Source organism: Serratia sp. CMO1 (assembly GCF_015689115.1).
Taxonomy (GTDB): domain Bacteria; phylum Pseudomonadota; class Gammaproteobacteria; order Enterobacterales; family Enterobacteriaceae; genus Serratia; species Serratia marcescens.
In genome coordinates, this window is record NZ_CP065032.1 from 3294985 (window position 1) to 3352367 (window position 57383).

The following is a 57383-nucleotide window of genomic DNA, read 5'->3' on the forward strand; positions in this document are numbered from 1 at the left end:
CTGACGCCGGTCGCCCGGCTTTGCGTCGGATAGAGCGTGGCGGTCAAGGCATTCAGCCCAACCTGCGAACCGCTGATGCCGATGCCGGTGCCGAAGATCGCCAGCGCCATCGGCCATAGGCCGTTCTCGCTCAGGCCAATCATGGCGATACAGACGGCGCCTAAGGCGTAGCTCACCGCCAAGACCCGGAAGGGATTGTATTTGTCCATCAACGCGCCCAGCCCCAGCGCCCCCACCGTGCCCCCCATCTGGAAAGCGGCGGTCACCCAGGAGGCATGCTGCAGATCAATACCGCGGTGGTTAAGCAGCGTCGGCAACCAACTGGAGAGCAGGTAGATGATCAGCATGCTCATAAAAAAAACCGCCCAGAGCATGAGGGTGATACGCAACTGGCGGCCGGCAAACAGCGGGCTGATGCTGCCTTTGGCCGCCGTGGCGGCTTCGCTCAGATAAAAATGGGTTTCTTCATCGCACTCTCGGGTGATGGCGCTGACCGTTTTGGCAATCACCTTGTGCGGCAGTTGGCGGCGAACCTGCCAGCGCGGGGATTCCGGCAGGGCAAACAGCAGCACCACAAAGAGCATCAGCGGCAAAACGCCACCGAGCACCAAAATGCCGTGCCACCCCATCACCGGCACCAGTTGGGCGCTGACGATCCCGCCCAGGGCTGAACCGAGCGTGAAACCGCAGAACATCAGCGTGACCAGCGCGCCACGTCGGCGAGCGGGCAGATATTCAGAGGTCATCGTGATGGTGTTCGGCATCGCGCCCCCCAACCCCAGGCCGGTGAGAAAACGCAAAACGACCAGCGTTGACAGATCGGGGGAGAAGGCCGAAATCAGGCTCAGCGCGCCAAACAGCGCCACGCAAAGCTCGATGACACGCTTGCGGCCAAAGCGATCAGCAAGCGGGCCGCAAAGCAGTGCACCCGCTGTCAACCCCAGCAGCCCCGCGCCAAACAGCGGCGCCAGTTCACCGGCGGTCAGTTGCCACTGGGCGCGGATGTCGGGTGCGATGAAACCAATGGCGGCGGTGTCAAAACCATCCAGCATCACCACCAAAAAGCAGCAGATGATAACGCGCCACTGCGTCTTACCGATGGGAGCAGCATCGATCAGAGCTTGTAAATCACGCCATTGAGTCATAGTGAGCGCCTCGGTGCGGGTAGGGAGATGTCTGTCTTGTTTTAGGTATGTTACAAATTTGTATCCTTAGCGATAAAATGTACAATGGCTTTTCAGGCGGAGACATAACCGGAGGGTTATAGCAAATGGCGAACTGGGCGCAGAAAATGAAACTTCACCATCTGCAAATGTTGGTGGCGTTGGGCGAGCAGGGAAATCTGACCCACGTTGCCCGGATGATGAACATCTCCCAACCCGCTCTGTCAAAATGGTTGTCACAGCTCGAAGATGAGATTGGGATCACGCTGTTTGAGCGGCATAGCAAAGGGCTGCGCCCCTCCGAGGGGGGAAAATTGCTGCTTCAGCATGCGCAGCGTTTGATCAATGATCTGGAGCGTTCGCAGTCTGAAATCGCCCGCTTTAAGCAAGGCGGGCTGGTGGGAAGCCTGAAAATCGGCTGTTCGCCGGTCGCCACCGACTGCGTTTCGCAGGCCATATTGAGCCTGCTGCAAGAAATGCCAACGCTGCATCTCAATATTGAGGAAAAGGTGATGACCCCGCTGCTGCACGATCTGCTCGCGGGCGCGGTGGACGTCGTCGTGGGCCGCGTTGGCGGGCGGGCGCTGCAACTGCCGCTCAACTATCAAGTGCTCTACACCGAACCGGTATGCTTTGTTGCCCGCCCTCACCATCCGCTGGCAAAATTCGCCTCCCTCACCTGGCACGATCTCACCCACTGGCGCTGGATTGTCTGGCCGACCGGCACGCCCATCCGCCTCAGCATTGATAATGCGCTGGCGGATAACGGCGTGATGCTGCCCGAAAACACGGTTGAATCGGCATCCATGAACGTCAGTACCAACCTGCTGCAAAGCAGCGATATGATCTCCATTCTTTCCCTACGGCTGGCGCAGCGTTATGCCAGCCAGGGGCAGTTGGCGATCCTGAATCTGCCGAAGATAGAGCAGAAAGGCAGCGTGGGCGTCTTCTGGCGCAACAGCGAACCGCCTTTTGCCGCGCTGAGCCGCTTTTTGCAGCTGCTGACGCAGGCTTAATACCCCCACCTGCAGCCACAGCAGATTTACGGCTGCGCCTACGCGGAAAGCTTGACGATGGTCGCAGGGATCCCCTGACGCACCGCCGCACCGGTCACCCAATCCAGCCAGGTATTCGGCACTTCGCGCGTCGGATCGGCAAAGCCCAAATCGTTGAGGTTGATGCCGGCGGCGATGCGCTCATCCATCGCCAGCGGTTCGCCGTCCAGGTAGTGCTGACTGGCCCCCATCTCCCGGTGGCCGTAGCCGTGTTCCACCGCGATCACGCCGGGCATCACGCCCGCCAGTAAACTGATCTGCGCCTCGCGGCTGCCGCCCGGCGTGCTGATGCGCACCCGGTCGCCGTGTTGAATGCCGAAACGCGCCCCGTCTGCCGGATTCAGCGCCACCAGGTTCACCGACTTCACGTCGTGCAGGCGCCGGATCACCGCGGTGGAGCTGCTCATCACGTTGGATTTGAAGGACATCAGGCGCAGTGGCCACTGCCGTTCAGGGTAGAGCGCTTCCACCGCGCGGCCGTCCGACAAACGCGACGGATAGCAGGTGGGGCAGCCGCTGAAACGCTCGCCGGTGATCGCATGCCGGTGCTTCGCCACCTCCGCATTCCAGATCTGCAGCGGTTTCTCCCAGCGGTTGCCCACGCTGCCGTCGCGGCGGCCGCTGTCATGATCCGCGAATCGGCCGCCGCGGCTGTAAATAAACGCCACGCGGTCGATTTCATCGGCGCGCAGCGTCTGCGCAAGCTGCGGCAACAAGCGATCGACGCCGCTCAGCGTCAGTTCGTCCGCCCTCACGGCCGGCACCGGCGCCTTGCCGGCAAACGCCACGTTGGCGGCGGCGCGCAGATAATAATCCTCGGCGCGGTTGAGCGGCAGCAGCCCGCCTTGACCGTCGCCGATAGCGCGATCGCCGAACCCCGGCAGCGCCAGGCGTTTAGCGACGGCGATGCAAAACGCCTCCATGGAAATCGGCTGCCCTTGCGCCGTTTTCGCGGTCGCCGGCGTCACTATCGGCCAGCGCGCGGTAGTGGCCTTGCTGGCGACGCCGCCCCAGGGGGCGCTGAACCCCCAGCTCTCAAAATTATGGGTGTCCGGGACGATATAGTCGGCCAGCGCCGTCGTTTCGTTGATAAACGCATCGATGGCGATAAACAGCGGCAAACGCGCCGGATCTTTCAATCGTTCCTCCGCCACGCCGCGCAACCCGGCGATACCGTACAAGGGGTTGGTCATGTTCGAAATCCAGGCTTTCAGCCCGTACGGATACCCCGCCAACGCCGATGTCAGCAGTTCGGTCAGTTGCCCGGCGACGAACGGATACCAGGGCGCCCTGGCCGGCCAGGGGGAAACGCCCGCCGCCACTTTTTCGCGGTATTCGTCAGAGGTTTCATAGGCGGCCTTGCTGCGCGCGATATTCAGCCCCTTCGGTTTTACCAGGCCGGGAAACTCGACCAGGTTATAGCGCGGCCCCTCGGCGAAGCCATTGAATTTACCGCCGCCAACGAACACGCCCCCCGCCAGGCTCAGGTTGCCGATCAGCACGTTAAGCATCATCACCGACCAGGTATTGTAAAACCCGTTCGCCGCCATCATCCCGCCATGGGCGATCACCGCCGCCTTGCGCCCGTGGGCGGTAAAAGCCTCGGCCAGCGCCGCGATGCGTGCCACCGGCACGCCGCATTGCCGGCTGTACGCCTCCGGCGACAGCTTATCGGCGGCCTCTTTCAAACACTGGAAGCCGCTTTTCACCCCCACCTGCGCGCCATCGTGCAGCGTCACCGTACGGCTTACCCACAGCTCTGCGCTGTCGCACGTCTCGGCCGCCACCAGCTCACCCGCGCCGTTGACCACCAGCGGCGACGCCGACCCGGCGCCGTTCAGATCGGCCAGCGTCAAATGCTGCCCCGCGCGCGGATGCTCGTTCTCGGCGATCACCAGATGCGTGGCGTTGGTCCAGCTCTTCTCGCCGGCGCGTTGCATGGCGGCCTGCGACGGGATGGCGAGATAAGCGGCCTGATAACGCCGGTTGTCGAGGATCCAACGGATCATCGCCATCGCCAGCGCCGAGTCGGTACCCGGCAATATCGGGATCCAATGGCCATGATCGTCCGCCAACGTGGTGGTCAGCGGCAGCGCCGGCGCCACCACCGCATAACGGAACTCGCTGCGCAATCTGGCGCTGGCCAGTTGCCGAGCCTGGCGCTTGAACGGGTTGCCGGACTGCGCCGGCGAAGTCCCCATAAACAGTGCGAATTCGACCTGTTCCCAGTCGGGTTTCACATGCGGGTTCTTGTCCAGATCGTTCATCAACGCGCCGGAACCGGCACGGTAGGCCAGCCCGCAGTAAGCGCCGTGCGCGCCGAAGTTTTTGCTGCCGAAACTGTTCTGGGCAAAGCGCCGCAGGAAGCTATCGCGCCCGTCGTCACCGGCGTTGGTCACCAATAGCTGGTTGGCTTTCGGCCCCAGCCCCGGCCGTCGGGCATCGATCGGCGTCTCCAGATCGCGGATCGCCCGCAGGCCGTCCACATGCCCCTCGCCGAACAGATCGCCGCCTTCCACCACGTCGGCGATCAACTGCTCAAAGCTGATGCGTTGCCACTTGCCCTCGCCGCGTTTGCCGACGCGCTTCATCGGCTCCAGCACGCGCAGCGGGCTGTAAAGCCCCTCCAGCAACGTGGCGCCGCGCGCGCAGGCGGTGGAGCGGGCGTCGAGGCCGCTTTCGCCGCCCAGCTGCGCCAACGCGTCCTGCAGCGGCAACGCAGAGTCGACGTGCCGTTCCTGAGACAGCGGATGATACGGGTTGCCGGCAATGCGCAATACCCGGTCGGTCTGCCTATCCACCCGTACCCGCACGCCGCATTGCGTCCAGCAACCGAAACATTGGGTCATCGAGATGGCCTGCTGCGGATTGCCTTGCCACTCCGGCATTGCCCGTCCTTCGGGCGGCAGGGAGTTGCCGTTGATACGATCCAGAGTCACCCGCCCTGAAGTGCCGTGAATCAAGCCGTCAATCGCCCGTTTGGCGACTTCGCGATAGCTCAGGCCGAAAGCGGACAATCCGCCGAAGGCCAGGCCCACTTTCAACCACTGACGCCGGGTGAATTTAGCCATGTTGTTTTCTCCGCAGTAAAAACGCCTGTGCTTCACGCACCATGATCATTAACGCCAGCCACAACCCGAAGGTGCCGACGATCGCCAGCAAACCGTCGGTGCCGAGCGGCAGGCTATAAGGGGAGTTAGACGCGTTGTATTTCGGAATGGTTTGTACCTCGATCAACAGCGTCCAGCGCATCAGCCAGCTCAGCCCCAGTGCGCCGGCCACCAGCAGCGGCGCGCCGCCGCGCGGCAAGCGCCGATAGCCGGTCCAGGCGGCGCAGGCCAGCGTCAGCCCCCACAGCGCAATCCATCCCGCGGCGTACCGGCGCGCCATCGCCTGCGTCTGCAGCCAGTGGCGTACCGCCGCGCCGGATAACGTATCGCCGCATCCCCACAGCAGGATCGCCCCGCCAAGCAGCAGCAACGTCAGCAACATCGCACGCGCCAGCGGCGCTTGCAGATCGGGCCGTTCGCGCAATGTCAGCAGCAGCAAAGCCAAGAGCGCCTGCAGCGCGCTGAGGAACATCACGATCGGAAATCCGTAGCTGAACCAGATTGGGCGGGCGCGCACGATGGAAACCTCTCGCCCGGTGTACAACAGCAGGCCGATAGCCACCAGCGCGCAGGCGGGCGCGATCCCACGCAGCAGCGCAACCGGTCTGCCCGTCAGCCGCGTAAATTCAATCGCGATAAACCACCGGCCGATCAGCAGGGTAAACAGCGGCAAGAACAGCGCGCCCCACGGCATCCACGACCAGGGCGTCGGGTAGGCGTAGAAATGCCAAAAGCGGGCGGTTTGATGCAGGTCGGCGGTCAACGCCAGCGGCGCGGTGATGGCGCACGTCAGCCCGATAAACAGCGCCGCGCGCTCCAGGCGTGCGGCGTTGTCCCCTCCGCGCCAGCGCCACACGCAGGCCAGCAGCGCGGCGCAGGCGGCGATGCCGATAAAGAAGAAATATTGCACGGCCCACGGCAGCCAGCTCACCGCCTGCGGCTGGCTCAGCACTTCTGCGATCATCAGTTGGCGGCTCATCGTCCCTCCCCCCATAAGGCGACCTGCGCCCGCCCCGGCAGCGGCGTGACAAAGGCGTCATCCAGCCCCAGATAAAACACGTGGGGCGCGGTTTGGTTCTCCGGCTTGAGGACCTTGATCTCGGCCTCGTGGCGCCGCAGCAGCTTGCTCAGCGTGCTGTGCGGATCGCGCATATCGCCGATGATCCGCGCCCCACCCACGCACGACTCCACGCACGCCGGCAGCAATCCCGCTTCCAGCCGGTGCGCGCAGAAGGTGCATTTGTCCGCCGTTTGGGTGGCGTGATTGATAAAACGGGCATCGTACGGGCAGGCCTGCACGCAATAGGCGCAACCCACGCAGCGTTTGTTGTCGACCACCACGATCCCGTCCTCGCGCTGGAAGGTGGCCTGTACCGGGCATACCGGCACGCAGGGCGGGTTGTCGCAGTGGTTGCACAGCCTGGGCAGCAGCACGTTGGTCGCGCCGGATTCGCCTTCGAGGCTGACCTGGTACTGGTTTACCGTGGTGCGGAACTCACCGTGCGGCGTCTGGTTTTCAATGGCGCAGCTCACGGTACAAGCCTGGCACCCTACGCAGCGCCGCAGATCGATCAGCATCGCGTAACGGCGGCTCGCATCCCCCTCGCGCCGCGTCGGCGCTAACGTCAGCCCGGCCTCCGCCACGGGGATCAGCGAAGCCCCCGCCGTCAACACGCCCAGCCGCTGTAAAAACTGCCGTTTACCGAAATCCATGCGCCTCTCCCACGTCCTGGGCATCACCCCGATCACGCTATTGATGCCCGTTAGATGAATAAACAATGTCGATGATTTACAGTGTAAAAATGACATTGGGCTCAGCTCTATTGTGGTTAACCACATACCGAACCTAACGTTGATCTAAAACAAGTGACGGCAGGCAGATTGCCCATCAGGAGGGGCTGTGAGGGTCGTGTTATTACTGCTGTTCAGTCTCGGCTGGGGTATGGCGGCACAGGCGGGAGAATGGTCGGTCGGCGTGCTGGCGATGCGCGGCGATGCGGCGACCGCGCGTGACTGGCAGCCGCTGATCGACAGTCTCAACGGCAGCGTCGGCGGTGAACGCTTCCGCCTGCAGCCGCTCGATCTGGCGCAGATGCGCGAAGCGGTCAATCGGGGCAGCGTGCAGTTCGTGGTCACTAATCCGGCGCAGTTCGTGCAGTTGAACAGCCACTATCATCTGCGCTGGCTGGCGTCGTTGCGCGCCGCCAACGGCGATCGGGCAACGGGCAACATCATCGGCAGCGTGATTTTGGTGCGGCACGACAGCGGCATTACGACGCCGCAGGCGCTGATGGGCAAAACGGTGGGCGCCATCGATCCGCAGGCCTTCGGCGGCTATCTGACCGGTTATAAGGCGCTCAGCGACGCCGGCATACGGCCCGAGCGCGATTTTCACCTGCGCTTTACCGGTTTTCCTGCCGATGCCCTGCTCTATCTGCTGCGCGAGCGCGCCATTCAGGCCGCCATCGTTCCCGTCTGTTTGCTGGAGAAAATGGATCGGGAAGGCCTGATCAACCCGGCGGATTTTCGCCCGCTGTTGCAACGGCCCACATCGGTTCCCTGCGTCACCAGCACGCCGCTTTACCCCAACTGGTCGTTCGCCGCCCTGCCCGGTCTGGATAACTCACTGGTGGATGCGGTGGCAAGAGCCTTGCTGACCGCCCCACCGCAATCTCCCTTCCTGTGGGGCGCCCCGGCCTCGACCAGCGAGGTGGAAGCCTTGCTGCGCGCCGTCAACCAACACCCGGAACAGCGGCGGCTGTGGCTGGACATCAAGAGCTGGCTGATCCAGCATCAGACGGCCGTCGGCCTGTCGCTGGCGGTGCTGGCGCTGTTAATCGTCAACCATATCTGGATCGCGCTGCTGGTACGCCGGCGCGGGCGGCAGTTGCTTCATGCCGGAGAGCAACTGCGGCGACAGGAGCAGGCGCTGGAGAATGCCAGACAGCTGAACGTATTGGGGGAAATGGCCTCCGGCTTCGCACACGAGCTCAATCAACCGCTGGCGGCTATTCGCCACTATGCGCAGGGGTGCCTGATCCAACTGCGCAAAACGGACGCCGGGCACCCGCTGCTGACGCCGCTGGAAAATATCGACCGGCAGGCGCAGCGCGGCGGCGAGACAATTCATAACCTGCGCCAGTGGGTCCAGTCCCCCAGCGAGAAGGGAGACAGAGCGAGCTGGCGCCCCATCGCGGTGAGCGAAACCGCCGAGCGGGTGTGGACACTGTTGCGCCTGACGCAGCGCTATCCCGACCTGACGTTGTTCAACAATGTGGCACCTTCGCTGACGCTAATCCTGCCGCCGGCGCTGCTGGAACAGCTGCTGGCGAACCTGCTGCTGAATGCGGCGCAGGCCGGGGCCAACGCCGTCTGGCTTTCCGCCGTCCAGAGCGAACGGGCGATCGAGTTGCATCTGCAGGACAACGCGGGTGGGATGAGTGCGGCCGGGCTGGAACAGGCTTTTCGCCCCTTCAACACCACCAAAGCCGGCGGCATGGGGCTGGGGTTGGCCATTTGCCGGCGCCTGGCCCGCTATGGCGGCGGCGAGATCCTGCTGGCTAACCGCCTCGCCCCCGACAGCCGCAAGGGGCTGTGCGTAACCCTGCATTTCATATTGAACGATGAGGAAAACCATGTCGCTAATTCATCTGGTGGATGATGACGTCGCCGTCACCGACGCCTGCCATTTTTTGCTGACCAGCCTCGGCCATGACGTGCAATGCTGGAATGACAGCGCCGGCTTTTTGGCGCAGGCCGATCTGTTTCAGACCGGGATCGTCTTGCTGGACATGCGGATGCCGATACTCGATGGGCATCAGGCCTACGCTGAGCTGCGCCGCTGTGGCAGCACGCTGGCGGTGGTGTTCCTGTCCGGCCATGGCGACGTGCCGATGGCGGTGGAGCAGATGAAGTACGGCGCGGTGGATTTCCTGCAAAAACCGATCGCCGCTGAACCGCTGATCGCCGCCCTCGAACGGGCGCAGCAAGTCTCGGCCAAAGCCTGGCGACGCCATGAAACTTGCGGCCGTTACCGCACGCTCACGCCGAAAGAACGCGACATCGCGCAGTTGGTGGTGCGAGGCATGATGAACAGAGAAATGGCGGAACGGTTGAATATCGCCCTGCGCACCGTAGAGGTTCACCGGGCAAAAGTGATGGAGAAAATGCAGGCCGCCAGCCTGGCGGAATTGGTGATTCAGCTGCAGGTTTTACCACACGCCGCGCAAGAATGATCGCATCAGGCAAAATTCCGCGCGCCCTCTTGCCAACCGGTCTTCCTCAGGCCAGAATACTGTACATTAAATCAGTGTTTACAGGTGAGTCATGTTTGTAGAATTGGTGTACGACAAACGCAACGTCGCTGGGCTGCCCAACGCCGCCGAGATTATTCGCAACGAGCTGGAAAAACGCGTGCATGCGCTGTTTCCGGAAGCTGACGTGCGCGTAAAACCGATGCAGGCCAACGGCCTGAACTCCGACGCCAGCAAAAGCGATCGTGAGAAGCTGAACCGAATGTTGGAAGAGATGTTCGAAGAAGCGGATCAGTGGCTGGTCACTGATATTTGACGGGCAGCAACACTATTGACTCCCACTCAGCGGGAACCTTGCCGGGCAGAACGGGCAGCGTGTTTGCCCGAGCCTCTCGGTGATAATGCCGGCGCCGATGCAATAGGCGGCCAATAACCTACTGCACCGGCATTTACCTGGCATCCACTTTATTTATGAAACCGCGTTGGTTTCCGATGACACGTCATCGTTTGATACCAGCGCGTCCGGCGGCAACACCTCCACCTCTTCACGCGCCGGCATGGCGAGGCGCAGATCGATCCAGCGCCCTTCAGGAATATCCATCGCTTCGCCGGCCACGACCGTCGCGGTATCGATGTCAAAACGGCGTTTGCTGATTTTCACCGTAATAACGCCGTCGCTGTCGGTGGCGGTTTCTACAAAGCACAGGCGGTTGCCGTTCACGTCCTGCGGTACTTCGATGGTCCAGCCCTCCTTTGCCAACCCCAGCGAACCACTCAACTGATAAACGCCGGTAGAGATTCGCTCTGCGCTCACCCCTGTCGCCTCACCGTTAACGGCGACACAGCCGGCCAGCGCAAAGCCGCCGTCCAGATAGTCAGCCTGCATATGCTCGGGCGCCGCGGACAATCTCGCGATCGGCGAGGCTTTCTTGATAAAACCGTTGCCGTCAACCGTGGTGTTGGCTTCCGACCACATCCAAACCCAGGGGGTAAACGCGGTGCCATTCCAGCTGCGCACGGCAATTTTTCCCGTCTGTGCAGCACTCACGCCATAGCCGTAACAGGTTTGCACCGTTCGATAGCTGTCGTCGGTTCCCGCCTGCGTCACCGCCCATGAGCGCGTATCGAGGAAATATGTGCCAACGTCTTTGAAGGGGTTGCCAATGGGATCCGTGCTCACATAACCGCGCCGGCTTTGCATTTGCGCATTGAAGTTGCCTTTACTCGCCGCCGTCACGCCTTTACTCAACCCCCAGTCCTTCAGGTTTGGAATGTCTGCGACAGTGGGTTGATCGGACGAGCTGAATAACCGCGACCACGTGATGGTCGAAGGCAATGCGGTAGAGGAACTCCCGACCCAGGCCTGCCGCGAAACCGATGTGGCAAAATATGCGCACGACGGTCCGCCATCCACCGGCAGCGTTAATAGCCCCCCAGACACATTGCCCGGCCGATTGGCCGTCGCCACCGTGTAGCGCTGAATGGAAGATTTATTATCCTTCGCGAATGCATCCTCAGTATGAACCGGCCCGATCCCAAAACCGGCGATAGCAGATTGGGCGACCGTGGCATATTCGGGCAACGCCTGGGATTGCGAGAACGAAACGCCCGTACGCATATCAACTTTCATCACCCCGACCGGTTCCACCGATTGTTTTACCGCCTTATGCTCCCAGCGTAGGCCGGCAGCGTTCGCGTAGGTGATTTGCTCAACCGTATACCAGCAGTTGAGTGAAAACGCATTAATTTTCAAATAGATATCATAATTATCTCGGCTAGATTCAATAACCTGAATATCCAAGATCGCCGTTCCGGTATCGTTAATAAAGGTGCCACCGATACGGTTGACCTTGTTGGTCGAATCGCTGGCGCTCTGATTGCCCGTTCTCAACATCAGACGTGACATGCCCGCGTTATAAGTAAAACCGTTAAAACCATTTGAACCATAAAAATTGAGGGCAACGCCTACGCCATTTTGCCCCGCATTTTTAAACTGCCCCAGCAGGAACCAGGCAGAGGTACTGGTATTGTTCTCCGGCAGCTTAAAGCGCACATTATCAAAGGCGGTCACCACCTGAGCGGCGCTCTTCGCCGCATTTTGCTCGCTCACTTTTGCCGCAGCAGCAGAGGAAGAAGCCTTGCCGGCGGACGCTGCCGCTTCAGCACGCAGACGATCGACGGTCTGCACAATCTCCGGCGTGATATCGCTTTCCCCTGGCCGACGCAGGAAATCATTGAGCGTGCCGGGCAGCGAATCGTTATAAACCTCGATAGCCCCCACTCGCTCCGGCTGCGCGCCATACACCGAGATGATGACCTCGTAAGCGCCCGGCTCCACGGGTAGGGAATATTTACCGCTATCATCCGTCACTGATTGTGATTTAGCCAAGCTCAGGACCGTTGACGAGGTTCTGACTGCGCGCAGGGTAATGGTTACGCCGGAGCGAGGATCGCCGTAAGGGCCTTTTAATACGCCGCTGATTAATGTCATTGTACTTTCTCCATAAGTTCTTTGATTAATTCATCCTGGCGATCGATTCTATCCAGAGCCTGATTCAATGCGGCCAGGGCCACATATCCCAGCGTTGAATAATCGACGGATTTTACTTTTTCGATATTTCTACCATCTTTTAATGTGATAGATCCGCCATCACTGATTAATAACGGCATCGTCTTTTCAATTTCCTGAGCAATTCCACCTATCTGTGGCTTGCCATCACGATTGAAAGAATAAAGCTTCAAGCCTCGAACAAGGGAAATAGGATCATTAATAACTTCAATGTCAGTTTTTATTCGAAGATCGGACCCGGTCACCCAACTTCCTGTCATGTTATTAATGTTCCCGCTAGCCAACCAGCGAGCCTCATGCCAATTCCCGACATAGTCCTGATATGAAATATACCCATAGTCTTCAATGCCAATCTCGCGACGTAACGCCATGACCATCGCGGTTTTCAAACCGTTTTGCTTCAGCGTTGATAAAAAAGTCCCTCCTGTTACTTGCCCAGCCATGGCGGTCGATGTGCGATGACAGATGACTGAGGGAGATTCATTATTTCCCCCATCAGCAATGAGTCCTTTAGGAGAAAAAATTGTATCATCAAATGTCGTTGACTTACGGAAGCGTGAATATCCCCCAACGTCAAGGTTTGCCGTTTGCCCTGTCACCAAAGAACCCTGTAAAGACAGTGAACCTTTAATTTCCTGGGCAGCGCTAATCGTCTTGTCTAACTTATTATTGAGTGAAGCTGAAATATTATTCCAGGCCGGGCCGCTATAGGTGCTGCCATCCGGCAACTTAACGGTAATATTTCCGGTATTGCTGAAGACCTGCTGCCAGTTCTCTTTATCGAGGTTCAGCCCACGCAGGGCTTTGGCCGTCTCAGCGGCCAGTTGGGCGGTGATGACGTTCATCGCGTCGCGCGGAACGGCATACCATGCTGCGCCCGCCTGCGTTGGGCCATCATAGGCTTTAATCAGCGTGGCCTGCGTGGCGTTATCAACGGTTTTCACCGGCAGCGTATAGGTGACGCCGCCGACCACGCTCACGATGAAATCACCGGATTTTAATTCGGTATTAAAGGCCGTTCCGGTACCTTTTACTATTATGGAATTACTCGTTAGGGTGAGAGTGCCTGCTGGCATAAGTATCCTCCTGAATTAGCCTGATAAAACCTCGTTACGGAGGTGATGATTACTCCAGCGCAAAGGCCGTATATTGTGGCGTGGCAAAAATGTTCACAATGAAGGTCGTTGAATGCCCTTGTCCCTGATCGAGTTCTCCTGAAGCAAGCTGCCAAAAGGCAGTCGAAGACTTCCCAATTAATGCATCGACATAAACGATGGATACCGAAGGTTGTCCGCTACCTGAACTGGAACTAACGGGAACCTCTGGCATATAGCCTCCACCGGTTGCATTTTGCCTAACCCCGCCATAACCGTGAGGATAGCCGCGTCCGCTTCTTCTAATTTGAATCTGTCCAAAAACACGAACGGGAATAACATTATTACCGCCAAAACGTAATAACCGACTCTCATTAGTATGATAACCCGTCCAGCTTAACATCGAGCCATCCATGATCGCGCCCTCGATATTTGCGGCGGAAAGTTTTCCCTCAATGGAACAGTTTTCAAGAATTCGACAATTGCCAATCACACCATTTTTAAACTCACCGGTGTCGGCATATATTGCTCCACGGGCGCTAATGTTATTGAATTGTGCCCCACCATCTTTATTTATCGCCCAGCCACGCTGCCCACTTATCCAATTAGAAGACTGGATATGCTGTGCGATCTTTGCGCTATCGATAGTGCCATTGCGAATAAACGCGTCGCTAATAAACACCTGCCCATCCACCACGGCAAACGGCGAATACTGATTGCTGTTGTTGCCGCTCATCAGCACGAACTGATTGGCGTTAAAGCCGACGCGAGTCGTGACAGGCCTGCCGTTTTCCGCCAATACCGCGATCGACATGCCGGCGTTATAGAAGGTGCCGTTCACCCGCACGCCCGCTTTCAGCGTATGGATGGCCGTGGCGCCGTCGGCGTCTACCGTCGCCGTCAGTTTGTCTTCCAGCACCGCCGCCACGTCGTCAATCTGCGCCTGCACTTGGGTTTTCATCTCGGCCAGCCCGCGATCGACCTCCGCGATGGTGGTTTTCACCACCATGATATCGGCGCGCACCGTGCCGTACTGCGCCCACTGGTGATCCACCGTCGCATTGTTTGCCAGCGCATTCTGCAAGATGGCGTCGATGTTGGTGTCGATATCGCCCACTAGCCGCTCGCCGTCTTTCGAGGTCAGAAGATCGTCGCCGATGTTCTCGAGATAATCGCCGGCGTCCGCGTTCGCCTGCCCGGCGCTCCAGCCAGTCCAGTCGCCCTGATTGCCCGTGCGGTCTTGCAGCCGCGCGCGGAACCAGAAGCCCTGTCCCGCCTTCAGCCCGGCCATAGCGTGGGTGTGCAGCGGATACGGGATATCAGCCAGCAGCATCGCGTTATTTCCGGCCGCGTTGTCCGCATACTGAATTTCGGTCTTGAGCGTATCTTCAGCGCCGGTAGGGAACGCCCAGTCGAGCTGGATGCCCCACAGCAAAGGCGATGCCTTGAAGCCGACAGGCATCGGCGGTTTACCCTCTTTGCCCTTGAGGTAGGTTTCCATCGACGTCGCCCAGATAGACGATACGTCACTGGCGTTGATGGCCCGCACCCGCACCCGATAACGACCGGCATAAATCCCCGGCACTTCAAAGCCGAGCGCCGAGGTGCGCGGCACCGACACCCAGTTGCCGTTATCTTTGCGCCATTCCGCCTCATAGGCGATGGCATTTTCAACCGCACCCCAGGCGGCGCGCAGGGTGGTAATGGCGATACCCTGACTCACCGAGGAGTAGCTGTCGATGGTGATGTTTTTCGGCGGCGCCTGCACGCCGGGCGGAATGATGGAGATCGGACGATCGTCGATACGCGCGCCGGTATCGATGCGGGCGTACTTGTTCGGATCGTGTTCCGCGGCGTTGACGGTATAGGTGTTATCGCCGTTGTCGGCGATGCCCACCACGCGGTAAAGCTGCACCGCCAGATCGTCCGCATCGATGGACCAGGCCGCTTCCGGCGCCGGCGTCTCGCTGTAGGCGGTAGTGACGGTCACTACGCGATCATTCACCGCCTGCACGGTGCGCGCCTGCGCTTTACCTGAAGGCAGGTTAACGATCAGGCGATCGCCGGCTTTAGCGCCCGGCCTCCTGTCCAACGTCAGTTTACGTCCGTCCACGCCGCTGAGGCGCCCGCCAATCACTCGTCCGGCCAGCATCTGGTCCGCCACGCCGACGATATGCCCCGGCATGGGGATCATACCGTCCAGCCCCACGGAGAAGCTGACCGTACGATCCTTGCTGTTGGTCAACAGCGCCCAGCGGCCGCGGCGGTTCGCTTCGCTCGGCGTGGTGCAGCCGATGGCCGTCAGTTCGGTCTGGTTCACGTCGTAGCGGCGCACCAGATCGCTGTCGAATACCGCCTCTATCGCATCGGCGTAATGGTTGCCCGGATCGGACCAACTGACCATCGCGGTGCTGTAGCGGGTGCGCTCGCTGGCGGACGAGTAGGTAAACTTGCCGTCGATCACGTTGGCGCGGGTGTAGGTGAAGTCCATATCGCGCGGCATGTCCGCCAGGGCGACCATTTGGTTTTGCCCCCAATAGGTCATGCCGCGGAAGATGCCGGCCAAATCGCTCAGCACCGTCCAGGCCTCTTCCCGCGACTGCAGATAAACGTTGCAGGTAAAGCGCGGCTCCATGCCCTCGCCGCCGCGCCCGTCCGGCACCGGCTGATCGCAATACTGCGCGATGCGATACAGCTCGGACTCCGAGACCTGGGAAGCGTCGATGCGGTCGCCCAGGCCGAAACGCTCGGCCAAAATAATGTCGTAAAACACCCACGCCGGGTTGTCGCTGTAGGCCCACTTAAAGCCGCCGCTCCAGATGCCGGTATAGCTGCGCGTTTGCGGATCGTAATTGTCCGGCACGCGGATCAGGCGGCCGCGCGGTTTGCAGCTGATCTTCGGGATGTTGGGGAACTGCTTTGAGTCGAACTCCACGTAAAGCAGCGCAGTGTTCGGATAGCGCAGCTTGGCGTCAATGATTTCGGTCAGCGCCTCGATGTTCATGCGGTCGGCGATCCGGGCGCTGTTGGCGTTAGGCGTCAACCGGCGCACGCGCAGCTGCCATCCCGTGGTGGCCTTCGGCAAATTGATGCGATGCGAGCGTTCATACAGCGAGGTGGTTTTATCGTCGATCGCCGCCGTTAACACCTCCTGGTAACTGCCGCCGTCGGTCGCCACGTCGATGGCGTACTCGATGCGATAGCCGTTGACGTCGCCGTTGTCCGCCTGCTTTTGCAGCATGGGCCACCCCAGGCGCAGGCGGACGGCGGAAAGTTGCAGGTTAGAGACGGAGCGCACCCACGGCGCGCCGCTTTTCAGTTCGCTGCCGACCGAGATCTCATTTTCAACGGCGGGAATGCCCTGGATATATTCCTGCGCCTGCGAGCCAGGGCGGAACTCCCAGCGGAAACCGGGAAAGTTTTCCGTTCCGTCGCTGCTCAGCACCGGCGTACCGTCAACAAAAATGTTTGTGCCATCCAGCCCGCCGGCAAATTCTCCTTCGCCCAATGCGAACAACATCTTCGCTCTGGCGATCGACTGAATGCTGTCCGGCGATTCTACCGGCGTGTGGCCGCCACCGCCGCCGCCTTTTCGCCCACGGATCATGTTCTGTGCCATATTTCGCCCATAAAAAAAGCCGCTATTGCGGCTGTCTGTTCAAACGGATGTCGTTATTGCTGGTCTTCGGTATAAATGCCTGCGGAGATAATCGCCCCGCCAATTTCACGCGTGCCGTACAGCACGCCGACGGGATTGCCCTGCGCCGTGGTGTTGACCGGCCCGCCAAAGGCATAGCTCGGTTTATTTTCCGGGCCTTGCCGCATGCGCAGCCCGCCCATTTGCGGGGAAAGCATTTGGAGGATGCCGCCGAGGGCCATGGAAGCACCGGCCATCGCCGCCATGCCAGTTCCCCCACCCGCCGTAAATGCCCCCATGGCACCAGCCGCAGTCCCCGCTGAAACATACATAGCCACGGCAACCAGCGCCACGCCCAACACGGTCTGGAATAAGCCTGCGCGCTTGCTGCCAATCACGACGGGAACAAGGTGAATATCTTCCGAGCCTTTGGTGAACTCCAGCTCATCCTGTCCGACATTGCGTTTACCAACGAAAATAGAAAATGTCAGGCCGCGTTTGTGCGCTTCAAGCATGTAGCGTTCGAAACCTGGCAATAAGTTCTTCATTGCATCAATAGCCTTGGGTACCGTCGTAGCCCGATATTTGAACTCTCTCCCAAAAGCGTTGATCAACGGTCCGTGAAATCTTACCGTTCTGAGTGGAATTTCAATTAACGACATGTAATTATCCCCATAAAAAAGCCATCAATTGATGGCTTTGATTACTATGTTCGTTTTTACAAACATGATTTAATATCTGCTATTACTTCATCATTTCTATACGTTAGCATTCCGAGCATTGGTCTCGAACCTTCACCACGATATATAACCTTGCTGCCTAATGTCTCTGGTATAATGTCAATATAGTCACCGCCATTAATCAGAGCTAAAGAAACACCACCGTCCCTGGCTGGCTTTTCTGTTGTTTCAATTCGTAGCATATTAAACGTTCTCATGTCTGATTTATCAGCGATGCAAACGGATAAATTCTTTACATCCTTTTTAGATGTAAACTCAGCAGTAACCTTTTTTGTTAGTTCTGGATTTGCGCAACCTGTCAGCATCAGCAACGTGATGGGTAATAGGAGTTTTTTCATCAGTAATCCCTCTGTTATTTTTTTCATCTTAACAGAGAATTACATCATTTTTCTATGCCGCAACACCTTCACCGTTCGCTCCTTCCAATAACCACCATAAGGCACCCGCTGGCTAAGCATGCCGTACATATGGTGCAGCAACAGGCCATCTGCCAGCAGAATGCCGGCGTGGTTGGCCACCGGCGCCGAAACCTGCATGATCGCCATGTCGCCTGGGCGCGGCGGGCCATCGAACTCGCGAAAGCCGCAGGCATGCCAGTTATCCAGATAGCGGTTTTCACCCCGCTCCCACCACGGGTAATCAACGCGGTAATCCTGGAGCGTTATGCCGTGTTCCTGGCGGAAATAGCTCATGACCAGCCCCCAACAGTCGGTATGCCCCAGCACGAACTGGCGACCCACCAGCGGCAGTTCGCCGCGCGGCAAAATGGTGCGCAAATCCCCCTCCGGCCAGCTGGCTATCGCCCAGGGCAACTCCATCGCATCGCACTGCGCCTTGTCCAGCTCACTCGGCTGCGTGGTGGCGTCCGGGTGGCTGTGCACAATGAGGGTGATGGTGCCCCATTCGGCGGCGGCCACGTAGTCTTCCGGCGCCAGATGAAACTGCTCGGTGGGGTTATCCGCCAGGTTGCGACACGGGAAATAGCGCTCCACGCGGGATTTTTGCGCCACCACGCCGCAGCATTCGCGCGGGTACTCGGCCTTGGCGTGCGCCATAATGGCCGCCGCGGTTTTTTCTTTCATACTCGCCCCCTACTGCCGGATTAACGCCGCGCCCGGGAAGCCGCCAAACGGCAGCGGTTCGTGCTCGCCAAAGCGTTTCTGGCAGTCGCTCAGCAGCCCGCCGCAGCGATCTTGACTCGGGTCCTCCACCGGGTTGCCTTTGTCGTCAAAGTAACGGCTACCGGCGTAATCGCAGCCCTTGCCGGTGCGATAGTCGCCGCGCGAGCACCAGGTGCACAGGCTGTGGATTTGCCGGGTCGGAATGCGCAACCCCCGCAGATCCGCCGGGCTGGAGAGTTCGAACTCCACCGCCTCGTCGCTTTCCGTCGCCTTGCGATCGATGTAGAACACCTGCAGCTTTTCCTGCAGCGGATCGGCCGAAGAGTTTCCCTGCGGGAAATTACGGGCGTCAAGGTAGTGCACCAGCGTGTCGTGGATCCGCACCTTGGCCTGCGCCATGTCCTCAAACTGCAGGCAGAGCGCGCTGATCAGGCCGTTGATATTGGCGACCGACAGCTTGGGCGCGTTGCCCTGGCTGTCGGCGGAGATCTCCAGCCCTTCGACGCTAAACGGCCACGGGCCGTACTCCTGCCCCTGCCACCAGACCGATTTCGCCGGCAGTTTGCTTTCATCATCGCCCGCAGCGGCCAGCTCTTGCGGCGTAAAAGGCAGGGTATCGCAATGAAAGCGCAGAATATCGGCGCCAAACCGGGTGCCGTCCACCTCAATCAGGCGGATGCGGTTGCCCGGCTCCAGCTTTTGCAAATCTGAATTCAGCATCATCTCCCCCGATTAAACGTGAAAGGCCTCGGTAAACGTGGCCGTCAGTGAATAGTTGCCCCCGCCCATCGCGACCGGCTTATAACCCTCGCAGCGGTAAAGGCCGGGAACCTGCGTCGGTGGCGTCCATTGAAAGGACTTCACCCCATGATGATTTTCCAGAAAGACGATGATCGGCGTGATGTAGTCATACTTGCCGACAAAGGTCAGATCCCAGGAGCGCACGATCGGGTTAATGCCGTCGCCGGAGACCTGCGCATAGCCGTCGCCGAACTGCGCCTTTCTGACACGAAAGCGCATATCGCCGGCGGCATTGACGCGCGCCGGAAATTCAAATGTCTGAATGCCCATTACATCCCCTTGATTGCTTTCCAAATCGGCTGGCCCGGCATCAGGTTGCGGTTGATCACCTTCTGGCTTTCCTGCGCGGCGATATTGCCCATCCGTTTACCGAACTCGCCCCATCCCGGATCGGCCTGCGAACTGACGTTGCCGCCGTTCTCGATGGTGATGTAGACATTCGGCGCCGCCGCAGACTGTTGGCCACCGCCGATCGCCCGCACGCCGAGCGAACCGTCCGCGCCGCGTTTGAGCGGCATAATGGCCTCCGGCCCGGCTTCGCCCATCAAGCCGGCGCCTCTGGCGAACGCGAACAACGTGGGATTGCTGACGATCTGGCCGCTGAATGCGCTCAGCGAAGGCGAGGCGTATACGCCGCCCTTGGCGTTGGGGAACATCGGCACAGGCCCCGGATCGTTACCGGTAGGCAAAAAGAAACTCATACCGGTTTTAAGGGCGTTAAACATCGCCATCTTAATCATCATACCGGTTAGGTCGGTCAGGATGGATTTGGCAAAATCACCGAAACTGGCTTTACCGACGGTGACAAAGTTAGTCAAGGCGTTGGCCATGCCATCAAACGTTTGGGTCGTTATGTTTTTGACTTGCTCAAAAACGTTACCGCTATCACCCGTCCAGGCAAACAGGCCCTTTTTCAACCCGGCGACATAATCCCCTTTAATCGCCGCTTTTTTCTGTTCGGCATCGCGAACAATATCCAGTTGGCGTTGCTGTTCACTCGCGAGAATGTCTGCCTGTTGCACATATTGCTCGGAGTTTTTATCTGCCACTTCCTTGTCCAACTGCAAGCGACGTTGATGGAACGACTCTCTGATCTGCTGCTCTGCGACCATTTGATCATAAGCTTCAGGCGACAAAGTCATTTGTGCGTTCCGGTTAGAGTACTCCAGCTGTTTCGCGTCGGTTTCGACTTTCAAACGCTGGCGCATATTTTCTTGCTGCTGTGCCAGACTGGCGATCTGATATTCGCGTTCGTTCGACAGACGCTTACCATAAAGCGTTTTCAGTTCTTCGCTGGCCTCCTGCTCTTTACGTACCGTCGTCTGCCCAGGAGCGTACTGTTCCGCGAGTTGTTGAAGCAGCTGCATGTACTGCTCCTGCTGCTTTTCTTGTCTACTCTTATCTGCCCCTGACCTACCAGCAGGAGTGACAGCAGCTGGATCATCTTTAGGCTGATCGGGAGCTATCATTGCATTAACATCAGATTGAAACTGGCTAATACGTTGACCAAGCTCTGTATAAGCCAAAAAGCGAGCATCATTTACATTGTCAAGATTGCGTTTAGCTTTTTCGATGGCCTTATCCATCGACTCCATTTCCGCCGCCGTTCTGGTCAATTCGTCCTTCCGATCCTCCGGCTTACCAAACAAGACACTGCCAATCCACCCTGCTTTATTAGCCTGCTCTATCCGTGTTTTCAGATATGTTTCATTACGTTGCAGCTGCTTTTTTTCATCAAAAAGCTTCTGAAGCTGATCTCTATAATCCAGTTGCTTTACAGCTAATTGTTTATTAGACATCTTAGCCAATGTCGGGACGGTCTCTATTACAGCATCTTTCAATGCCAAAGCCGATTGACGTGCTAATTTGTTTTGCTCATGGAAGTACAGCATCGCCAATCCCGCCTGTATGGCGACACCGATCGGGCCGCCAAGCACACCCAGCGCGACATTGGCGACACGAGACGCCGCGCCGACGCCCGATGTGGCCTGAGCCGCCCCGCGCGCCGCCGCCGCCTGATCGCGCCAGGCCGCCGCGCTGTCATTCAGGCCACCGGCCAGTTTCAGCATCTCCTCCGCCCGGCTGCCACCTTCGCCGGAAGCGCTGCTCGCCTGGCGAGCCGCGTCGTCCAACTGTTTCATCTGCGCCGTCGCGGCGACGGTGATGGACGCGAGTTCGGTGAGCGCCTGCCCATACTGGCGCGAGGTGGCGGCGAGGCCCTGCAGCGACAGCTCAACGCCGGCCAGCCCCGCCAGTTTCCCCGCCAGGCCGCCAAGCGTGCCACCGATGCGTTGATACGACTCGTCGGTCTTCTTCGCGTCCTGCTGAGCCTGGCGGTTAAATTTGGCGGATTGTTCCCCGGCGGTACGGTAAGCCGCCGTCAGTTTGTTTTTAAAGTTGGTGTCATTCAGTTGCAACCCGACGACCAACTGTGCGGTATCAGCCATTTCCCAGCACTCGCATAACGTCAGCACACTGCATATCAATACTGCTTTGCGCGAGCTGACCGGATTGATGAACGGGGGCACTCTCCGCCGCATCGGCCGTCATGCCTTGCAGTTTGAAGTATGCCCGCCAGTGATTCAGGATGTGCGCCGGCATCGCGGCGATCTTGCGAGGATCCGACTCACCCCAGCGATCGGCCAGTTGGAACACCAACATCAGCCAGGGCGAGTCAGTCAGTTTTTTTCCGCTTCCTCCAGGCTGCCGACCGCATGGCGCTTGACGGCGCCGATGGCTTCGACCAGCGTCGGGTTGTCGTGCGCCGCCAGCAGATCGTCTACGCTCGGCAAGGCGCCGGCCGGGATGCGTTTGCCGTCCGGCGTCATCAGGCAAGACAGCAGAAGCTGCACGTTGAGCTGCGCGGCTTTGTTCATGTCACCGCTATCGATGGCGGCCTTCATGCCGTCTTCGTTTTCCTGCAGTTCCGCGGCTTTCAGGCGACGGATAAAGGCTTTGGCGCCAAAGATCTGCGTTTCAATCACGTGATCGTCGGATTTCAGCAGCGCCGCTTTCAGCGCTTTCAGATCGTATTTCTCACTCATCGGTTTTTCCTTGTTCAATTCGGTTTACTCTGTAATAAGCAGGTTGCCGCAGGCCACATGGCCCGCGGCGGAAGCGTTCGCCTTCAGGCGTTAACCCGCGGCAAACCGCCAATGGATCACACTTTCGGGGTGACCGAGCCCCAGGTGTTACTGTTTTGCTTGCCCTGGACGGTAATCTGAATGACTTCGCTCGCCGGGGCGGTGATCTCATTCATTTTCCAGCCGGACAGCGACAGGATGGAGGTGGAGGTGCGGCCATTTGGCAGCTCGACGTAGAACTGCACCGTTTCGCGCTTGTCCGCCGCATTCAGCAGCGCCGCGAAATCGGCGTTGGACGGATCGTCGATGAAACCGATGGACTTCTCCGCGCCCTCCGGCAGGTCGGAAATAAACTGCTTGGCGGTATCCAGCAGCGTGGTGCAATCGACAAAACCGCCGGTTTGCCCCATTTCACCTACCGCTTTACAGTTGGTCAGCGCCTTCATGGCCGTCGGTGCAGCCCCAACGGTGCCCCATTTGACGATAGTGCCGGCAGGCAGCATGGCGTATTCTGGCGAGGTTTTATCAGCCATAGTTTTTCTCTCTCTTTTTTGATGAAGGATGGTAGCGGTCGCTACCGGTTTTCGATGCCATAGCGGACGTTAGCCGCCAGGATGCGTAACACTTGGTGCTTATGGTGATCCAGCGCAGGGCGAATAAACGGGGCGGCGGCTTGCGTTGCCGTGCCGTACTCCTGCGCCAGAGCTCTGTGGTAATGCTGTTTACTGGGGCCGACACGCAACGTCACCGCGTTCCATCCGGTAACGGCCGGGCGTATCGCGATGCCGGCGCTCAGCGAGGGTTCGCTGTTTAACGCCCCCCGCTCGGCGCACTGCCGCATCGTGCTAAGTAGCGGCGCCAGCGCGGCGTGGCCGGCCTCCGGCAGAATGTGACTGGCGACCTCGCGCCGAATCGCTTCCAAGCGGCGAGTCAATTCCGCCATGCCGGTAACGTTTATGGCGATCACGCCGCCACCTCGGAATGTGTGATGAGGTAATCGCGCGCCATCCGATACTGGACGCGGTTATCCGCCAGGGGCGTGGCGCTCTGCAAAAGGGTGCTGCGCGTAACCGCCTGTACCGGCCATTCGCCGATATGACCATGTCGAACCCCTTCCCAAGCGTTCAAAACCGCTTTATCCAGAGCGATCAGCCGGGAGTAATCGTCGATCACGTACAGCACGATCTGAAAACGGCTCTGCACCAGCGAGCTGTCAACCAGACCGGTGTTCACTTTCAGATCGCTGATCTTCTGATAGGTCACGCCTTCTTGCTGCGGATCCGGCAGGATCAGCGGATGAACCGCCAGATGGGTTAGCGCGGCCAGCGAGCGTTGGATTTCATCTTCAATCATTTGGGCAAGGTCTCCGTCGTTTTGAGGGGGAATCGTTTTACAGACGCATTCAGGCATCAGGTAAGGAACAGCGCGCGTTCCGCCGCACGCCGAGCAACCAGCCCATCGAGCCGCACACCGCCCGCATTCACCCATCGGCCGAACTGGTCGGCCGCACCCTGCCGATCGCCGGCGTTCAGCCGGCGCAGCAGCGTCGAGTTCTCCAGCGCGCGCAGACCCAGGTTATAGGCGAAGCTCACCAGCGCATCGAACTGCCCCTGCGTGATCGTCACCGCCACCAGCCGTTCGACGCCCCGTTCGAATTGGGCGACACCGCACACCAGCAAACGCTCGGCCGTTGCGACATCGATCGCCATGCCGGCCCCAACTTTTCGTCCCGCTACCGGTTGAGTCCACCCGTAGCCGATGGTCCAAACGCCGACCGAGTCCTGATAAGCCTGCAAACGCAGGCCTTCGAAACGCTTAATCAGCGCCATGCCATCATCACTTATCTTCATTGGTTTCCTCCTGACGCTTTATTGAGAAATCGGCGTTCCAATGCCTTGATCAGCGATGCTCCCGACCACCCCGCCATGCCGCATACGCCGCCCATCACCTCCGAAGGCCAGTCGTAATGCAGCGCAATCATCACCATGGTCAAGCCGGCGAAAATAGAGACGAACAACTGCAAAAACAGCGTCCTCCAGCTAAAGGTTTCGCCGTTCAAAACCTTGAAGGAATAGCTGGCGATCGCCCCCAGCAGCGTCATGCCGAAAGCAAGCAGCATTGAAAGGATGTTTGGTTCATTTTTCCAAGGCATAATCATCACCCTCCCCTTACCGGGGCATAGCCCGATCGTCGGGAGTCATGGAAAAGAGCGGCTAAATGCGGCGCCCCTCTCCGTCATTCCTGTTCCATTTAAATAAGCGGCCATTTACGCTGTCGAAAATGGCTTATCCGTTCTGCTCAACCTGAGAAGAGAAATAAGGATTGCGCCGTTTTATAAATGAGAAGGATTAGCCTCCCGCCGTGATCATTCAACGACAGTCATTATTCAGTGAGTGATTGACCGTTTTGACAAGGAGGCTAAAAATGAAAAACCCCGCCGGAGCGAGGTTTAGTTATCATGCGGCGGCGCCGGCAACGACTCAGTTTTATCAGATTACGCGTTTATTTGCGTACGCGTGAGTCTTTTATTATAAAAAAACAAAACCCCGCCGGAGCGAGGTTTAGTTATCGTGCGGCGGCGCCGGCAACGACTCAGTTTTATCAGATTACGCGTTTATTTGCGTACGCGTGAGTCTTTTATTATAAAAAAACAAAACCCCGCTGGAGCGAGGTTTAGTTATCATGCGGCGGCGCCGGCAACGACTCAGTTTTATCAGATTACGCGTTTATTTGCGTACGCGTGAGTCTTTTATTATAAAAAAACAAAACCCCGCTGGAGCGAGGTTTGGCTATCGTGCGGCGGCGCAGGTAACGACTCAGTTTTATCAGGTTACGCGCTTATTTGCGTACGCGTGAGTCTTTTTTTAAATTATTGCAACGCGCATACGCTATTATTATTCCTGATGTCACAATGAAACGAGAAATAAACCCTCATCAACTTCAACGGCAGCAGTTTCAGCGATCCATAGTCAACTTTATATCCAACATCGCCAGGCATCCCCCGATGAACCCTTCCGCCGTTTGCATCTCTTTGCGTATCGTACCGTCTGAACATTTCCTTTTCAGGGCGATCTTACGCAGAGATATACCATAAACATGGTGGGCAATGATGAGATCGAACTCTTCGGGTTTGTATTTCTTCAATCTGCCCACGCAACCGTCGATCAGCAGGCCATCATCATCGCAACAGGAACGCTCGCCTTTCGATTTATAGGACAACAGCCCTCTGAACCCGGCAGCAATGGGGGAATAATCGATGCCGCTATTATCCCTGGCCCATACGCCCCACCGCTCCAACACTTCATTCATATCTCTCATGCTTCCACCTCCTTTGGGCGTTTGCCACATCGCCAGGGCTCCATGTCGTTGACCGACGTCGGTCGAGCCGCTCTTCTGCTCGGCGTGCGCCAACACGCAACAACCGCTCCGCCCGGCGTGCTCGCCGAGGGCATTACACCAAATACTGTATAAATAAACAGTATCCAAGTATACCCAGAGGTATCTTTTTTTCAATAGCGAAAATCCATTTACCTGCAGGTAAATTTAGGTACGATGGCCTCATGAAAAACGAGCAAAAAATGCACCTCCAGGAGATGCGGCGAGAGCGCCTGATCATCCTGATCGATAACCTCGGCGTCGGGGGGCAAAAGCGCCTTGCGGAGGCGCTCGGTATTGCCGCTGACTATGTCTCTCGCCTGCTCTACCCGCCGGGCAAGAAAGGCAAAAAGGGCATCAGTGGCGACATGGCGCGAAGGATTGAACAGTACTTCGCCGTGCAAATCGGCTGGCTGGATGGCCTGGAGCAAATCGGGCTACGCCCCGTCAGGCAGAAGACTTCGCAGGCCTTGGGTAAAACGCTGCCGCTGCTGACGTGGACATTGCCGTTGTCTCATGAACAGCTGCGCAAAGGAACGACCGTCCACTACCCGGCGATGGTGCAATGCAGCGCTCAGGCCTACTGGTTGCCGGTGCGGGATAACACGATGAACGGCTCTGCCGGCGCCAATTACCCAAAGGGCGCCTTGATACTTGTCGAACCCGTTACTGCCGGCATAACCGAGCTCGTGTCCGGCGATAAGGTGATAGCGAAACGCTGTGACAGCGCGGAGCTCATCTTTAGAAGGTATGTCGAGGAAGCCGGGCATCGATGGCTTAAGGGAAGCATGCCGGGTTGCCCGGCGCAGAATGCCGATGAGTACGCGATTATCGGGGTGGTGCTTGGCGCCTGGCTGCCCTAGTCCCTGCGCGCCGCGTTGAGAACCGCGTAAAGCAAAAAACCGCCAACCTTGCGGCTGGCGGTTTTTTGGCACTCATGGTGCCGGCTACCGGAATCGAACTGGTGACCTACTGATTACAAGTCAGTTGCTCTACCTACTGAGCTAAGCCGGCTGAATTTGGCGGAAGGACAGAGATTCGAACTCTGGGAGCTGTTACACTCGACGGTTTTCAAGACCGTTGCCTTAAACCACTCGGCCATCCTTCCAATGGGCGCTGATATTAGCGATACCGTTATGAAATGTCTATCATTTTGATGCAAAAAAATGGCATGGGCGGTGCGGTTGCCTAAACTTCAAGCCTTAAACGCTTAAAAAATGAAAAGCCCCGCGAAAGCGAGGCTTTTATGTTCGGCTGAAACGCGTTTACTTCGGCTGCGAATCGTAGTCGGAACAGGTTTGATAGCCCTTGTTCATGACATGGCCCGTGTCGTTGTAGCTGACAAAGTACGTTTGCACTTTGCCATCGCGCGGCGCGACCGCATAGGTATCGCAAGTGCCTTGCGCATGAATCAATGTGGCGGACGTCGACGGCGGACCGGCAATCGCCCGCACCTGCTGCTTGGTCATCCCTACTTTGACATCGCTGACCACCGGCTCATTGACATAACTGGTTGCACGGTCATAGGCGGTGCAGCCGGCAAGAATGGAAAATACCGCCGCAGTACCGACGGCCAAAACCAACTTCTTCGTCATAGCTTGTCCTCTTGGAGTACGTTTGTTGTCCCCTAAGTCTAGAAGCGGAAAGGCTTTTCTACAAATTCCCGTTTGTCGATCGGTGCGCTTTTTCTCGCGATCGGCCGGCGCGGGCACGACATCGGATTCAAAAGCCGAAATCGCTCAGCGACGGGACATCGTCCGGGCGCCGACCGAGTGGCCAATGAAAACGCCGATCCTGTTCGCGAATCGGCATGTCGTTGATGCAGGCATGGCGGTTAATCATCAGCCCCTCCTGATTGAACTCCCAGTTTTCATTGCCGAAGCTGCGATACCAGTTGCCGGAATCGTCGCGCCACTCATAGGCGAAACGCACCGCGATGCGCGCGCCGTCAAACGCCCACAGTTCCTTAATCAGCCGATACTCCAGCTCTTTCGCCCACTTACGTTGCAAAAATGCGACCACCGCCGCGCGGCCGTCGACAAATTCCGCGCGGTTACGCCAGTGGGTATCGAGGGAATACACCTGCGACACCCGCTCAGGATCGCGGCTGTTCCAGGCATCCTCCGCCAGCCGCACCTTCTCGATAGCGGATTCGCGGGTAAAAGGCGGCAATGGGGGTTTAATGCTCATGCTTATCTCCTGAGTGAAGGCATGTAGACAATTCTGTCTACATCATTACGCTAGCGCATGTAGACAGAGTTGTCTACAATCACTCGAAAATAGCTTGGAGAAAATGATGACCGTCGATCGCAATACCTTACCCGCCCGCCAGCGCATCCTGCTGACGGCTCACGATCTGTTTTATCAGGAAGGGATCCGCGCCACCGGCATCGATCGCATCATCAAAGAATCAGGCGTCACTAAGGTGACGTTTTACCGCCACTTTCCCAGCAAGAACGATTTGATTACGGCGTTTTTGGCCTATCGCCACCAGCAGTGGCTCACCTGGTTCAGCACAGCGCTGGATCGCCATGTGGCACAAACCGGCGGGTTGCTGCCGGCGCTGGCGCCCTGCCTGGCGGAATGGTTCGACGATCCGCGCTTTCGCGGCTGCGCGTTTATCAATACGGCGGTAGAAATCGCCGACCTGCTGCCGGAAAGCCTGCAAATCGCCGGCCGGCATAAGCGGCAAATGGCGGATGAACTGGCGCGTCACCTGCCCGCCGGCCCACAGCGGGAACAGCGGGCGGCAATGCTGGCGATGCTGATCGACGGCGCCATCGTCAGAGTGCAGATAGAGCGGCAACCGCAGGCCGCGCTGCAGGTGCTGAATGCCGCGTTGGACATGTTGGCGCAAGGCGGGTTCGATCAGTAATTGGCCCAAATGCCCGGCGTCACCAGTTCCAACAGGTGGGCGTCGGGATCGCGAAAATAAATGCTCTCCCCGCCGTGTTCCCAGCGCATCCGCCCCTCAATCTCCACGCCGTTGTCCACCAGATGCCGTTCCCAATGCGGCAGTTGCTCTTTCGTCACCGCCAGCCCGATATGCGCCGGCCCCACGCCATCGTGCGCAGGAATAAACCCGGTCGGATAGTGCGCCCCGCGCAGCGAATCACCTTCGATAAACAGCAACAGTACGCTCCGATCGCCGACGTTGTAGGCGCGAAACCGTTCGTTGGCGGCCATCGTCGGCAGCTTCAGCACCTCCCGGTAAAAAGCGTCCGCGCGTTCAATATCGCTGACGTACAGCACCGTTTCGATCACCTTGTCGATCTTGAGTTCCATATCACCTCCGCTCTGTTTTCCGTTCTGACAGCGTAGGTCGAACAGAGGCGCTCCGAAGCGCTTCCCGAGCCGACAACGGATCAATCCGTGCTTTTTACCAGCAAAAAAAACGCGGCCCAAAGGCCGCGCTGTGTCATTCACACGCTGGTGCTTAGAACTGGTAAACCAGGCCCACGGCAACCACGTTGTCGGTGTTGATGCCGGCAGCGTCGGTGAAATCGTTGTTGTCCACCAGGTTGATTTTGTAATCAACATAGGTGGACATGTTTTTGTTGAAGAAGTAGGTCGCACCCAGGTCGACAAATTTGACCAGATCTTGATCGCCGTAGTCCTTGCCGTTACCGGCGCGGCCCAGGTCTTTACCTTTGGTCTGGTTATAGCCGACGAACGGACGCAGACCGAAGTCGAACTGGTAGTGCGCATAGGCTTCGAAGCTCTGCGCCTTGTTGGCGTAGCCGTAAACGCTGCTGTCGGAGCTGCCGAAACGCGCCGCGTTGTAGGACTGGGTGAACATCACCGCCAGATAGACGTCGTTGGCGTCATATTTCAGACCGCCGGAGTAGCCTTCGGCCTTGTCGCCGCGGCCCATAATATTGCGGTACGCGCCGGCGCCGTTTTGCTCGCTGGTGCGGCGAGAGTTAAAGAAGGCGCCCGCCGCGCTGATGCCGTAGCCCATGTCATAGCTCATGGACATGCCGTAGCCTTCGCCGTTTTGGCCCAGAACGTCACGACCGTTGTTGGTCTCTTCGCCGTTGCCGTTTTTACCCTGGTACTGCAGGGCGAAGTTCAGGCCGTCAACCAGACCGAAGAAGTCGTTGTTACGGTAGGTCGCCAGGCCGCTGGAACGCTGGAACATGAACTGGTCGGCGCCGTAGGTCATACCGTCGAACTCAGGCTGCAAGTCGGTATACGCCGCGACGTCGTACAGCACGCCGGTGTTACGGCCGTAGTCGAAGGAGCCGTAGTCGCCGAATTTCAGACCGGCGAAGCCGTAACGGGTGAAGTTCTTGTTGTCCTGGCTTTCAGCGTGATTCAGGTTCGCCTGATATTCCCACTGGCCGTAACCGGTCAGCTGATCGCTGATTTGCGTTTCGCCGCGCAGGCCAAAACGCATATAAGACTGATCGCCGTCCACGCCGTTGTCGCTGGAGAAATAGTGAAGACCGTCGACTTTACCGTACAAATCCAGTTTATTACCGTCTTTGTTGTAGATTTCCGCCGCGCCTGCTGTGCCTGCAACCAGCAGTGCGGGTACCATCAGAGAGAGTACTCGAAGTTTCATCGTTATTATCCTCGTTAATTATGTCGAGCTACGGCCACTGCCCTTTTCGAGCATGATTAGCACGACTGTGCATTACCATTCTGGTAACAAGGGTTATATTAATCCAGAAAGAAAATGATACCAAGTATCCGATAGTGTTTCATTGTAATTAATAAAGGTTTCAAAATGTAAATACGCGCGAACTTTCACAAAACATTACAGACAAACAAAATAAAGCACTTAAAGACAAAGAATAGATTAATTGATAAAAAATCATGTAGTTATACATATCTTTAAGAAAAAAAAGCCAACCATACAATTGAGCCAGACAATAAGCACATTGTGCCAAAACGCAGCCCACACGCAGCCGCTATAATCACCTCGCTATCATCATTATTTTCATTATTACCTTCATTATCCGAAGATAATTTCTGCATTCCTTTAACCGGCTTCTGGCCGGTTTTTTATTTTCCTCCATACTCTCCTCACAATTTCAGCCCGTACAAATAGCACGCAAATAAATAACCTAATGATATAGTTTCATTAATTCACTTTCGCACTAATTGCTAATCTTTTTCCTTATTTTAGTCTACAAATTGAACTTGCTTTTCATTTCGTGCTTTATCGCATCAATTATTTCCTGCCGCAGGCACCATTAGCCGCCGAGTTTCAGTTCTGGTAATCTGAAAAAAGCGCACCTTCAGCGAGTAAAATTCATGATGCCCTTTCAACCCGACGTGCTGTGGCGGCGGCTGCAAAGTTCCCCCTTCCGCGCTCGCTTCCGTTTAAATGCCAAAGACCAGACTTATCTCGATGGCAAGGGATTGCCGCTGATCCTCAGCCATGCCCGCGATTTTATCGACCGCCGCCTGGCCGCCGCCCATCCTAAAAACGACGGCAAGCAAACCCCGATGCGTGGCCACCCGGTGTTCGTCGCCCAGCATGCCACTGCCACCTGCTGCCGCGGCTGTCTGGAAAAGTGGCACGGCATAGCGCAAGGCGTCGCACTGGACGAGCAGCAAAAGGACTATATTGTCCAGGTTATCGCGCTGTGGCTGGTGCGCAGAGGCGGCGCCGGGGATGTGTCGGGCACGAATATTTTCGACCCGGATCGCGGATTGTGATAAAAACTGTCAGTAACTTTCACCATTCTTTTGACCCAAGATCCTGACGCTTACATGACAGCCACCTTGTGCAATGAACAGCAAACGCCCGGCGTTCCTCAACAGATCGCCACCCGTCTGGCCTTTTTCGTCGCCGGTCTCGGCATGGCCGCCTGGGCGCCGCTGGTCCCCTTCGCCAAAGCGCGCATCGGTATCGATGATGGCTCGCTCGGCCTGTTGCTGCTCTGTATCGGCGCCGGCTCCATGCTGGCGATGCCGCTGACCGGTTTCCTGACCGGCAAACTGGGTTGCCGTGCGGTGATCCTGATGGCCGGGCTCGGGTTGTGCATCGATCTGCCGCTATTGGCGCTAATGGATTCCCTCGGCGGCATGGCCGCGGCGCTGCTGCTGTTCGGTGCGGCGATCGGCATGATCGACGTAGCGATGAACGTGCAGGCGGTGATCGTCGAACGCGCCAGCGGCAAGGCGATGATGTCCGGTTTTCACGGTTTCTTCAGCATCGGCGGCATTGCCGGCGCCGGCGGCGTCAGCGCGCTGCTGTGGCTGGGGCTGACGCCGCTGCAATCCACCCTGCTCACCGTGCTGGCGGTGATCGCGCTGCTGACGCTGGCCAGCCGCCATCTGCTGCGTGAGAGCGGCGCCGATGACGGCGGGCCGATGTTCGTCTTGCCGCGCGGCTGGGTGATGTTCATCGGCATTCTGTGCTTTATCATGTTTCTGGCGGAAGGATCGATGCTCGACTGGAGCGCGCTGTTTCTCACCACATTGCGCGGCGTCGAACACAGTCAGGCCGGTCTGGGCTATGCGCTGTTTTCCATCACCATGACGCTCGGCCGGCTCAATGGCGATCGGGTGGTGAACTCGCTGGGCCGCTACCGGGTGCTGCTGCTGGGCAGCCTGAGCGGCGCTCTCGGCCTGAGCCTGGCCATCGCCTTCAATCACGCGACCGTTTCGCTGGTCGGTTTCATGCTGGTCGGGCTGGGCGCCTCGAACGTCGTACCGATCCTGTTCAGCGCCGCAGGCAACCAGCGCGACATGCCGGCCAATTTGGCGATCGCCTCCGTCACTACCGTCGGCTATGCCGGTATTCTGGCCGGCCCGGCGTTGATCGGCTTCATCGCTCAGTTTTCCAGCCTGACGGCGGCCTTCGCTTGCGTAGCCGTTCTGCTGTTGGCGGTGGCCGCCAGCGCCAGGGCCGTCACTCGCTGATTCAGGAATGCGCAGCCACTATGCAAAATAAACAATTGACCATAAGCTCCAGCAACATTACCCGCTGCTTCCTGCTGTTTATCGTGCTGCTGACGATCGGCATAGGCCTGTATGGCTACAACTACACCAACGCCTGGCTGGCGGAAAAGAAGTACACGCTGAACAGCATCGCCGGTTCGCTGCAAAAGCGTATCGATGCCTACCGCTATATGACTTATCAGGTCTATGACAAATTCGGCAATGCGCCGGCGCAGAATGTCGATCCCGGTTTGCAGGAAACCCGCCTGCGGCCCGATGTCTATTATGTCGAGAAACCGCACAAGAAAACCGACGCGGTGATCTTCGGCAGCCATGACGAAAACACGCTGGCGATGATCGCCAATATCTCGGACTACCTGGACACCCGCTGGGGCGCCAAGACCGAGAACTACGCCATGTATTACCTCAATGGTCAGGACAATAGCCTCAGCCTGATCACCACCCAGCCGCTCAAAGAGCTGGCTTCGCGCTTTCGGGAAAGCTACCTGACCACCTCGGCGGACGAACGCCGCGCCGAGATGCTGCAACAGGCCAATATGCTCGACGAACGCGAGAGCTTTTCCGACCTGCGCAAGCAGCGCTTCCAGAACGCCTATTCGTTCTCGATTCGCACCACGTTCAATCAGCCGGGGCATCTGGCGACGGTGATCGCCTTCGATTTGCCAATCAACGACATCATTCCGGCCAATCTGGCCCGCGCCAATTTCCTGCTGCTGCCGGACGATGTCGATCTCGACGATAGCGCCATCCCGGCGGACACCGTCCTCGGTACCCATGCGACGATGAGCGGTGGCTGGGTGGAGTTCAGCGCCGCTCTGCCCAATGCGCCGCTGAAGGTGGTGTATCGCGTTTCGGCCATCAATCTGGCCATCGATCTGCTGCGCAACAACATCTGGCTGATCGCAGTCAACTTGCTGCTGCTGGCGCTGTCGATGCTGAGCATCTACTTTATCCGCCGCCAGTACATTCGCCCGAGCGAAAACATGGCGGTAGAGCTGGAGGCCGAGCGCGCGCTGAATCAGGAGATCATCTCCAGCCTGCCCTCCGGCCTGCTGGTCTACAGCTTCGCCAACAATACGGTGATCGCCAGCAACAAAATCGCCGAGCACCTGCTGCCGCACCTCAGCCTGCAAAAGATCGCCCATATGGCCGAACAGCATCACGGGGTGATCCAGGCGACGGTCAACAACGAGGTGTATGAAATCCGCATTTTCCGCAGCCAGCTGTCGCCGGACACCTACCTGTTCCTGATGCACGATCAGGATAAAGAGGTGATGGTGAACAAGCGGCTGCAGCAGGCGCGTCGCGAATACGACAAAAACGTTCAGGCGCGCAAGCTGATGCTGCACAATCTTGGCATCGAGCTGAATCAGCCGGTACGCAAGATGCACGATCTGGTCGACCGTCTGCACAGCCGGCCGGATGAGGAACAACAGCAAGCGCTGCTGGGCCAGCTGACGGCGGCGTCGGCTTCGGTGCTGGAGTTGATCGATAACATCACCCTGCTGACCCGGCTGGAAACCCAGGACTGGCAACCCACGCGCGAGCCGTTCAACCCGACGGCGATGATCGACGAGTTGCTGCTGGAGGCCCTGCCTGCCCTTAATCAGAAGGGGCTGGCGCTGTTCAAGCATTTCCAGCTGGACGTCGAGCAGAACTATATCGGCGACGCCAACGCGCTGCGCAAGGTGATCTCGCTGCTGGTGCATTACGCCATTATCACCACCGCCTGCGGCAAGGTTTCTCTGGTTATCGACCATGAGCCCGAGCACCCTGACCGCCTGATTTTCCAAATCAACGACACCGGCTCCGGCATCTCCAACGAAGAGATCAGCAACCTTAACTATCCGTTCCTCAGCCAGACGCTGGTGGATCGCTTCAACCACGGTTCCGGCCTCACGTTCTTCCTGTGCAATCAGCTGTGCAAGAAGCTTAACGGCCAGTTGGACATTCGCAGCAAGGTGGATATCGGCACTCGCTACACCATTCGCGTCGCCATGGAGATGGAGAAAAAAGAGTCGAAGGAGCAGGAAAAGCTGCTCGACGGCGTCACCGCCTTGCTGGACGTTACGTCGGATGAAGTGCGCGGCATCGTGACTCGTCTGCTGCAGGCCTACGGCGCCGACTGCCTCGTCGCCGAAGATCGCGCGGTCAACCGCGATTATGACGTGCTGCTGACCGATAACCCGCAGCGCGCCGATGATTACACCCTGTTGCTGGCGACCGATGAACCGGGCTGGCAAGCGCTGGATAAACGCTACATTCGGGTGAACTATAATCTGAACGGCGCTTTAATCGACGCCGTGCTGATGCTGATCGAACAGCAAATGGCCGCGCTGGAACAGGAAGAAAGCCCGCTTTCATTGAGCTCAGAAGATATCCAACTCTATGAAAAACAATTGAAATCAAGTGATTACTATGGGCTGTTTGTCGATACAGTACCCGACGATGTCAAAAAACTGTATACTGAGGCGGGCAGCAGTGATTTCAATGCGCTGTCACAAACCGCACACCGCCTGAAAGGCGTGTTTGCCATGTTAAATCTGCTTCCCGGCAAGCAGCTGTGCGAATCGTTAGAACAGCGCATCGCAGAAGGTGATGCGCCCGAGATCGAGAATAACATCAGTCAGATTGATTTTTTCGTCAGCAGACTGCTGAAGCAAGGTAGCCAACAACATGAATAACCTGAACGTAATTATTGCTGATGACCATCCTATCGTACTGTTTGGCATCCGGAAGTCACTTGAGCAAATTGAATGGGTGAATGTCGTTGGGGAGTTCGAAGACTCAACCGCACTGATCAACAATCTGTCCAAGCTGGACGCCAACGTGCTGATCACCGATCTGTCGATGCCGGGTGACAAGTATGGCGACGGCATCACGCTGATTAAATACATCAAGCGCCACTATCCGCAGTTGTCGATCATCGTGCTGACCATGAACAACAACCCGGCGATCCTGAGCGCGGTATTGGATCTGGATATCGAAGGCATCGTGCTGAAACAAGGCGCGCCGACCGATCTGCCGAAGGCGCTGGCCGCCCTGCAAAAAGGCAAGAAGTTCACGCCGGAAAGCGTCTCCAAACTGCTGGAGAAGATCAGCGCCAGCGGCTATGGCGACAAACGCCTGTCGCCGAAAGAGAGCGAAGTGCTGCGTCTGTTCGCCGAAGGTTTCCTGGTGACCGAAATCGCCAAGAAACTCAACCGCAGCATCAAAACCATCAGCAGCCAGAAGAAATCGGCGATGATGAAGCTGGGCGTCGAAAACGACATCGCCCTGCTCAACTACCTCTCGTCCGTCAGCATGACGCCGTTGGACAAAGACTAAAGCCCGCCTCACGGCAGGTTAACGCCAAACAGGCACGGCATCCGCCGTGCCTGTTTGCTTTTCAGACCTCGCTGCGGTTGTAGCGTACCCGTTGGCTGTAATATGCCAGCGTCTGCTCCAGCGTCTCCAGCGTGACCGGCTTCGACAGGCAATTATCCATGCCCGCCTCGAGGCAGCGCTGTTTCTCTTCCGCCAACGCGTTCGCCGTCACGCCAATCACCGGCGCACTGAACTGCATCTGCCGCAGGGTCTGCGTCAGACGATAGCCGTCCATGTTCGGCATATTGACGTCGGTCAGCACAATATCGACGTGGTGCTGTTTCAGCACGCCGAGCGCGTCGACGCCATCATTGGCGGTCACCACCTGATACCCCAGCGACCCCAGCTGATCGGAAAGCAGGCGACGGTTGATCGGATGATCGTCAACCACCAGCAGATAAATATCGCCGTTGTCCGCCGCACTGGCCTTGGCGGGCACCGGCAGTTGCACCAGCGCCTCTGCCGCGCCGTTGCCGACGCCGAACAACCGGTTGATTAAGGTCAGCGTTTCACGCGGCGTAGAGGTGCTGTGCATCCAATAGCCCGGCCGGGTTTCCTGCGATGGACCGATATGTTCGGTGGAGAATTGGATCTGAGCCAGCAGCGGCGTGTTCATCATCAGCGGGTAATCGCTGAGCATCACCTCGCCGGCGGCGGTATCCTGCCCGTCATAGCGCTGGATATCGGCGCCGTAGCCGCCCAGAATCGCCATCAGGTAACTTTCCAGGCGCTGATTGCGGATATCCAGCCACAGCCGCCGGCCCTGCCAGGTATCGCTGGCCTGCGGGATCGGGAACTGGGCGTTAAACAATGGAATGCGAATGCTGAACAAGCTGCCCAGCCCCGGTTCGGACTCGACGGAGACGTCGCCGTCCATCAGGTTGACCAACTTCTCGCAGATCGCCAGCCCCAAGCCGGTTCCCTGGAAGTGGCGCTGCACGCCGGTCCCCACCTGGAAGAACGGATCGAACAGGCGCGAGATTTCCTTCTCCGGGATGCCGACGCCGGTATCGCGCACGCTGAACTCCAGGTAGCTGCCGCGGGTGCAGACCTGCAGCACGATACAGCCGGTATCGGTGAACTTGATGGCGTTGTTCACCAGGTTGGAGAGCACCTGCTGCAGCCGCACCGGATCGCCGAAAATGCGCTCCGGCACGTTCTGTTCGATAAAGCAGTACAGCCCCAGACGTTTCTTCACCACCAGCGGCAAATAGTTGCCGGCGATATGGGTGATCACCTCCAGGCAGGAGAACTCGCGCGGTTCGATCTTCAGCTGTTCGGACTCGATTTTGGAGAAATCGAGAATATCGCTGATGATTTTCAGCAGCAGGCCGGAAGAGTTATTCATCGCGTTGACCAGCCGATCGACCCCTTGCGGCAGCGCCTTGGTCTGCAGCAAATCGAGATTGCCGATAATGCCGTACAGCGGCGTGCGCAACTCATGGCTGACGGTGGCCAGGAACATCGATTTGGACTGGCTGGCCTGCTCCGCCGCCGCCGCCATCTCCTGCAGCGACTCTTCCATCTTCACGCGCGCGCTGACGTCCACCAGCACGCAGATCGCCACCTCTTCGTTGCGGTAGCGCGAGTGGACAAAGCTGATCTGCAGGTTGTTGTTGTTGCTGGTCATCACATCGACGAAATTCGCCTGCTGTTCGCAAATGATGCGCGTAATGCGATCGCGATCTTCGTGGGTCAACAGGTTGATGTAGTTATGCGCCAGTTCGTTACTCAGGATATTGGTGCCGTCGCTGATACGCAGGATGCAGATGCCCACCGGCGCCGAGGCGACAATCTTGCGGTTGAACTGCTCGTGTTCTTCCAGACGGAAGGCGTTCTCCTCCGCCGGCAAGAACATCTTGCGCTCAAACAGCCAGGCCAGCGTGAACAGCACGATAGCCGATAACAGGTTCAGCAACAGCGCGTTGAGGATCAGCATCTTGAAGCGTTCCACCACGCTTTTCACCGGCAGCGCATAAACGATGCTCAGCGATGAAGGCGGCAACGCTTTCTTCAGGATCAGGTCGCGGTAATTGTCGACATAACCGAAGTAAGCATGCTCTTCGGGGTAGCTATTGAGCGCAGCGGCATAGCGATCGCCGTCCGCCAGACGCAGCACCGGCTCGTTGTTCTCATCCAACAGCGTGACGCCGATCGGCAGGCTGCCGGCGGTGACGAAATCTTCCAGCCGGACGGTTTGCTCGATGCCCAGCAGCGCCTCCAGCTTATTACCGATATAGAGAGGGGTCAGCACATACAGATAACCGATGTCGGGCCGCTGCGCGCTGGGGCTGATCCAATACAGGTTGTTGTCTTTGTCCAGATTCTTGGCGTTGCGGTATTTCAGAATGCGCTCATGCAGGGACTTCAGCACGTTTTCCCGATTGGCGCTCGCATTGCCGCCGCCGAATTCCGCCATACACAGGCTGTCGCCGCCGATGAAGAACACCCGGTTAAGATCGTAGGCCGCCACGAAGTTCTCTTTCCAATACTGGATCAGGCCGCTCAGCGAATCGAGCGAACTGCGGTAGGTGGTGCTCAGCGTGCAGTTGGACTCCGGGTACAGCGGAAAGAATTGCGGCGGGCTGCCTTTGCCGGGAAACACGCCGCTGAACATGTCCAGGCTGCTGACCGAACCGTTGAGGCGATTCTCCGCCATATACTTGATGTCGCGGATGATGTCGGCGGAATGGCGGATGTAGCCCTGCGCCTGATCGAAGTTGAGGTTGTACTCCTGCCGGATGTCAGATTCTTTCTGATGCAGGATATTCAGAATATAAAAGGTGGTGAGCAGCGCCCCCAACGACCACAGCAAAATCGCCAGCACCCGGAACAAGTAGCGGGATATTTTCAGCGTAGTTCGAAAAGAGGCTAAGTATTTCAATCGGATACCATACGAAAGTCAGTGACGGCGCGCGTTGTCGCCGGCGCGGCGGCCGGCGGCTCGGTGCGCCAATTAAACCATATAACTGAAAAAGGGCCTAGCATCGCTGCCAGGCCCTTTTGTCTCAGTGCATTACGGTGTCGGCATGCCGACGCCCTCACCTTGCTTAAACGTTGTCGTCGTCCACCGGCTCAGCCGCGTCGTCGCCATCGTCCAGCGGCGTGGTGTCTTCTTCCACCGCTTCCGCGCCCGGTTCCAGGCTGTCCAGCTCTTCGTCTTCCACCGGTTCGGCCACCCGCTGCAGACCGACGACATTTTCGTCTTCCGCCGTGCGGATCAGCGTCACGCCCTGGGTGTTACGACCGACCACGCTGACTTCCGAAACGCGGGTACGCACCAGCGTGCCGGCATCGGTGATCATCATGATCTGGTCGCTGGTTTCCACCTGCACCGCGCCGACCACCTGGCCGTTACGCTCGCTCACCTTGATGGAGATAACCCCCTGGGTGGCGCGTGACTTGGTCGGGTACTCGGTGACTGCAGTACGTTTACCGAAGCCGTTTTGCGTGACGGTCAGGATGTCGCCCTCGCCGCGCGGCACGATCAGTGAGATCACGCTATCGCCTTCGCCGAGGTTGATGCCGCGCACGCCGGTCGCGGTACGGCCCATCGAACGCACCTGCGTTTCCGGGAAGCGCACGACTTTACCGTTAGCGGAGAACAGCATCACTTCGTTGCTGCCGTCGGTCAGATCGACGCCGATCAGCTCATCGCCCTCGTTGAGGTTGACGGCGATGATGCCGGCGCTGCGTGGGCGGCTGAACTCGGTCAGCGCGGTTTTCTTCACGGTACCGCTGGCGGTGGCCATGAACACGTGGCGCCCTTCTTCATACTCGCGCACCGGCAGAATGGCGGTGATACGCTCGTCTGCTTCCAGCGGCAGCAGGTTGACGATTGGGCGGCCGCGCGCGCCGCGGCTGGCTTCAGGCAGTTGGTACACCTTCATCCAGTACAGGCGGCCACGGCTGGAGAAGCACAGGATCGTATCGTGGGTGTTGGCCACCAGCAGGCGATCGATAAAGTCTTCTTCTTTAATACGCGCGGCGGACTTGCCTTTGCCGCCGCGGCGCTGCGCTTCATAGTCGGACAGCGGCTGATACTTCACATAGCCCTGGTGAGACAGGGTCACCACCACGTCTTCCTGGTTGATCAGGTCTTCGATGTTGATGTCGGAAGTATTGGCGGTGATCTCGGTGCGGCGGCCGTCGTTGTACAGCTCTTTGACCGCCACCAGCTCTTCGCGGATCACTTCCATCAGGCGCTCTGGGCTTTCCAGAATAAAGATCAGCTCGGCGATAAAGTTGAGCAGCTCTTTATATTCGTCCAGCAGCTTCTCGTGCTCCAGGCCGGTCAGTTTCTGCAGGCGCAGATCCAGAATCGCCTGAGCCTGCTGCTCGGTCAGGTAGTATTTGCCGTCGCGGATGCCGAACTCCGGCTCCAGCCACTCAGGGCGAGCGGCGTCGTCACCGGCGCGTTCCAGCATGGCGCTGACGTTGCCCAGATCCCACGGCTGCGCCACCAGCGCGACTTTCGCTTCCGCCGGGGTCGGCGCACGGCGAATCAGCTCGATGATCGGATCGATGTTGGCCAACGCGATAGCCAGCGCTTCCAGAATATGGGCGCGGTCGCGGGCCTTGCGCAGTTCGAAGATGGTGCGGCGGGTGACCACTTCGCGGCGGTGGCGCACGAAGGCTTCGAGGATGTCTTTCAGGTTCAGCAGTTTAGGCTGCCCCTGATGCAGCGCGACCATGTTGATGCCGAAGGTGACCTGCAGTTGCGTCAGCGCATACAGGTTGTTCAGCACCACTTCGCCGACCGCGTCACGTTTGACTTCGATCACGATGCGCATGCCGTCTTTATCGGACTCGTCGCGCAGTGCGCTGATGCCTTCCACGCGTTTTTCTTTCACCAGCTCGGCGATCTTCTCGATCAGACGCGCCTTGTTCACCTGATACGGGATCTCGTGAACGATGATGGTTTCGCGCCCGGTCTTGGCGTCGGCTTCCACTTCCGCGCGCGCGCGCAGGTAGACTTTGCCGCGCCCGGTGCGGTAGGCCTCTTCAATGCCGCGGCGACCGTTGATGATCGCCGCCGTCGGGAAGTCCGGCCCCGGGATGTGTTCCATCAGCCCTTCGATGCTGATGTTTTCATCGTCGATATAGGCCAGGCAGCCGTTGACGACTTCCGCCAGGTTGTGCGGCGGAATATTGGTAGCCATGCCCACGGCGATGCCCGACGAGCCGTTGACCAGCAGGTTCGGGATCTTGGTCGGCATGACGGCCGGGATCTGCTCGGTGCCATCATAGTTAGGCACGAAGTCGACGGTTTCTTTTTCCAGATCCGCCAACAGTTCGTGAGCAATCTTGGACATGCGCACTTCGGTATAACGCATCGCCGCCGCGGAGTCGCCGTCGACGGAGCCGAAGTTACCCTGACCGTCCACCAGCATGTAGCGCAGTGAAAACGGCTGAGCCATACGCACGATAGTGTCGTAAACCGCGCTGTCACCGTGCGGGTGATATTTACCGATCACGTCCCCGACGACACGGGCCGATTTCTTGTATGGTTTATTCCAGTCGTTACCCAATACGCTCATCGCGTACAGAACGCGGCGGTGAACCGGCTTCAGTCCATCACGAACATCTGGCAGGGCACGTCCGACAATAACGGACATCGCATAGTCCAGATACGAGTTTTTCAACTCGTCTTCGATGTTTACCGGTGTGATTTCTCTGGCAAGGTCGCTCATGGAGCTGCTATCCCTCTACTAATGATTCATCTGCCCGCTGCCATAGTGGCAAAGGTGTAAAACTATATCACAAAGCACGCTTTACGGGAAAATAACCGCCGCTGTTTCACGGAAATTGTGCAGATAAGTGCGCTAAAAACGCATCGGCACAGACGATGCCGCGCCGGAACATGTATAATCCGCGCAACGAGAACAAGGAGCCAGACAAGCCCATGAACGCAGAATCATCCAGCCGAGTGCAAAACGTTGACCACCAGGAAATCGCCAAGTTCGAGGCCGTCGCCTCCCGCTGGTGGGATCTGGAAGGCGAGTTCAAACCGCTGCACCGCATCAACCCGCTGCGCCTGAACTACATCATGCAGCGCGCCGGCGGCATTTTTGACAAGCAGGTGCTCGACGTGGGCTGCGGCGGCGGCATTCTGGCGGAGAGCATGGCGCGCGAAGGCGCCAAGGTAACCGGGCTGGACATGGGCGCGGAGCCGCTGCAGGTCGCCCGGCTGCACGCCCTGGAAAGCGGCATGGACGTCACCTATGTGCAAGAGACAGTGGAAAGCCACGCTCAGGCCAACCCGCAGCGCTACGACGTGGTCACCTGCATGGAGATGCTGGAGCACGTGCCGGATCCGGCCTCGGTGGTACGCGCCTGCGCCCAACTGGTGAAACCGGGCGGCCACGTGTTCTTCTCCACCATCAACCGCAACACCAAAGCCTGGCTGATGGCGGTGATCGGCGCGGAGTACGTGCTGAAGATGGTGCCGCAGGGCACCCACGATCATAAGAAGTTCATTCGCCCTTCCGAACTGATCGGCTGGGTCGACGGCACGCCGCTGCGCGAAAAACACATGATCGGCCTGCATTACAACCCGATCACCGATCATTTCAAGCTTGGGCGCAACGTTGACGTGAACTACATGGTGCACACCCAGCACGAAGGTTAAACGCGGTAAACCGCGCCGGCCCTGCATTACCGGGGGGCGGCGCCATTGACGTATTCGGAAAAATACCTAATTTTCGCGACTTCGATCAAAATAGCGGTTGTAAACAGTTTTTTAGAATATTAAATCAGATCAATATGCCGTTTTTTTCTAACGTTTAATAAAGCGCCAAACGATCGGTTTTTTCAGTTTTTAAGGAAAATCTGATCTCGCTTATTGACAAGCTTGTCGCGCCAGTCACGGCGCGCACTGCGAAAGGCAAGTGACATTTCACCCCCAAGTTATCCACAAATTAGGCGGGTTTTGTTCACTTGCAAACGCCGTTTTTTCTCACTATCTTGTTACCTCACCGACATACAACCCCTATATATAGTGTTTACATACTGAGCAGAGCGACTACACTTCTGCTTAGGGGCACCATACGGACAGGTAAAACACCACATGAACCAAAGTCTGCTTGTAACTAAACGCGATGGCCGTAAAGAGCGCATCAACCTCGACAAAATCCACCGGGTCATCGATTGGGCCGCAGAAGGATTACACAACGTCTCGGTTTCTCAAGTAGAGTTGCGTTCCCACATTCAGTTTTATGACGGCATCAAAACCGCCGATATTCACGAAACCATCATCAAAGCCGCTGCCGATCTGATCTCCCGCGATGCGCCGGACTATCAGTACCTGGCCGCTCGCCTGGCGATCTTCCACCTGCGCAAAAAGGCTTACGGCCAGTTCGAACCGCCGAAGCTGCACGCTCACGTGACGCGCATGGTCGAGATGGGCAAATACGATAAACATCTGCTGGAAGACTACAGCGCTGAAGAGTTCGAGCAGATGGACTCCTTTATCGATCACTGGCGCGACATGAACTTCTCTTATGCCGCCGTCAAGCAGCTGGAAGGCAAGTATCTGGTGCAGAACCGCGTCAGCGGCGAGATCTACGAAAGCGCCCAGTTCCTGTACATGCTGGTGTCCGCTTGCCTGTTCTCCAACTACCCGCGTGAAACTCGTCTGGACTACGTCAAACGTTTCTACGACGCGATTTCCACCTTCAAGATTTCGCTGCCAACGCCGATCATGTCCGGCGTGCGCACCCCAACCCGTCAGTTCAGCTCCTGCGTGCTGATCGAGTGCGGCGACAGCCTGGACTCCATCAACGCCACCTCCAGCGCCATTGTGAAATACGTTTCGCAACGCGCCGGCATCGGCATCAACGCCGGCCGCATTCGCGCGCTGGGCAGCCCGATCCGTGGCGGGGAAGCTTTCCATACCGGTTGCATTCCGTTCTACAAACACTTCCAGACCGCCGTCAAATCCTGCTCGCAGGGCGGCGTGCGCGGTGGCGCGGCAACGCTGTTCTACCCGATGTGGCACCTGGAAGTGGAAAGCCTGCTGGTGCTGAAAAACAACCGCGGCGTTGAAGGCAACCGCGTGCGCCACATGGACTACGGCGTGCAGCTGAACCGCCTGATGTACCAGCGTCTGATCAAGGGCGAAGACATCACCCTGTTCAGCCCGTCCGACGTGCCGGGGCTGTATGACGCATTCTTCGCCGATCAGGACGAATTCGAACGTCTGTACACCCAGTACGAAAAAGACGACAGCATTCGCCAGAAGCGCGTGAAAGCGGTTGAGCTGTTCTCGCTGATGATGCAAGAGCGCGCCTCTACCGGCCGCATCTACATCCAGAACGTCGACCACTGCAACACCCACAGCCCGTTCGATCCGCAGATCGCGCCGGTGCGTCAGTCCAACCTGTGCCTGGAAATCGCCCTGCCGACCAAGCCGCTGGAAGACGTCAACGACGAGAACGGCGAAATTGCGCTGTGCACCCTGTCCGCCTTCAACCTGGGCGCGATCGACAGCCTGGACGATCTGGAAGAGCTGGCGACCCTGGCGGTGCGTTCACTCGACGCCCTGCTGGATTATCAGGATTATCCGATCAAGGCCGCGCACCGTGGCGCGATGGGTCGTCGCACCCTGGGCATTGGCGTGATCAACTTCGCCTATTACCTGGCGAAAAACGGCGTGCGCTACTCCGACGGCAGCGCCAACAACCTGACCCACAAAACGTTCGAAGCCATTCAGTACTACCTGCTGAAAGCCTCCAACCGCCTGGCTCAGGAACAAGGCGCTTGCCCGTGGTTCAACGAAACCACCTATTCGCAGGGCATCCTGCCGATCGACACCTACAAGAAAGACCTGGATGCGATCTGCAACGAGCCGCTGCACTACGACTGGGAAACCCTGCGCAAAGAGATCCAGGAAACCGGTCTGCGCAACTCGACGCTGTCCGCCCTGATGCCGTCGGAAACCTCTTCGCAGATTTCCAACGCCACCAACGGCATCGAGCCGCCGCGCGGCCACATCAGCATCAAGGCGTCGAAAGACGGCATCCTGCGCCAGGTGGTGCCGGAGTATGAGCGTCTGAAAGACAACTACGAGCTGCTGTGGGAAATGCCAAGCAACGACGGCTATCTGCAGCTGGTGGGGCTGATGCAGAAATTCATCGACCAGTCGATTTCGGCCAACACCAACTACGATCCGACCCGCTTCCCGGGCGGCAAGGTGCCGATGAAGCAGCTGTTGAAAGACCTGCTCACCACCTACAAGTTCGGCGTGAAAACGCTGTACTACCAAAACACCCGCGACGGCGCGGAAGACGCCCAGGAAGATTTGCAGCCTGCCAAGGCCGGCGATGACGACTGCGAAAGCGGCGCCTGCAAGATCTAAAGTTTGACCTAGCGGGCCGGAGTTTTCCGGCCCCTTCATTTAGCCACGTTACGATGGATTCAGGCTTATGGCTTACACCACTTTTTCTCAGACCAAAAACGACCAGCTGCAAGAGCCGATGTTCTTCGGCCAGTCGGTAAACGTTGCGCGTTTCGACCAGCAAAAGCATGAAATCTTCGAAAAGCTGATCGAAAAACAGCTCTCCTTCTTCTGGCGCCCGGAAGAGGTTGACGTTTCCCGCGATCGCATCGATTATCAGGCGCTGCCGGAGCACGAGAAGCACATCTTCATCAGCAACCTGAAGTATCAGACGCTGCTGGACTCCATCCAGGGCCGCAGCCCGAACGTCGCCCTGCTGCCGCTGATCTCGATCCCTGAGCTGGAAACCTGGGTGGAAACCTGGTCGTTCTCCGAGACCATCCACTCCCGTTCCTACACCCACATCATCCGCAACATCGTCAACGATCCGGCGCTGGTGTTCGACGACATCGTCACCAACGAAGAGATCAAGAAGCGCGCGAAAGACATTTCCGGCTACTACGACGATCTGATCGAGATGACCAGCTACTATCACCTGCTGGGTGAAGGCACCCACCAGGTGAACGGTAAAACCGTCACCGTCAATCTGCGTGCGCTGAAGAAGCAGCTGTACCTGTGCCTGATGAGCGTGAACGCGCTGGAAGCGATCCGTTTCTACGTCAGCTTTGCCTGCTCCTTCGCGTTCGCCGAGCGCGAATTGATGGAAGGCAACGCCAAGATCATCAAGCTGATCGCTCGCGACGAAGCGCTGCACCTGACCGGCACCCAGCACATGCTGAACCTGATGCGTTCCGGCGCCGACGATCCTGAAATGGCGGAGATCGCCGAGGAGTGCCAGCAAGAGTGCTACGATCTGTTCGTGCTGGCCGCCCAGCAGGAGAAAGAGTGGGCGGAATACCTGTTCCGCGACGGCTCGATGATTGGCCTGAACAAAGACATCCTGTGCCAGTATGTGGAATACATCACCAATATCCGCATGCAGGCGGTCGGCCTCGGTCTGCCGTTCGAAACCCGCTCCAACCCGATCCCGTGGATCAACGCCTGGCTGGTGTCCGACAACGTGCAGGTAGCGCCGCAGGAAGTGGAAGTGAGCTCCTACCTGGTTGGCCAGATCGACTCGGAGATCAACGCCGACGACCTGAGCGACTTCGAACTGTAAGCGATGACGACGCCAACCGTGACGCTGCGCGCCGCCGGCACGCAGCTCTCTTGCCCTAACAGTGAAAACTGCCTGCTCGACGTGCTGGAACTGCACGACGTGCAGGTGGAGTACCAATGCCGCTCCGGCTATTGCGGCGCCTGCCGCCTGAAGCTGGTGAAAGGCGAAGTGGCCTACCGCCAACAGCCGCTGGCGTTTATCAACGCCGGCGAAATCCTGCCCTGCTGCTGCATGCCGCTGACGGATATCGAGCTGGAAATGTAAAGTCGGGTGCCGGAAACCGCGCCTGAAGACCAGAAGGCGGGGTTGCCCCCGCCCTAGGATTACCGCTTCACCTCACACGCCAACCTGATCAGGATAGTGATATTTTCCTGGTAGATTTTCAGCTCGCACAGCGAGTCTCTTATCATCCAGATAAATAACAAAACCGTAATACATACAACGGTTAGCGAGTGAAACACATGCCTTAAGCGCATGCTTGCCTCCTTGCTGTGAAGGGGCTACCATAACGGTGTCTAGGCGTTAGGGCAGCCCCATTCTGATTTGAGAGTCAGTCTGGGGCTTTCATCTATCCGCCTTGTCACACAATGCCCAAGACGAACAGTCTCAAGCACCCGTCAAGAGAGTAACAGCATTCCCTCACCGCGAATATCCCCTATAACATTATGATTAATCAGGGATATATAACTATCCTCAAAGTATTTCGCTTAGTGCCCCTTTCCCGCCGATGTGTAAAAAAGCACCGCGTTGCGGGCGCGCGTACGGCATATCTCGCAAGGATGGGCGCCCGCCTTGCAAACGGCGTTAGCGTTGGCGGATCCCCTGTCGCTCAGCGTGCGGACGGTGCAGGTTACGGCGGCGATGCCGGAATGGCACAGCGAACGCATCGCCTTTCTCGGCGACGCCGTGCACGCCATGAGCCCGGCGGGTGGGCTCGGCGCCAACACCGCGCTGGTAGACGCCGCCAGCCTGGCGGCGCATCTGGCGCACTCAGACAGCGCCGGGCAGGCACTCAGGAACTACGGTACAGAACTGCAAACGCGAGGCGCGGCCGCAATACGTCTTTCACGCCTGGCGTCCGAACGGCTGATGCAGCGCGATGAGGCCGACAAGACGGGAGACTCAGCAACGCCGATGCCCGTCACTCGATAATTTCCACCACTTCCAGCCAGGCGTTTTTACCGCACGCCTGGCTCCCATTCAGCCAGCGGCGCAGCATATCCAACGCCAGCATCGCCACCGACTCCTGACGCAACCGCAGACCGTGGCGCGACGCGCGATAACGCACGGTCTGGCCAATGCCGCCGCGCGGCGTGTGCAGCGCAATGCTCACCTGCTCATCGCGCATGGCGCTGACCGCCAACGCCAACGGCGCGCCGGTCAATTCCGCCAGCGAGCGGGCGCGCGCCAGCGTCGTTTCCAGCGTTTCGATGCAGTGTGCCGGCAGCAGCTCGCCACCCGCCAGCGGCGCCCCTTCGCTCTGCAGCTGCAGATTGATCAAACCGCCACTGAACTGCTCGCTCAACGCCAGCTTCAGCCCTTGCTGATTCAGGCGCTGCGTCAGCGTCGCCGGCAACCCGTCGGTGCCTTCAAAAATGCAGTTGTCCCCCGCCACTTCGCGCACGCGTCGCCAGGCCAGCTCCATTTCCGCACGCCGGCTTTCCGGCCCGGTCAGCTTCAGTTCGATGATCGGGCTGGAGGAACGGTAACCCAATACCACATCCGGCGGCAGCGGCATGCCATCCAGCTCGGCGGCCAGATCGCTCTCGGAGGTGCCGAAGGTCGTCAGGCGCAGGCACAGCGGCGGCGCCGGCAAGGTGAAGCGCTGGCGCAGACGCGGTACGATCTGCTGCTCGACCATCACTTTGAATTCCGACGGCACGCCGGGGGTGAAGAACATCAGGCATTGGTTCAGCTGCAATGCGAACCCGCAGGCGGTGCCCACCGGGTTATCCAGCATTTCCGCGTTGGCCGGGATCTGCGCCTGCTTGCGATTGGAAGGGGCCATCGGCCGCCCGCGCTCGGCGAAATAGGCTTCCATGCGCGCCAACCAGTCAACCCGTTCGACCAGCTCTACGCCGCTGGCTTTCGCGGCGGCCAGCGCGCTGAGATCGTCGCTGGTCGGCCCCAGGCCGCCGTTGACGATCAACACATCGGCGATATGGCTGCGTTCCTGCAGGATCTCGATCAACGCAGAGAGGCTGTCCCCGACCGTTTCACGCCCGCTCATCGGCACCCCCTGCTGGAACAGGTAGTCCGCCAGCCAGGCGGCGTTGGTATCAATAATTTGCCCGTGCAGCACCTCATCGCCGGTGCTGAGCATCTCCACCCTTAACATTGATCTCTCCCACATTTTTTGGTCATTCCACTATAGAAGCCCGTAAATAACTTTTCACTAGCCGCCTTCGGATAATTTCAGCCTTGGGTCCGTTTCTCATGTGCCATGCCGGTCGCCGCAATGTAAATATTTATTTACATCATGCGTAACGCCGGTTTGACACGAATTAGGGCTTCCACTATCCTGCCATCCTCATAAATCGTTACCTATAATTTTCAAAATCTTTCGGCTGGTAGAGAAAAAACGTGAAGAATCGCACTCTTGGCAGTGTTTTTATCGTGGCGGGCACCACCATTGGCGCCGGGATGCTGGCGATGCCGCTGGCAGCGGCCGGCGTCGGCTTCGGCGTCACGCTGGCCTTACTGGTCGGGCTGTGGCTGTTGATGTGTTACACCGCGCTGCTGCTGGTGGAGGTTTACCAGCATGAGCAGGCGGATACCGGTCTGGGCACGCTCGCCAAACGTTATCTCGGCGGCGGCGGCCAGTGGCTGACCAGCTTTAGCATGATGTTCCTGATGTACGCCCTCACCGCCGCCTATATCAGCGGCGCCGGCGAACTGCTCGCCACCAGCATCAGCCAATGGACATCGCAGGACTTCCCGGTGTCGCTCGGCGTCCTGCTGTTCACCCTGGTGGCCGGCGGCGTGGTGTGCATCGGCACCCACTCGGTCGACTTGTTCAACCGCATCCTGTTCAGCGCCAAAGTGGTATTTCTGGTGGTGATGCTCGGCCTGATGTTGCCGAATATCCACCAAACCAATCTGATGACATTGCCGCTGGAGCAAGGCCTGGCGCTGTCGGCCATTCCGGTGATCTTCACTTCTTTCGGCTTCCACGGCAGCGTGCCGAGCATCGTCAACTACATGGGCGGCAACATTCGCAAACTGCGCTGGGTATTTATCATCGGCAGCGCCATCCCGCTGATGGCCTATATCTTCTGGCAGCTGGCGACGCTGGGCAGCATCAGCTCCGACACCTTCGTCGGCATTCTGGCGCAGCAGGCCGGGCTGAACGGCCTGTTGCAGGCGGTGCGCGACGCGGTGGCTTCGCCGCACGTTGAACTGGCGGTGCACCTGTTCGCCGATCTGGCGCTGGCGACCTCGTTCCTCGGCGTGGCGCTCGGGCTGTTCGATTTCCTGGCCGACCTGTTCAAGCGGCAAGATAACGTGCGCGGCCGCCTGCAAACCGGCGCCATCACCTTCCTGCCGCCGCTGGCCTTCGCGCTGTTCTACCCGCGCGGCTTCGTGCTGGCGCTGGGATTCGCCGCCATCGCCTTGTCGGTGTTGGCGCTGCTGTTGCCTTCACTGCTGGTGTGGAAAACCCGCCAAAAGCATCAGGCGCAGTATCGCGTCTGGGGCGGTACGCCGGCGCTGGCGTTGGTGTTTGTCTGCGGGGTGACGGTGATCGCCATCCAACTGGGCATCGCCAGCGGCATGCTGCCGGCGGTCGGGTAAGCGACGAAAGACAAGAAATGATAAAGAGAAAGGGGCCGCAATGGCCCCTTTTTGCTGAGCGTCAGAAGCTCAGGCCCACGCCGACATAAGGGCCATCGGCCAGCGTATTGTCGCGACGCCCGTCTTTGCCTTCCATTTGCATGTAACGGTAGCCCACGTCCACGCTCAGCGGACGGAACTTCCAGCGCAGGCCGCCGCTGGCTTCGTTATAGGCCTTCACGCCGCTGGTGAAAGACTCAGGGGCAAAGTACCCTTCGCCGTGCAGGCTGAAGTAACGGTTAATTTCCCACTCCAGGCCGCCGCCCAGCGCCACCGCCCCGCCGCTCTTCCCATCTTTCGGGCTGAGGTACAGCGCTTTGGCGCCCACGGTCGCCGTCAACGGCCCCAGCGGCACGCCGAAGTTCAACCCCACGCTGCCGACGTTGCCGTCGTGGTCGCTGCGCGCCCAGTTGCCGGTCAGGCCAAGACCTGAAGAGCCGGTGCTCATGCCGACGCCCAGGTTGGTGTAGTGTTGCCCGGCTTCGCCCGACACGCTGATGGCGTTCGCCGCGCCGGTCACCAACAGCAATCCTGCCGCGCACGCGACCCAAGTCTTTTTCATCATCTTTCCCTCTGGTTTGTCATCCGTACCGAATGATCGAATCAACGCATAATAATAACGTCACGAGTCTATACCAAAGCGCAATGAGTATTTAAGGGATAAAAGCGAAAAAATTCTTCAATAATCAAATAAATGTAAAAATTTGCAAACAAAAATCCATATTCGTCAAGGCGATGCCAACGATAACCGAGACCTATTTGCCGTCGCTCGGCAATAGGGCTACAACTAGTAGTGGCTTTGACCAAGGTCAGGGGAAGAAGCCCCGCCAAAGGACTATGCTGATGAACGCTTAAACCGCCCGAGTCTTTACTTAACTGCACTACGATAAGGAGCAAGTGATGAGCAAGAAAGGACTGACCACCGCAGCCGGCGCCCCGGTTGTCGATAACAATAACGTGATCACCGCGGGCAAACGCGGCCCGATGCTGTTGCAGGACGTGTGGTTCCTGGAAAAACTGGCCCACTTCGACCGTGAAGTCATCCCCGAGCGTCGCATGCACGCCAAGGGATCCGGCGCCTACGGCACCTTTACCGTCACCCACGACATCACCCGCTACACCCGCGCCAAGATCTTCTCCGAAATCGGTAAGCAGACCGACATGTTTATCCGCTTCTCCACCGTCGCCGGTGAACGCGGCGCCGCCGACGCCGAACGCGACATTCGCGGCTTCGCCATGAAGTTCTATACCGAAGAAGGCAACTGGGATCTGGTGGGTAACGATACGCCGGTGTTCTATCTGCGCGATCCGCTGAAATTCCCCGATCTCAACCACGTGGTGAAACGCGATCCGCATACCAACCTGCGCAATCCGGTCTACAAGTGGGACTTCTTCTCCCACCTGCCGGAATCACTGCACCAGCTGACCATCGACTTCAGCGATCGCGGCATTCCGAAGTCCTACCGCCACATGCACGGCTTCGGCAGCCACACCTTCAGCTTTATCAATGCCGCCAACGAACGTTTCTGGGTGAAATTCCACTTCCGCTGCGAACAGGGTATTGAAAACCTGATGGATGAAGAGGCGGAAGCGATCATCGCCAAGGATCGCGAAAGCTCACAGCGCGATTTGTTCGAGGCGATCAAACGCGGCGACTTCCCGCGCTGGAAGCTGCAAATTCAGATCATGCCGGAACACGAAGCCTCTCAGACGCCATATAACCCATTCGATCTGACCAAGGTATGGCCGCACGGCGACTACCCGCTGATCGACGTCGGTTATTTCGAGTTGAACCGCAATCCCGACAACTACTTCTCCGAAGTCGAACAGGTGGCGATGAACCCCGCCAACGTGGTGCCGGGCATCAGTTTCTCGCCGGATAAAATGCTGCAGGGCCGTCTGTTCTCCTATGGCGATGCGCACCGCTACCGCCTGGGCGTCAACCATCACCAGATCCCGGTGAACGGCGCCAAATGCCCGTTCCACAACTATCATCGCGACGGTTCGATGCGCGTGGACGGCAACAGCGGCAACGGCGCCACCTACGAACCGAACAGCTTCGGCCTGTTCCAGGAGCAGCCGGACTTCAGCGAGCCGCCGCTGAGCATTGAGGGCGCGGCCGATCACTGGAACCATCGTGAAGACGACGATTACTACAGCCAGCCGCGCGCGCTGTTCAACCTGCTGAGCGCCGAAGAGCACCAGCGCATGTTCACCCGCATCGCCGGCGAACTGTCGCAGGTGCCGGAACAGATCCAGCGCCGTCAGGTCGAGCTGTTCACCAAGGTGCATCCGGACTACGGCGCCGGCGTCGCCAAGGCGTTGGGGCTGAAATAACCCTCCTGCAGCCATCCACTCAGCCGCCCTTTCGGGCGGCTTTTTTATGCCTGGGAGAGACGCTGCGCCACCCACTGCTGCAACTGGCGGCGCGAAATCTTGATGCCGCCGTTTTTCAGCTCGTCAGGCAACGGGAGCAACGCCGCCGGGCGTTGGAAATTGGCCAGCTGGTCCTGCGACCAGGCGAGCAGCGTCGCCAGCGACAGCGCCGGATCGCCGTCGATCACCGCCACCGGCCGCTGGCCGAACTCGGCGTCCGCCATCGGCACCACAAACGCCTGCGTGATCTGCGGGTGCGCCGCCAGCACGCGTTCGATATCCTCGGGCTGCACCCCTTCGCCGCCGCTGAAAAACAGGTTGTCCAGCCGGCCGAGAATGCGCAGTTCTCCCTCAGCCATCACGCCGCGATCGCGGGTCGCGAACCAGCCCTGTTCATCGGCCAACGGCTGCAGATAGCCATGACGCCAGTAGCCGAGCGCCAGGCTGTCAGCGCGGATCCAGACCTCTTCGCCCACCAGTTTTACTTCGCGGCCGCCGAGCGGCAGGCCGACGCCCGGCCGCGCATCGGCGCGCTTGGCGCACACCGTGGAGGCCAGTTCGGTCAGCCCGTAGCCGCACCAGCAGCGGATCCCCGCCGCCTCCGCCCGTTCGGTCAGCTCCACCGGGATCATCGCGCCGCCGAGCAGCACCGCTTTCAACATCATGCCCGTCAGGGGTTGCTCCAGCAGCCGCCAGAGCTGCGTCGGCACCAGCGAAGCATGCGTGCATCCCGCCAATGCCTCCGCCAGCGGCTGCATCTCGCGCACCGCCAATCGGGCGCCCGCCGCCAACCAGCGCCAGACGATGCCCTGGCCGGAGACGTGAAACAGCGGCAGTGACAACAGCCAGCAATCCTCACGTTGAAAATCCATCAACCGCAACACCCCGGCGGCGCTGGCCAGATGATTGGCGTAGCTGTGCGCCGCCGCTTTCGGCATGCCGCTGGAACCCGAGGTCAGCGTCAGCGTCGCCAGACGCTGCGCATCCCACGTCGGCAGGTCTGGCCAACGCGGCTCGGTCGAGGGCGGCGTCAACCGAATCACCTCTTCCGGCAACGCCGGCAACGAGTCCGGGCCGAAGACAAAGGTCATATCCAATTCCGGCAACAGCTGCGCCAACAGCGGCGTCGGCAAGGCGGGATTGAGCGGCAACAGGCGCGCGCCGCATTGCAGCAGCGCCAGATAGGCCAACAGCAACGGATAGCTGTTTTTGCCGCAGAGCGCCACGCCGCAGCCCGGTTCTACGCCCTGATGCTGAAAGTCCGCCGCCAGTTCATCCACCTGGCTTTGCAACGCCAGCCAGCTCAGCGGCCGTTCGCCGAGCAACAGCGCCGTCGCCTGCGGCTGAAGGCGCGCCCAATGCCGCCACGGCCAATCGCTTAACCGCGCCATAGACACTCCAGCGCCGAGACATCCAGCAGCGGCAACGCGCTGCCCGGCCACGGGCGCAGCACCTGCGCCTGCATCAACCCCAGCGTGTCCAGGCCCGGCACGGTGTCCGGCGTCAGCCAATGGGCGATGCGCGCCAGCTGGGTCAACCCCAGGCTGGACTCGATGCTGGCGCTGATCACCGCCGTCAGCCCCGCCGCGTGCGCCTGCGCTACCAGCGCCTGGCAGCGCGTCAGACTGCCGACCAACGTCGGCTTGATCACAATGGCCGCCACGCCCGGCTCGGCCTGCACCACAAAATCCGCCTCGCGCACGCTCTCATCCCAGGCGATGGCGATGCCGGTCGCCCGGGCGAAATCGCGCGATTCATCACGGGTCTTGCAGGGCTCTTCCAAAAAGGCGATGCGATCGCGCCACGCCGGGTTGACGTATTTGGCGAAGCCGTCGGCTTTGGCGCGGGTCCAACTGCGGTTGGCATCCAGCCGCAGCCGCAGATCCGGCAGCGCCTCCAGCAGCACGTTGACGATCATGCCGTCGCGCACCGCCTCATACAGCCCTACTTTCACCTTGGCGACTTTCTCGCCCGGCAAAGCGCTCAATGTCTCGAACAGCTCGTCCGGATCGCCGGTACACAGCGGCGCCTTGCGAAAATCCGCCTGCATCGGCAAGCGCTGCTCCAGCTCGGCCTGCGCACAGCTGAGCCCAAAGGCCACCGAGGGCAGCGCGCTGTCATCCGGTTCGTTGCCCGCCAACCACGCCTGCAGCCAGCCCAACGCGGCCTGTTCGGCCTGCGCCAACGTTTCCCGACTGAATTCCGGCAGCGGCGCGATCTCGCCCCAACCCTCACGCTCGCCCTGGCGCAGTTGCACCACCCATCCGTCACGCGTTTTCAACCGCTGATTGCGCAGCACCACGCCCGCCTCCATCGGCAGGCTGTAACGGTATAGCGCCGCGCTGCGGTTTGCTCCGCTCATTACGGGTTACGCTTGAATTTGCTGAAGTCCGGTTGGCGCTTCTCGTTGAACGCGTTGCGCCCTTCCTGCCCTTCGTCGGTCATGTAGAACAACATGGTGGCGTTGCCCGCCAGCTCCTGCAAACCGGCCTGGCCGTCGCAGTCGGCATTCAGCGCCGCCTTCAGGCAGCGCAGCGCCATCGGGCTGTTCTGCAGCATTTCGCGGCACCAGCGCACCGTCTCTTTTTCCAGATCGGCCAGCGGCACCACGGTATTGACCAGGCCCATGTCCAGCGCGGCGGCGGCGTCGTACTGACGGCACAGGAACCAGATTTCGCGCGCCTTCTTCTGGCCGACGATGCGCGCCATGTAAGACGCCCCCCAGCCGCCGTCAAACGAGCCCACTTTCGGGCCGGTCTGGCCGAAGATGGCGTTATCCGCCGCGATGGTCAGATCGCACATCATGTGCAGCACGTGGCCGCCGCCGATCGAATAGCCGGCCACCATCGCCACCACCGGTTTCGGGCAGGTGCGGATCTGGCGCTGAAAGTCCAGCACGTTGAGGTGATGTACGCCGCTGTCGTCGCGATAGCCGCCGTAGTCGCCGCGCACTTTCTGGTCGCCGCCGGAGCAGAAGGCCCTATCGCCGGCGCCGGTCAGAATAATGACGCCGATGCCGTCGTCGTAACGGGCGTTGGCCAGCGCGTCGATCATCTCTTTGACCGTTTGCGGACGAAACGCGTTGCGCACCTGCGGCCGGTTGATGGTGATTTTGGCGATGCCGTCGGCGGACTTGTGATACAGAATGTCTTCGAAATCGCCGGTGCAATCCTGCCAGGCAATGGCGGCATACAGGTGTTCTTCATTCGGATAAAGCATGTTCGGTTCCTTTAACCAGGGTTAACGAGAAAGGTCTGCAGCTCGGCGACGAAATCCTGCGGATTGGCCAGATGCGCGTTGTGGCCGGCCTGCGGCACGATGCGCAACGGCAACCCGGCGTCGCGCGCCAGCCGTTGAAATTTGGGGTCGTTCTCACCGCACAGCACCCGCAGCGGCACGGTCAGTTGGCGCAGCTGCGGCGCCAGATAGGGCTGCCGCCCGAGCGACGTGGCTTCGAGCATGTCGGCAATCGCCGGGCCGCTGTTGACCGAACGCGCGGCGATCAACGCCTGACGGTGCACATGGCTAAGCTCTTTGAACACCGGCTGCTGATACCAGTCCGCCAGCACCTCGGCGATCGGTTCACTGCGAAAACGCGCCGCCCACAGTGCATCCTGCTCGCAGCGATGGCGGCGCTGTTTTTCGTCCTCCAGCCCCGGATTGCCGCCCTCGACGATCACGCCTTGCAGCCCGGCATGGCGGCCGTGGCAAGCGTGATACATGGCGATGCGCCCGCCGAGCGAATAGCCCACCAGCCAATAACGTTCAATATTGCGCAGCTGCAGCGTAGCGGCGATTTGCGCGCTGATGTCGTCGAAGCCGCGGCAGGTCACCGCCACGGAATCGCCGTGGCCGGGCAGATCGATGGCCAGCGACGGCCATTCCGGGCAGCGCGCGGCGATCACCCGCCATTCGTTGTTGTTGCCGAGCAGGCCGTGCAGCCACACCAGCCACGGGCGGCCCGCTTCGCCCTGTTGCAAAATTCGCGTCGCCAGCATCATTGCACCGCCATCTGTTGCACCAGGTATTGCAGGCTTTCGGCTCCTGCGCTCGGTGGCACCTGCAGTTCTATCAGCGTGGCGCCGCCGCGCCGCCAGCCTTGCTCAACCGCCTGTTGCAGCTGGCTCCAGTTTTCCGGCCGCGCGTAGTCAAGCTGGAACATCGCCGCCGCGTGGCTGAACTCGACGTTCTGCGGCATGCAGTAAAAGCGTTGGCGCTCCTCGTCCGGCGTCGGCAACAGCGAGAAAATTTGGCCGCCGTTGTTATTGACGACGATCAGCACCGTCGGCGCCGAACCGTGGCGCAACAACGCCAGCGCATTGAGGTCATACAACG

Annotated in this window: 52 protein-coding genes and 2 tRNA genes (2 of these 54 only partly in view); 17 read left to right on the top strand and 37 right to left on the bottom strand. The window is 58.9% G+C overall.

The features are described 5' to 3' along the window. A protein-coding gene (locus tag IT763_RS15720; protein ID WP_033639827.1) for an aromatic acid/H+ symport family MFS transporter crosses the window boundary here: on the bottom strand, positions 1–1145 show its 5' portion. It extends 205 nt beyond the left edge of the window; the window shows 1145 of its 1350 coding nt (coding positions 1–1145); its start codon is at positions 1143–1145; its stop codon lies off the left edge, out of view. A 125-nt stretch (positions 1146–1270) separates the two neighbouring features. Between IT763_RS15720 and IT763_RS15725 the strand changes: the two genes are divergently transcribed. Further along, complete coding sequence (locus tag IT763_RS15725; protein WP_016926961.1) at positions 1271–2179, top strand: LysR family transcriptional regulator; 909 nt, start codon at positions 1271–1273, stop codon at positions 2177–2179. A gap of 38 nt (positions 2180–2217) precedes the next feature. Here IT763_RS15725 and ttrA read toward each other — a convergent pair whose 3' ends face one another. Genes ttrA through ttrB form a run of 3 tightly spaced genes read right to left on the bottom strand, consistent with a single transcriptional unit; the run spans position 2218 to position 7041 of the window. After that, on the bottom strand, positions 2218–5289 hold the full coding sequence (gene ttrA / locus IT763_RS15730; RefSeq protein ID WP_197766403.1) for a tetrathionate reductase subunit TtrA: 3072 nt from the start codon (positions 5287–5289) through the stop codon (positions 2218–2220). Then, positions 5282–6307 carry a tetrathionate reductase subunit TtrC gene (ttrC, locus tag IT763_RS15735; protein WP_206194826.1) on the bottom strand — a complete coding sequence of 342 codons (1026 nt, stop codon included), beginning with the start codon at positions 6305–6307 and terminating at the stop codon, positions 5282–5284. The genes ttrA and ttrC overlap by 8 nt, the downstream gene beginning before the upstream one ends. Next, positions 6304–7041 carry a tetrathionate reductase subunit TtrB gene (gene ttrB, locus IT763_RS15740; RefSeq protein ID WP_143778331.1) on the bottom strand — a complete coding sequence of 246 codons (738 nt, stop codon included), beginning with the start codon at positions 7039–7041 and terminating at the stop codon, positions 6304–6306. The genes ttrC and ttrB overlap by 4 nt, the downstream gene beginning before the upstream one ends. A gap of 229 nt (positions 7042–7270) precedes the next feature. Between ttrB and ttrS the strand changes: the two genes are divergently transcribed. The 3 genes from ttrS to IT763_RS15755 all read left to right on the top strand — a co-directional run bounded on the left by ttrS (position 7271) and on the right by IT763_RS15755 (position 9897). After that, positions 7271–8989 (top strand): tetrathionate respiration histidine kinase TtrS, encoded by a 1719-nt coding sequence (gene ttrS / locus IT763_RS15745; protein WP_241005506.1) that lies wholly within the window; start codon positions 7271–7273, stop codon positions 8987–8989. Next, the gene (gene ttrR, locus IT763_RS15750) at positions 8964–9563 is read left to right on the top strand and encodes a tetrathionate respiration response regulator TtrR (RefSeq protein WP_197758941.1); all 600 of its coding nucleotides are present in this window, start codon (positions 8964–8966) and stop codon (positions 9561–9563) included. The genes ttrS and ttrR overlap by 26 nt, the downstream gene beginning before the upstream one ends. Positions 9564–9654: 91 nt before the next feature. After that, entirely contained in the window at positions 9655–9897 is a 243-nt protein-coding gene (locus IT763_RS15755) for a DinI family protein (RefSeq protein WP_004935803.1), read from the top strand. 153 nt (positions 9898–10050) lie between these two features. On the opposite strand, the gene IT763_RS15760 is transcribed toward IT763_RS15755, so the two are convergent. From IT763_RS15760 to IT763_RS15840, 17 genes are all read right to left on the bottom strand, one after another. Continuing rightward, positions 10051–12072 (bottom strand): prophage tail fiber N-terminal domain-containing protein, encoded by a 2022-nt coding sequence (locus IT763_RS15760; protein WP_089184830.1) that lies wholly within the window; start codon positions 12070–12072, stop codon positions 10051–10053. Then, positions 12069–13226: a tail fiber domain-containing protein gene (locus IT763_RS15765; RefSeq protein ID WP_049300463.1), complete on the bottom strand. Its 1158-nt coding sequence runs from the start codon at positions 13224–13226 to the stop codon at positions 12069–12071. Before IT763_RS15765 ends, IT763_RS15760 begins: the two co-directional genes overlap by 4 nt. Before the next feature lie 49 nt (positions 13227–13275). Continuing rightward, positions 13276–16863 carry a DUF1983 domain-containing protein gene (locus IT763_RS15770; RefSeq protein ID WP_143778334.1) on the bottom strand — a complete coding sequence of 1196 codons (3588 nt, stop codon included), beginning with the start codon at positions 16861–16863 and terminating at the stop codon, positions 13276–13278. A 53-nt stretch (positions 16864–16916) separates the two neighbouring features. Next, entirely contained in the window at positions 16917–17543 is a 627-nt protein-coding gene (locus IT763_RS15775; protein ID WP_049300461.1) for a tail assembly protein, read from the bottom strand. Positions 17544–17599: 56 nt separating this feature from the next. Beyond that, complete coding sequence (locus tag IT763_RS15780; protein ID WP_151254219.1) at positions 17600–17959, bottom strand: hypothetical protein; 360 nt, start codon at positions 17957–17959, stop codon at positions 17600–17602. Between the two features lie 39 nt (positions 17960–17998). Beyond that, complete coding sequence (locus IT763_RS15785; RefSeq protein ID WP_115436311.1) at positions 17999–18703, bottom strand: C40 family peptidase; 705 nt, start codon at positions 18701–18703, stop codon at positions 17999–18001. Between the two features lie 9 nt (positions 18704–18712). Beyond that, a complete protein-coding gene (locus IT763_RS15790) occupies positions 18713–19465 on the bottom strand; it encodes a phage minor tail protein L (protein WP_206194827.1) in 753 nt (250 codons plus the stop codon). Positions 19466–19474: 9 nt separating this feature from the next. Beyond that, positions 19475–19813 (bottom strand): phage tail protein, encoded by a 339-nt coding sequence (locus tag IT763_RS15795; protein WP_019453671.1) that lies wholly within the window; start codon positions 19811–19813, stop codon positions 19475–19477. Continuing rightward, the gene (locus IT763_RS15800; RefSeq protein WP_143778339.1) at positions 19813–21990 is read right to left on the bottom strand and encodes a phage tail tape measure protein; all 2178 of its coding nucleotides are present in this window, start codon (positions 21988–21990) and stop codon (positions 19813–19815) included. Before IT763_RS15800 ends, IT763_RS15795 begins: the two co-directional genes overlap by 1 nt. Next, positions 21983–22204 (bottom strand): hypothetical protein, encoded by a 222-nt coding sequence (locus IT763_RS15805; protein ID WP_080353579.1) that lies wholly within the window; start codon positions 22202–22204, stop codon positions 21983–21985. The genes IT763_RS15800 and IT763_RS15805 overlap by 8 nt, the downstream gene beginning before the upstream one ends. A gap of 17 nt (positions 22205–22221) precedes the next feature. After that, a complete protein-coding gene (locus IT763_RS15810; protein WP_016926947.1) occupies positions 22222–22587 on the bottom strand; it encodes a phage tail protein in 366 nt (121 codons plus the stop codon). Between the two features lie 116 nt (positions 22588–22703). Next, positions 22704–23159: a major tail shaft subunit gene (locus IT763_RS15815; RefSeq protein ID WP_016926946.1), complete on the bottom strand. Its 456-nt coding sequence runs from the start codon at positions 23157–23159 to the stop codon at positions 22704–22706. A gap of 41 nt (positions 23160–23200) precedes the next feature. Further along, positions 23201–23593, bottom strand: coding sequence for an HK97-gp10 family putative phage morphogenesis protein (locus tag IT763_RS15820; protein WP_049300457.1), 393 nt, complete (start codon positions 23591–23593; stop codon positions 23201–23203). After that, positions 23590–23979 (bottom strand): hypothetical protein, encoded by a 390-nt coding sequence (locus IT763_RS15825; protein WP_048796965.1) that lies wholly within the window; start codon positions 23977–23979, stop codon positions 23590–23592. The genes IT763_RS15820 and IT763_RS15825 overlap by 4 nt, the downstream gene beginning before the upstream one ends. A gap of 56 nt (positions 23980–24035) precedes the next feature. Continuing rightward, positions 24036–24476 carry a lysozyme gene (locus IT763_RS15830; RefSeq protein WP_016926943.1) on the bottom strand — a complete coding sequence of 147 codons (441 nt, stop codon included), beginning with the start codon at positions 24474–24476 and terminating at the stop codon, positions 24036–24038. Then, positions 24473–24784: a phage holin family protein gene (locus IT763_RS15835; RefSeq protein ID WP_028127738.1), complete on the bottom strand. Its 312-nt coding sequence runs from the start codon at positions 24782–24784 to the stop codon at positions 24473–24475. The genes IT763_RS15830 and IT763_RS15835 overlap by 4 nt, the downstream gene beginning before the upstream one ends. A 797-nt stretch (positions 24785–25581) precedes the next feature. Beyond that, on the bottom strand, positions 25582–25944 hold the full coding sequence (locus tag IT763_RS15840; protein ID WP_206194828.1) for an antiterminator Q family protein: 363 nt from the start codon (positions 25942–25944) through the stop codon (positions 25582–25584). Positions 25945–26186: 242 nt separating this feature from the next. Between IT763_RS15840 and IT763_RS15845 the strand changes: the two genes are divergently transcribed. After that, the gene (locus IT763_RS15845) at positions 26187–26864 is read left to right on the top strand and encodes a S24 family peptidase (protein ID WP_016926940.1); all 678 of its coding nucleotides are present in this window, start codon (positions 26187–26189) and stop codon (positions 26862–26864) included. A gap of 75 nt (positions 26865–26939) precedes the next feature. Here IT763_RS15845 and IT763_RS15850 read toward each other — a convergent pair. The 4 genes from IT763_RS15850 to IT763_RS15865 form a co-directional block, all read right to left on the bottom strand. Continuing rightward, a tRNA-Thr gene (locus IT763_RS15850) sits at positions 26940–27015 on the bottom strand. Between the two features lie 6 nt (positions 27016–27021). Further along, a tRNA-Ser gene (locus IT763_RS15855) sits at positions 27022–27109 on the bottom strand. 157 nt (positions 27110–27266) lie between these two features. Beyond that, positions 27267–27596 carry an osmotically-inducible lipoprotein OsmE gene (gene osmE / locus IT763_RS15860; protein WP_004935874.1) on the bottom strand — a complete coding sequence of 110 codons (330 nt, stop codon included), beginning with the start codon at positions 27594–27596 and terminating at the stop codon, positions 27267–27269. A 127-nt stretch (positions 27597–27723) separates the two neighbouring features. Continuing rightward, positions 27724–28191 carry a nuclear transport factor 2 family protein gene (locus IT763_RS15865; protein WP_016926939.1) on the bottom strand — a complete coding sequence of 156 codons (468 nt, stop codon included), beginning with the start codon at positions 28189–28191 and terminating at the stop codon, positions 27724–27726. Between the two features lie 106 nt (positions 28192–28297). Between IT763_RS15865 and IT763_RS15870 the strand changes: the two genes are divergently transcribed. Then, positions 28298–28876: a TetR/AcrR family transcriptional regulator gene (locus tag IT763_RS15870; RefSeq protein WP_097101627.1), complete on the top strand. Its 579-nt coding sequence runs from the start codon at positions 28298–28300 to the stop codon at positions 28874–28876. Here IT763_RS15870 and IT763_RS15875 read toward each other — a convergent pair. After that, positions 28870–29286 (bottom strand): VOC family protein, encoded by a 417-nt coding sequence (locus IT763_RS15875; RefSeq protein ID WP_079450283.1) that lies wholly within the window; start codon positions 29284–29286, stop codon positions 28870–28872. The two genes, IT763_RS15870 and IT763_RS15875, sit on opposite strands and share 7 nt — an antisense overlap. Before the next feature lie 151 nt (positions 29287–29437). After that, on the bottom strand, positions 29438–30568 hold the full coding sequence (gene ompC / locus IT763_RS15880) for a porin OmpC (protein ID WP_028127739.1): 1131 nt from the start codon (positions 30566–30568) through the stop codon (positions 29438–29440). 695 nt (positions 30569–31263) lie between these two features. Between ompC and IT763_RS15885 the strand changes: the two genes are divergently transcribed. Genes IT763_RS15885 through rcsB form a run of 4 tightly spaced genes read left to right on the top strand, consistent with a single transcriptional unit; the run spans position 31264 to position 36246 of the window. Continuing rightward, on the top strand, positions 31264–31671 hold the full coding sequence (locus tag IT763_RS15885) for a DUF4186 domain-containing protein (protein ID WP_028127740.1): 408 nt from the start codon (positions 31264–31266) through the stop codon (positions 31669–31671). A 54-nt stretch (positions 31672–31725) separates the two neighbouring features. Continuing rightward, the gene (locus IT763_RS15890; RefSeq protein WP_206194829.1) at positions 31726–32880 is read left to right on the top strand and encodes an MFS transporter; all 1155 of its coding nucleotides are present in this window, start codon (positions 31726–31728) and stop codon (positions 32878–32880) included. Between the two features lie 20 nt (positions 32881–32900). After that, positions 32901–35603: a phosphotransferase RcsD gene (gene rcsD, locus IT763_RS15895; RefSeq protein WP_079450284.1), complete on the top strand. Its 2703-nt coding sequence runs from the start codon at positions 32901–32903 to the stop codon at positions 35601–35603. Next, positions 35596–36246 (top strand): response regulator transcription factor RcsB, encoded by a 651-nt coding sequence (rcsB, locus tag IT763_RS15900; protein WP_004935900.1) that lies wholly within the window; start codon positions 35596–35598, stop codon positions 36244–36246. The genes rcsD and rcsB overlap by 8 nt, the downstream gene beginning before the upstream one ends. A gap of 61 nt (positions 36247–36307) precedes the next feature. On the opposite strand, the gene rcsC is transcribed toward rcsB, so the two are convergent. After that, a complete protein-coding gene (gene rcsC / locus IT763_RS15905) occupies positions 36308–39169 on the bottom strand; it encodes a two-component system sensor histidine kinase RcsC (protein ID WP_028127741.1) in 2862 nt (953 codons plus the stop codon). 166 nt (positions 39170–39335) lie between these two features. Next, positions 39336–41978, bottom strand: a complete 2643-nt coding sequence (gene gyrA, locus IT763_RS15910; protein WP_028127742.1) for a DNA topoisomerase (ATP-hydrolyzing) subunit A — start codon at positions 41976–41978, stop codon at positions 39336–39338. A gap of 212 nt (positions 41979–42190) precedes the next feature. On the opposite strand from gyrA, the gene ubiG reads away from it, so the two are divergent. The 4 genes from ubiG (at position 42191) to yfaE (ending at position 47105) form a co-directional block, all read left to right on the top strand. Next, complete coding sequence (gene ubiG, locus IT763_RS15915; protein ID WP_004935909.1) at positions 42191–42916, top strand: bifunctional 2-polyprenyl-6-hydroxyphenol methylase/3-demethylubiquinol 3-O-methyltransferase UbiG; 726 nt, start codon at positions 42191–42193, stop codon at positions 42914–42916. 438 nt (positions 42917–43354) lie between these two features. Continuing rightward, the gene (nrdA, locus tag IT763_RS15920) at positions 43355–45643 is read left to right on the top strand and encodes a class 1a ribonucleoside-diphosphate reductase subunit alpha (RefSeq protein ID WP_016926928.1); all 2289 of its coding nucleotides are present in this window, start codon (positions 43355–43357) and stop codon (positions 45641–45643) included. Positions 45644–45710: 67 nt separating this feature from the next. Further along, entirely contained in the window at positions 45711–46841 is a 1131-nt protein-coding gene (gene nrdB, locus IT763_RS15925; RefSeq protein WP_004935915.1) for a class Ia ribonucleoside-diphosphate reductase subunit beta, read from the top strand. 3 nt (positions 46842–46844) lie between these two features. Next, complete coding sequence (gene yfaE / locus IT763_RS15930) at positions 46845–47105, top strand: class I ribonucleotide reductase maintenance protein YfaE (RefSeq protein ID WP_016926927.1); 261 nt, start codon at positions 46845–46847, stop codon at positions 47103–47105. Positions 47106–47164: 59 nt separating this feature from the next. On the opposite strand, the gene IT763_RS23480 is transcribed toward yfaE, so the two are convergent. Continuing rightward, on the bottom strand, positions 47165–47317 hold the full coding sequence (locus IT763_RS23480) for a Hok/Gef family protein (protein ID WP_004935921.1): 153 nt from the start codon (positions 47315–47317) through the stop codon (positions 47165–47167). Between the two features lie 316 nt (positions 47318–47633). Here IT763_RS23480 and IT763_RS15940 point away from each other — a divergent pair, with 316 nt between their 5' ends. Then, the gene (locus IT763_RS15940; protein WP_233504956.1) at positions 47634–47993 is read left to right on the top strand and encodes an NAD(P)/FAD-dependent oxidoreductase; all 360 of its coding nucleotides are present in this window, start codon (positions 47634–47636) and stop codon (positions 47991–47993) included. On the opposite strand, the gene IT763_RS15945 is transcribed toward IT763_RS15940, so the two are convergent. Further along, positions 47983–49179, bottom strand: a complete 1197-nt coding sequence (locus tag IT763_RS15945; protein ID WP_049300056.1) for a nicotinamide mononucleotide deamidase-related protein YfaY — start codon at positions 49177–49179, stop codon at positions 47983–47985. The two genes, IT763_RS15940 and IT763_RS15945, sit on opposite strands and share 11 nt — an antisense overlap. A 245-nt stretch (positions 49180–49424) precedes the next feature. Here IT763_RS15945 and tyrP point away from each other — a divergent pair, with 245 nt between their 5' ends. Continuing rightward, complete coding sequence (gene tyrP / locus IT763_RS15950; protein WP_015378562.1) at positions 49425–50633, top strand: tyrosine transporter TyrP; 1209 nt, start codon at positions 49425–49427, stop codon at positions 50631–50633. Positions 50634–50694: 61 nt separating this feature from the next. On the opposite strand, the gene IT763_RS15955 is transcribed toward tyrP, so the two are convergent. Next, positions 50695–51234, bottom strand: a complete 540-nt coding sequence (locus tag IT763_RS15955; RefSeq protein ID WP_004935943.1) for a YfaZ family outer membrane protein — start codon at positions 51232–51234, stop codon at positions 50695–50697. 338 nt (positions 51235–51572) lie between these two features. Between IT763_RS15955 and katA the strand changes: the two genes are divergently transcribed. Then, positions 51573–53009, top strand: coding sequence for a catalase KatA (gene katA, locus IT763_RS15960; protein ID WP_206194830.1), 1437 nt, complete (start codon positions 51573–51575; stop codon positions 53007–53009). A gap of 44 nt (positions 53010–53053) precedes the next feature. Here katA and menE read toward each other — a convergent pair whose 3' ends face one another. The 5 genes in view from menE to menD are tightly spaced (at most 11 nt apart) and all read right to left on the bottom strand, a layout consistent with a single transcriptional unit that may run on beyond the window. Then, positions 53054–54439, bottom strand: a complete 1386-nt coding sequence (gene menE, locus IT763_RS15965) for an o-succinylbenzoate--CoA ligase (RefSeq protein WP_206194831.1) — start codon at positions 54437–54439, stop codon at positions 53054–53056. Next, a complete protein-coding gene (gene menC, locus IT763_RS15970) occupies positions 54427–55410 on the bottom strand; it encodes an o-succinylbenzoate synthase (RefSeq protein ID WP_206194832.1) in 984 nt (327 codons plus the stop codon). Before menC ends, menE begins: the two co-directional genes overlap by 13 nt. Further along, positions 55410–56267 (bottom strand): 1,4-dihydroxy-2-naphthoyl-CoA synthase, encoded by an 858-nt coding sequence (gene menB / locus IT763_RS15975; RefSeq protein ID WP_016926920.1) that lies wholly within the window; start codon positions 56265–56267, stop codon positions 55410–55412. The genes menC and menB overlap by 1 nt, the downstream gene beginning before the upstream one ends. Positions 56268–56278: 11 nt before the next feature. Further along, the gene (gene menH / locus IT763_RS15980) at positions 56279–57049 is read right to left on the bottom strand and encodes a 2-succinyl-6-hydroxy-2,4-cyclohexadiene-1-carboxylate synthase (RefSeq protein WP_049300059.1); all 771 of its coding nucleotides are present in this window, start codon (positions 57047–57049) and stop codon (positions 56279–56281) included. Beyond that, on the bottom strand, positions 57046–57383 hold the final stretch of the coding sequence (gene menD, locus IT763_RS15985) for a 2-succinyl-5-enolpyruvyl-6-hydroxy-3-cyclohexene-1-carboxylic-acid synthase (RefSeq protein ID WP_206194833.1). 1339 nt of this gene lie beyond the right edge of the window; 338 of the gene's 1677 nt are visible here — the last part of the coding sequence; the start codon falls outside the window, past its right edge; its stop codon occupies positions 57046–57048. The genes menH and menD overlap by 4 nt, the downstream gene beginning before the upstream one ends.

Coding starts and splice junctions, on each gene's coding strand:
- IT763_RS15775 (WP_049300461.1), bottom strand. CDS start 17,543: ATGTCGTTAATTGAAATTCCACTCAGAACGGTAAGATTTCACGGACCG.
- IT763_RS15840 (WP_206194828.1), bottom strand. CDS start 25,944: ATGAGAGATATGAATGAAGTGTTGGAGCGGTGGGGCGTATGGGCCAGG.
- IT763_RS15805 (WP_080353579.1), bottom strand. CDS start 22,204: ATGTTGGTGTTCCAACTGGCCGATCGCTGGGGTGAGTCGGATCCTCGC.
- ttrC (WP_206194826.1), bottom strand. CDS start 6,307: ATGAGCCGCCAACTGATGATCGCAGAAGTGCTGAGCCAGCCGCAGGCG.
- katA (WP_206194830.1), top strand. CDS start 51,573: ATGAGCAAGAAAGGACTGACCACCGCAGCCGGCGCCCCGGTTGTCGAT.
- ttrB (WP_143778331.1), bottom strand. CDS start 7,041: ATGGATTTCGGTAAACGGCAGTTTTTACAGCGGCTGGGCGTGTTGACG.
- IT763_RS15875 (WP_079450283.1), bottom strand. CDS start 29,286: ATGGAACTCAAGATCGACAAGGTGATCGAAACGGTGCTGTACGTCAGC.
- gyrA (WP_028127742.1), bottom strand. CDS start 41,978: ATGAGCGACCTTGCCAGAGAAATCACACCGGTAAACATCGAAGACGAG.
- ttrR (WP_197758941.1), top strand. CDS start 8,964: ATGTCGCTAATTCATCTGGTGGATGATGACGTCGCCGTCACCGACGCC.
- IT763_RS15830 (WP_016926943.1), bottom strand. CDS start 24,476: ATGAAGATAAGTGATGATGGCATGGCGCTGATTAAGCGTTTCGAAGGC.
- IT763_RS15760 (WP_089184830.1), bottom strand. CDS start 12,072: ATGACATTAATCAGCGGCGTATTAAAAGGCCCTTACGGCGATCCTCGC.
- ttrS (WP_241005506.1), top strand. CDS start 7,271: ATGGCGGCACAGGCGGGAGAATGGTCGGTCGGCGTGCTGGCGATGCGC.
- IT763_RS15765 (WP_049300463.1), bottom strand. CDS start 13,226: ATGCCAGCAGGCACTCTCACCCTAACGAGTAATTCCATAATAGTAAAA.
- IT763_RS15955 (WP_004935943.1), bottom strand. CDS start 51,234: ATGAAAAAGACTTGGGTCGCGTGCGCGGCAGGATTGCTGTTGGTGACC.
- IT763_RS15870 (WP_097101627.1), top strand. CDS start 28,298: ATGACCGTCGATCGCAATACCTTACCCGCCCGCCAGCGCATCCTGCTG.
- IT763_RS15785 (WP_115436311.1), bottom strand. CDS start 18,703: ATGAAAGAAAAAACCGCGGCGGCCATTATGGCGCACGCCAAGGCCGAG.
- IT763_RS15790 (WP_206194827.1), bottom strand. CDS start 19,465: ATGATGCTGAATTCAGATTTGCAAAAGCTGGAGCCGGGCAACCGCATC.
- IT763_RS15815 (WP_016926946.1), bottom strand. CDS start 23,159: ATGGCTGATAAAACCTCGCCAGAATACGCCATGCTGCCTGCCGGCACT.
- IT763_RS15835 (WP_028127738.1), bottom strand. CDS start 24,784: ATGATTATGCCTTGGAAAAATGAACCAAACATCCTTTCAATGCTGCTT.
- IT763_RS15780 (WP_151254219.1), bottom strand. CDS start 17,959: ATGAAAAAACTCCTATTACCCATCACGTTGCTGATGCTGACAGGTTGC.
- IT763_RS15945 (WP_049300056.1), bottom strand. CDS start 49,179: ATGTTAAGGGTGGAGATGCTCAGCACCGGCGATGAGGTGCTGCACGGG.
- ompC (WP_028127739.1), bottom strand. CDS start 30,568: ATGAAACTTCGAGTACTCTCTCTGATGGTACCCGCACTGCTGGTTGCA.
- IT763_RS15725 (WP_016926961.1), top strand. CDS start 1,271: ATGGCGAACTGGGCGCAGAAAATGAAACTTCACCATCTGCAAATGTTG.
- IT763_RS15800 (WP_143778339.1), bottom strand. CDS start 21,990: ATGGCTGATACCGCACAGTTGGTCGTCGGGTTGCAACTGAATGACACC.
- IT763_RS15810 (WP_016926947.1), bottom strand. CDS start 22,587: ATGAGTGAGAAATACGATCTGAAAGCGCTGAAAGCGGCGCTGCTGAAA.
- yfaE (WP_016926927.1), top strand. CDS start 46,845: ATGACGACGCCAACCGTGACGCTGCGCGCCGCCGGCACGCAGCTCTCT.
- menC (WP_206194832.1), bottom strand. CDS start 55,410: ATGAGCGGAGCAAACCGCAGCGCGGCGCTATACCGTTACAGCCTGCCG.
- IT763_RS23480 (WP_004935921.1), bottom strand. CDS start 47,317: ATGCGCTTAAGGCATGTGTTTCACTCGCTAACCGTTGTATGTATTACG.
- IT763_RS15825 (WP_048796965.1), bottom strand. CDS start 23,979: ATGATTGAAGATGAAATCCAACGCTCGCTGGCCGCGCTAACCCATCTG.
- nrdA (WP_016926928.1), top strand. CDS start 43,355: ATGAACCAAAGTCTGCTTGTAACTAAACGCGATGGCCGTAAAGAGCGC.
- IT763_RS15755 (WP_004935803.1), top strand. CDS start 9,655: ATGTTTGTAGAATTGGTGTACGACAAACGCAACGTCGCTGGGCTGCCC.
- osmE (WP_004935874.1), bottom strand. CDS start 27,596: ATGACGAAGAAGTTGGTTTTGGCCGTCGGTACTGCGGCGGTATTTTCC.
- menH (WP_049300059.1), bottom strand. CDS start 57,049: ATGATGCTGGCGACGCGAATTTTGCAACAGGGCGAAGCGGGCCGCCCG.
- ubiG (WP_004935909.1), top strand. CDS start 42,191: ATGAACGCAGAATCATCCAGCCGAGTGCAAAACGTTGACCACCAGGAA.
- rcsB (WP_004935900.1), top strand. CDS start 35,596: ATGAATAACCTGAACGTAATTATTGCTGATGACCATCCTATCGTACTG.
- IT763_RS15795 (WP_019453671.1), bottom strand. CDS start 19,813: ATGGGCATTCAGACATTTGAATTTCCGGCGCGCGTCAATGCCGCCGGC.
- nrdB (WP_004935915.1), top strand. CDS start 45,711: ATGGCTTACACCACTTTTTCTCAGACCAAAAACGACCAGCTGCAAGAG.
- ttrA (WP_197766403.1), bottom strand. CDS start 5,289: ATGGCTAAATTCACCCGGCGTCAGTGGTTGAAAGTGGGCCTGGCCTTC.
- IT763_RS15845 (WP_016926940.1), top strand. CDS start 26,187: ATGAAAAACGAGCAAAAAATGCACCTCCAGGAGATGCGGCGAGAGCGC.
- IT763_RS15865 (WP_016926939.1), bottom strand. CDS start 28,191: ATGAGCATTAAACCCCCATTGCCGCCTTTTACCCGCGAATCCGCTATC.
- menB (WP_016926920.1), bottom strand. CDS start 56,267: ATGCTTTATCCGAATGAAGAACACCTGTATGCCGCCATTGCCTGGCAG.
- IT763_RS15885 (WP_028127740.1), top strand. CDS start 31,264: ATGATGCCCTTTCAACCCGACGTGCTGTGGCGGCGGCTGCAAAGTTCC.
- menE (WP_206194831.1), bottom strand. CDS start 54,439: ATGGCGCGGTTAAGCGATTGGCCGTGGCGGCATTGGGCGCGCCTTCAG.
- IT763_RS15770 (WP_143778334.1), bottom strand. CDS start 16,863: ATGGCACAGAACATGATCCGTGGGCGAAAAGGCGGCGGCGGTGGCGGC.
- rcsD (WP_079450284.1), top strand. CDS start 32,901: ATGCAAAATAAACAATTGACCATAAGCTCCAGCAACATTACCCGCTGC.
- IT763_RS15890 (WP_206194829.1), top strand. CDS start 31,726: ATGACAGCCACCTTGTGCAATGAACAGCAAACGCCCGGCGTTCCTCAA.